This is a genomic window from Halomonas sp. A020, assembly GCF_027943625.1.
Lineage (GTDB): Bacteria > Pseudomonadota > Gammaproteobacteria > Pseudomonadales > Halomonadaceae > Vreelandella > Vreelandella piezotolerans.
In genome coordinates this window covers 1,377,334-1,435,004 of sequence record NZ_AP022850.1, presented here as the reverse complement: position 1 = coordinate 1,435,004, position 57,671 = coordinate 1,377,334, and the positions used below count along the sequence as shown (strand labels likewise).

Sequence of the window (57,671 nt, the reverse complement as noted above, 5' to 3'; positions counted from 1 at the left end):
TCACCCACTGCAGCGGGCAGCTCCAGGGCATGCCGTGAGTCGCGGTCAAGCATGGCGCTACCCTTTCAATGCGGAGCCAACGTCGGGGCGGGGTTTGACGTTGGCGTCCCGGATCTCATCGTGGTAGTTCGCTACGAAGGAGTTGAGCGTCTCTTCAATGAACGATGGCAAGCGGCGCTTGGTGATCAATGAAATCCCTTCGAGCACCATGTTCATGGTAATCAACCGCTCCTCGGTGCGCCGCTCCAGCTTGACGGCAATGGGCTTGAACACGAGGTTGGCCAGCAAGATACCGTAGAAGGTGGTCAGCAGTGCTACCGCCATGCGGGGGCCGATGACCTGAAGGTCTCCGGCATCCATGACTTCGAGCATGTTGACCAGCCCCACTAACGTGCCGATCATGCCGAAAGCGGGCGCGTAGGTCGCCATGGTGCGAAAAATTTGCGCTTCGGCGTGTTCGCGGGCTTTCAAGCGGGCGATACGCCAGCGCAGCATGTCGAAAATCTCATCCTCTTTGGTATTGGCGATCACAAGTTGAATACCGGTTCGTAGAAACGGGTTGCGGGTGTGCTCGAGCTCCCGTTCGACGGCCCGCACGTCACCTTTGAACCAGAGCCGCGACATGGACACCAGCTCGTTGATGTCGTCCCGCACATAGGTATTCTCACGGCGGAACACCAAGCCCACCAAACGCACCACTCGCAGCACTTCTTTCAACGGATAGCTGATGAAGGTCGCCGCCAGCGTACCGGTGATGACGATGGCCAGTCCCGGCACATTGATAAAACTTTCGGGCGACTCTGCAGTAAAGAACAGCACGCTTACCAGCAGCAACATGCTGGCAAAGATACCGATCAACGTAGATGGGTTCATCAACGGCTCCTCGCCGAGTAGGGTGAGTGGGTATTAGGATTCATCGTGATCGCGTAAACGCGCGCGCAGACGGCTCACCGCCTGACTGTGTAGCTGGGAGACCCGCGATTCGGTGACGCCCAGCACCGCGCCGACCTCTTTAAGGTTCATCTCTTCTTGGTAATAGAGCGCCATCAGCAGCTTTTCACGCTCGGGTAATGCCTCGATGGCCTCGATCAAGGTGTGTCGCTGCTGCTCATCAAGCAATTGGTCAAACGGCCGATGCTGGGCATCGTCACCCGCCGGCTCACCGCCATCGGCGACCAGCTCTTCGAACGGCAGCAGTTGACCACTGTTGGTGTCATTCAACAGCTGCTGGTACTCGCTCAGGGGCATCTCCAGCTCGCGGGCAATTTCACCCTCTTCAGGGGGGCGGCCCAACTGCTGCTCCAAGCGGCGTACCGCATCGTCCACTGCCCGCGCCGAACGACGTACGCTGCGCGGCAGCCAGTCGCGAGTGCGCAGCTCGTCCATCATGGCACCGCGAATCCGCTGGCTGGCGAACGTCGCGAACGTGGCACCCTGGGCAGCATCGAAGCGTCCCAGCGCCTCTAATAGCCCCACCATGCCTGCCTGGATCAGATCATCTAGCTCAATACTTGCGGGCAATCTTACCTGCAGCGTTAAGGCCTGACGTCGCACCAGTGGCATGTATTGGGTCAACAGCTCACTTTGTTTGATCCTGCCTTGTGCTGTATACATCCTCGTGCCTCGCGGCTGAACGGCCTTTACCGATAATTCACTATCACCTGTAGCCCCTGCACCCTCACTGGCCGCTGGCCCGGCGACAGTGCAAACCGAAAGTGCAGCGGCGCATTTGCCAACATGCCTTCCAGCGCAGTGGTACTGCCGCGCATGCCCGACAGTGCCACGCAGCGCTCAGGGTGACACAACCAAGCGTTGACGGGGTGACTCGGTGGGGTTTCGAACCGCCACTGCACGCGCGTTAGCGTCGCTCCTCCCAGCGGGATGCCTGCTGGTGGCGAAATGGCCTGGCTCTGACTGGTGCGGTCGCTCATGGCGACCAACACGCCAGGCACGTCTCGGCTCCAGCTACCCGTTGCCGCCTCGACGCTAACGACCCACATGATGGTTGCCAGCATCGCTGCGTAGGGGCTCACCCTTTTCACTGTTAACAACTTTACGGCTTTTATCAACGTCTGTCGGGCAAATAGCCTCATACGCGGGCCCTCTATTCGGCGTAGGTCGCTAACGACAGCAAGCCGATCATCTGTCTCAACGTGCAAGCAACAAAAGCTCGATATCCAAATAGTAAGCGGCGGCGTCACGCAAGTTCTCCAGCAGCCCCTGACGCGGCAGGTGCGGTTCATGGAGTGCCAGCAGGCGTCGCGGACCGCCATGCTCTCGCACTTTTCGAAGCACACGGTACATGCTGGCAAAGCCATCGGCATCGCTAGTGACCCATAGCGCCCATCGTGCATGCTCCTTCGCCAGCATGGCCAGCGACGGCGTATCGGCCATGACGACCTGAATCTGCCAATCCTGCGGGTCGCCCGCCCACTGACGCCCCAACGCCGACCACTGCCCCAAACGTCCACGCACTTTATCGACTTGTGCGGCGCCGGTATGCGGTAGCCCTATCACCACCAGCGGTTTCTGAGGGCGCGGTGGCGTCACCGTCGCCGGTTCAGTGGCGGCAGCGACAGTGGGCGCCAGAGCGTCTTGGGTATGCACCGCCGCCTCTTCAGTACTGACCGGCGAGGCAGGAGCGGCGGACGCATGGGTATCTTGTGGTTCGTCCTGTGCGGCTCGCTGCTGACGCTGTAGATCGGCCCATTTCCGCAGGCCCGCCGCTTGATCCTGGCCGCTCATATCAGGTCCTCGCGACTGACGCTACCGAGCTGGCGAATGGCATCGCGTGCCATCAACACGTGCACCAAGGCGTCGAGTAGCGCCGTATCGCGGTGTTTACGCTGACTGCCCAGCAGGCGCAACAGGTCGGCTCGCAACGCTTGCACCGCGTCGTCATCGGCCAAATCCAAGTGACTGGCTACAGCGGCGGCGCCGCTGGCCATGAGCAGGCGTAGCTCGCTGCTCACCTCGCCGCCATCCGCCTCTTTTAGCTGCTGCCAGGCACGCTTGGTCAACGCGGATAGCCCATCACTCTGTAACTGAATGACCAGTAGCGATACAACGTCGCTGCCTAGACGCGCGGGAGTTAGCCAGTAGCGGCGCACGACACGCTTGCTGCTTTCTGGATCGCACACGTCGCCCACCCAGGCCAGCACCGCGTTGCCGGTGGCATCGTGGGCCTCCACGTAGGCTGTCGACAGCTGCATGCGTTGACCACGAAAACGAATGGCAACACGGTGGGTGAGCGTACTCTCTTGAAACAGCGTGCGCAGGGTATGACGCTCGCCCTGGCAGTGTACACGCTGACCGGCGTTGACGGCGCTGACCCAGGTCAAGCGCTGGTCGTTAAGCCATGCCAGCGCGTCGGACTCCGGCAGGGTAGGCAGCAGATGAACGGCGATGTCTGCCGCGCAGCCCGCCAATCGTGGTTGCCACCCAGCAGGTTGGCGATGCTGCAAACGCGTCAGTGCCAACCATGCCCCTTGATCGTCGAGCGCCACGTCCGGCATCGACCAGTCACAGTTGCGCTCGTTGCGCCTGGGCGACCATACGACGCCCATGGCATCGTGGGTCGCTTCCGCGCCAGCCAGCAGCGTGTCTAAACGCTGATCCTGCACCACGCTGGGCAGCGCAGCGATGTCCCAGGCGGCCTCCAAACGGTGAAAATCGGCGACCCGTTGGCGCAGCCGAGTCAGTACCGACGTCAGCCGGCGCCCCTGGCCTAGCACATCCCGCGACCAGCGCGGCAGGCTCGGCGCGCTGGCCGGGCCGCCTTGATCCATCGAAGCGCTCGAACTGGCCGAGAGCGCTTGGTCGATCAGGCCAGAAGGCGTGGCCACGGCCATGTCTTCCGGCACCTGCTGGCCGTGTGATCCAAACAGTACGCGCATGCCGTGGCGCATTACGATATCCAGAACGGGCGCCAGTCGCCCGGCCTCGTCCTGCTTGGTGATGATGCAGTCGTCGAGCTCGGCCCCTGCGGCCCGCGCTGCCTGACGGTAGCGCAACACCACCTCTTCCAGGGTCTCTGGCTGGCTGGCCGCATTGAGCAATAGCACCAGCCGTACGGTCGACTGTCCGCCCTGCAAGTGCGCAATCTGCTCGATCACGCGCTGATCTCGTTGGCTCATCCCAACGGTATCGATGATGACCCACTGTTTGCCTTGCAATCGGCCGACCAGCTCGTCGATAGGCTGTTCTGCGTCGAGCGCGTACATCGGCGTATCCAACAGTCGGGCGTAGATACGTAACTGCTCGTGGGCACCGATGCGGAAGCTATCAGTGGTCACGAGCGCCACCGGACGAGTGCCATGGCGCATGACGAAACGCGCCGCCAGTTTGGCCGTGGTCGTGGTTTTACCGACCCCAGTAGGCCCTACCAGCGCCACGATGCCGGTTTGATCGAAAAAGCGATCTTCGTGCGCCAGCACCTTCAGCCGCGCTATGAGCTGTTCGCGCAGCCAAGCGCTGGCAGCGTCATGGCCGCCTTCCTGGGTCAATAACTCCTCGGGCAGCGCTTCGAGCACCTCATGGCTGAGTTCGGCGCTAAAGCCCACCCGCACCAGCATGGCTAGCAGATATTCATACGTCGTTTGAGTGCCGCGCGGCGACTCCACCATCGGCTGACGGCGAGAGAGCAGCTCGCGCATGTCCTGCATTTCTCGGAGCAGGCGCTCGCTCATTGCCTCCAGCGGATCTGGCTGTGTCGGCAGTGAGAAAGCCGCGGCGGGCGCCGGGGCGTCTCGCGATACTTCTGAAGGCTCTGCGGGTGACGGATCGAACTGGTCGACCGCGTCGTCGGCCATGGCCAGAATTTCAACGCCGCCTTCGGTGCGGCGATTAGCGACGATCAAGGCATCGTCACCCAGTATTTCGCGCACTTGGCGCATGACATCGCGACTATTGGCTCCTACAAAACGTCTCACGCTCATGGTTCACCTGTTACCAATTTAGCGGCCACCGACCAGGGTGGTCACGCGCAGGGTGCGGTCGTCGGGAATTTCTGCCTGGGACATCACCACCAAGTGGCGCATCCGGCGGCGTAGGAAGCGCGATAGCACCGCGCGCAACGAGTGTTGAACGACCAGCACGGGCGCTTCACCACTGCCTTCGTGCTTCTCGAGCGCCTGCTGTGCCTGATGCATCAACGTATCCGCCAGCCCCGGCTCCATGGCCCCGTTACCGTTCATGGCCTGCATCAATACTTGTTCGAGCTGCGCGTCCAGTCCCATGACGTGCAGGGTCTCCTGGCCAGCAAACCACTGTTGTGTAATCGCGCGACCCAGCGCGATACGCACCAGAGCGGTCAGCTCATTGGGGTCTTTCTGTTGTCCCGCATACTCAGCCAAGGTGTCCAACACCGTGCGCATATCGCGAATCGAGACGTCTTCATCCAGCAGGTTCTGCAAAATTCGCTGCAACACGGTCAGAGAGATCGCTTTGGGCACCACCTCTTCGACCAGCGATTTTTGGTCTTCGCCCAGTTTGTCCAGCAGCTTTTGCACTTCTTGCCGCCCCAGCATCTCGGGAGAGTGACGGTGCAGCAGATGGTTCAGATGGGTGGCGATCACCGTGCTGGCATCCACGACCGTATAGCCGTAGACCTGAGCGTGCTCGCGCTGGTTGCCATCGATCCATACCGCAGGCAGTCCAAAGGCTGGGTCTTGCGTTGGCGTGCCTTGTAGCTCACCGGACACTTGGCCGGGGTCGATGGCCAGCCATTTGCCGGGCTGCGCGTCGGCACGGCCGATTTCGGCGCCTTTCATGGAAAGCACGTAGGTATTGGGCGGCAGTTCTAAGTTATCGCGAATGTGTACCACCGGGGGCAAAAAGCCCACCTCCTGGGCGAATTTCTTACGGACGCTTTTAATGCGCCCCAGCAACTCCCCTTTTTGCCGCGAATCTACCAGCGGAATCAAACGGTGGCCCACTTCCAGACCCAGCGTGTCCACCAGCTGTACGTCTTCCCAACTGGCTTCTGGCGTCTCTTGAAGAGGCGGTGGCGCCGTGGCGATCTCCTCTTTGACCAAGGTCTGCTCTTTGCGACGCATCAGATACCACGCCAAGCCGCCCAGCAGCGCGGTGAAGACCAAGAATACGAAATTGGGCATGCCGGGCACCAGGCCGAGCAACCCCATGACCATCGCCGCTAGAATCATGACCTGAGGATTGACGAACAGCTGGCTGATCATCTGCTGACCAACGTCCTGCTCGGTATTTACCCGAGACACGGTGACGCCTGCAGCCGTCGAGATGACCAGAGCCGGGATCTGAGCCACCAAGCCATCGCCAATCGTCAGCAGCGTATAGGTACGCGCGGCATCGGCAAAGCCCAGATCGTGCTGCATCATGCCAATCAGCAGGCCACCAATGATGTTGACCACCATGATGACCAGACCCGCCACCGCGTCACCACGAACGAATTTACTGGCACCGTCCATGGAGCCGTAGAAGTCGGCTTCCTGGGCTACCTCGGCGCGACGCTTTTTCGCTTCATCTTCGCCAATTAACCCAGCATTCAAGTCGGCGTCGATGGCCATCTGCTTGCCAGGCATGGCGTCGAGCACGAAGCGAGCGCCCACTTCGGCGATACGCCCCGCACCTTTGGTGATGACCATGAAGTTGATGATGACCAAGATGAGGAAGACGACTAGCCCCACTGCAAAATTACCGCCGACGAGGAAGGTGCCGAACGCCTCAATGACCTTGCCCGCCGCATCACCGCCTTCGTGGCCTTCCATCAATACCACGCGGGTGGAGGCCACGTTGAGCGAGAGGCGAAGCAGCGTCGTGAACAGCAGGACGGCCGGAAAAGCGGCGAAGTCCAGCGGCTTTTCGGCAAACATGCTGACCAGCAACACCATGATGGACAACGCAATGTTGAACGTGAACAGCAGATCCAGCGCGAACGGCGGGAGGGGCAGAATCATCATGCCCAGAATCATTAAAATCAGCAGCGGGCCCGCAAGCAGCTTCATGCTCACGTCGTTCATCCAGGGTCGCTGATTGATCAACTGGCTTAAGCCTTTCATGTTTGCGCCTCATTGCCACCGGCACGACGGCCGGGACTGTCCATTTCCGGGGGAACCGGTAAATTATCGGGAGTGGGGGGCACCTCGCCTCCTTGCTGTGCAACGTGCTTCAGGCGATAGGCCCAGGCCATGACCTCGGCCACGGCGGTATACAGTTCGGCAGGCACTTCGGCCTCTAAGTCGACATGATGATACAGGGCACGCGCCAATGGCGCTGCTTCCAATCTCGGAACGCCAGACTCTTCACCTATTTCACGAATACGTGCGGCCACGGCGTCCGCGCCTTTGGCCACCAGCCGAGGGGCCCCCATACGCCCCTCCTGGTATACCAGTGCCACCGCGTAATGCGTTGGGTTGGTGATGATGACATCGGCGTCGGGGACTTTACTCATCATGCGTCCGCGCGCCATGGCTTGCTGCTGCTGGCGAATACGCCCTTTGACATGGGGGTCGCCCTCGGAGTCTTTGTGCTCCTGTTTGACCTCTTCTTTGGTCATACGCAGTTGCTTGGCGTTGTTCCATAGCTGGAACGGCACATCGATCAAAATCACTACGATCAGCGACAACACGATGAGACCAGCCGCCAGAGCGGCCATGTTCAGTGCGCTCACCAGCGCCTGCTGAATGGGCTGATCCATCAGTCCCAAAAACCGCCCCATATTAAAATATAAAAAGCTGAACGCCACACTTCCCACCAGTACCGACTTGGCGATAGCCTTTGCCAATTCGGCCAATGCTTGGGTGGAAAAGAGTCGTTTGATCCCTTTGATCGGGTTCAGCTTCGAGAACTTGGGCTGGAGAGATTTGGAGGAAATGAGCCAGCCGCCCAACAGTGCGGGCGCTACCAGCGCAATGACCGTGAGCAGCAGAAAGAGCGGTAGCATCGCGATGAGCGTTCGCTGCCCCAAGTCCAGCGCGTTGACCAGCATCGAGGTCGTTTCCATGGCTTGGCGACGTTCGAACAAGAACGCCTGCTCCATCACCATGCCAAGCTGGTCATAGAGCATCTGCCCCATGCTCCATAGACCTATCACGCCCCCGAGCAGCATCAGGAAGGTCGTCAGCTCTCGGGACCGAGGCACCTGGCCCTCTTCCCGCGCTTTGTCCAAGCGTCGAGGCGTGGCCTCTTCGGTTTTTTCCTGATCGCTGTCGTTATCTGCCATGCTGTCATCCGGCTGACGAGTGGTCGGTCGACCAAAATAAGGCACACCATAAGCTCAGCCGCCCTTGAGGACGGCTGAGCTGGGTTCTTATTTTGCCAGAGGCAGAGGCTTACAATATGCTAATAACCCGGCATTAAAAGCCTAATTCGTCCAATAAGTCGTCTACCTGATCCTGTCCGGTGACGATATCAGGGGCGTTCGCTTTCACCTGCGGCCCATTGAGAAGGTCTTCATTGCGACGCGCGTTCTCGTTTTTCCACTGATCTTCCGCCTTGCGCTGCATCGTTTCGCGCGCTTCTGCGCCCGGCACGTTGTCGATCAGTACCTGAACCAGCTGGTGCTCGATCTCACGAATCACGTCCATCATCTTTTTGATGACTTGGCCCGTGAGATCCTGGAAATCCTGAGCCATCATGATGTCCAGCAGCTCTTTATTGGTCGCTGCGGTGATCTGCGGCACATCGCTCAGGTAGGTCCGCGTTTCTTTGACTAGCGCCTTGGCGTCATCCAGTTCCTTGGGCGCTTCGAACCACTCACCCCAGCGTTTATCCAAAGCTTCGGCACGCTCAGAGAGCTGGTCTTGCAGCGGCTGCGCCCGATCGATGGCGTTGAGCGCCTTGTCCGCCGCCTGCTCGGTCATCGTTGCCACATAGTGCAGTCGGTCACGGGCATCGGGAATCGCTTCGGCGGCCTTCTCGATCTCCTTGTCCAAGCCAAGCTCGCGCATGTTGTCGCGCAGCATGCGGGTGAGCTTACCAATACGAAAGATCAGGTCTTCAGCGGCTTCTTCGGACAGTTGGGCAGAACCACCCTGCTCATTCTGACTCATTGTGTTGTCTCCTCGTTAACCGAGCACCTTGGCTCCGCCGCGTCATTTACCCATTTTCTCGAAGATTTTATTCAGCTTCTCTTCTAGGGTGGCGGCTGTGAACGGCTTGACGACGTAACCATTGGCACCCGCTTGTGCGGCGGCAATGATGTTCTCTTTTTTGGCCTCTGCCGTCACCATTAGAACCGGCAGATCTTTCAACGCATCATCCTGACGGATCTCTTTGAGCATCTCCAAACCATCGAGATTCGGCATGTTCCAATCCGACACGACGAATTCGAAGTTGCCAGCGCGCAGCTTGTTCAACGCATCCTGGCCGTCTTCGGCTTCATCTACATTGGTAAACCCGAGCTCTTTCAACAGGCTGCGGACGATCCGGCGCATGGTGGGAAAGTCGTCTACTACCAAGAAGCTCATGTTCTTATCGGCCATGGGTCATCCTCTCACTAACATCATGTATTGGGTGACTGTGAATTCAGTCAGGGTTAAAACTCTTCCCACTCATCGTGGGCCTGGGTCGTCGTTTGATGCCGCGGCGGTGCAACAGGAGCCGCAGCCGCCGATGTGTTCTGAGCCAGCTTGTGCGGTGCACGTTGGGTAGCGGCATGCTGTGCCGGCAGGGCGCTACGCGCGGACGAGTCGCTCAGCACCTGAAAGATGGCCACCGCTTCTTCCAAGCGATTCGCCTGCTCTTCCAGCGACGCCGCAGCGGCAGAGGCTTGTTGCACTAGCGCCGCGTTTTGCTGTGTCACTTGATCCATCTGCCCAACGGCCTGACTCACCTGCTCGATCCCGTCACTCTGCTCCTGAGAGGCGGCGGAGATCTCATCCATGATATCGGTCACACGACGCACCGCCGTGACGACATCGGTCATCGTTTGTCCTGCCTTTTCTACCAGAGAAGAGCCCTGGTTGATTTGACTAACAGACGCCTCGATCAGCGTTTTAATCTCTTTTGCCGCATCGGCACTGCGGCTAGCGAGGTTGCGCACTTCGCCTGCCACGACGGCAAAGCCGCGCCCCTGCTCACCGGCACGCGCCGCCTCGACCGACGCATTGAGCGCTAAGATATTGGTCTGGAAAGCAATCGAATCGATCACACTGGTAATATCGGCCACCTTTTGTGAGCTGGACGAGATGCCCTGCATGGTATCGACCACCTGCTGCACCACTTCGCCCCCCTGCTCTGCCGTGGTCGAGGCGTCCGCTGCGAGCGTGCTGGCCTGACGAGCATTGTCGGCATTCTGTTTCACCGTGGCCGTCATCTGCTCCATGCTGGCGGCCGTTTGCTCGATCGAGGCGGCCTGCTGCTCGGTGCGAGACGACAGATCCGCGTTACCGCTGGCGATTTCTCGCGTACCATGGTGAATTTCTCGGCTGCCCTCACGTACCCGCGTCACGGTCGTGCTGAGATTCTGCTGCATGGTCGCCATGGCCGCAAAAAGGCGCCCAATTTCGTTCTTGCCTGCTTCAGGCAACGGCTGAGTCAAATCTGCCTGAGCGATACGGTCCAGCCGCTGAACGGCATCGTTCAGCGGTGCAATGACCGTACGGCGCAAGCCCATATAGATCGTCAGGGCGACTAACAGCGCCAGCCCCACGGCGAGCGCATTGATCAACGTGAAAGTATCCCCCTGGGCCTCCGCGTCGGCACGGGTCGTCGCCACACGCTCGAAGCCATACTGAACGAACGCCGTAATACTCGCTGCCAGTGCTTCCAACGGCTGGGCTAACTCCCCCCGCAACTGATTGAAAGTGTTGATATCCATAAACGCGAAGCTTTCGTGCTGCTGCTTGACGAGCGCGAGCACCGTGTGGAAATTGTCCTCCACGGCCTCCCCTAGCACTTGTCCTTGGGGCGTACGGGGCGTCGTCGCAAAATTATTGAAGCGCGCCTCTGCCCGCTCGATCCGATTGGCTGCCACCTCTACCTGCTCGTTGGACTGCTGCGTACGACCCACCATCAATAGATTGGACGCCGTTTCCATCGCCAGCATGGCCTGATTGAGGAGCGAGTCAGCACGGTTCAACTCGTTGAGCTGCTCGTTGCCGATCTGATTGAGCGTGGCAAGATTACTCTGCGCACTGCGATCGGCCATGACACCAAGCCCGGCCACCACCAAAATAAGGGTGACCAAACAGGCAAGTGCCGTGACGACGGCGGTATGGATACGGAGATTGCGCAGCAAGCGGTTCATTGTTGTCGTTTCCCTTGTCAATAGCTATCCAGGTGATGTTCGATATCGTGGTGTCAAACCCGCTGCGCGCGACCGGAAGCGGCGATTAGCGCCATCAGTCGAGACGGGATGTCGTCGAGCGCCACCACTTCGACCGCTCCGCCAACGGCAATCGCCTCACGCGGCATGCCGAAGACCACGCAAGACTCTTCGTTCTGAGCGATGGTGGGCGCGCCAGCCTGGCGCATCTCTAATAAACCGGCCGCGCCGTCCTTGCCCATCCCCGTGAGAATCACACCAATGGCGTTTTTACCGGCGTGCTTCGACGCCGAGTGAAACAGCACATCGACGGAGGGGCGATGACGGTTGACCGGTGGCCCATCGTTGAGCCGTGCGACGTAGTTAGCGCCGCTGCGGGCCAGCTCCAGGTGTTGGTCGCCGGGCGCGATATAGGCGTGCCCTGGCAGCACGCGCTCACCGTCCGTGGCCTCTTTCACGGTAATACGGCACAAACGATCCAGACGCTCGGCAAAAGAGCGTGTAAAGCCCCCAGGCATGTGCTGAGTGATCAGAATCGCTGGCGCATTGGCAGGCAGTGGCTCCAGCACCGCACGAATGGCTTCGGTGCCGCCGGTGGAAGCACCAATGATGATCAGCTTTTCACTGGTCATCATCGGGGCTTTGAGCTGACTCGGAGGCGGCGTGTTTTTGTGACGCGCTTGGCGCGGTCGAGAGCGTGCGGCAGCGCGGAGTTTATCGGCAATCTCGTTGGCGTACTCCATCATGCCGCTGCGAATACCCAGGCTCGGCTTGGCGACAAAATCCAACGCGCCCAGCTCCAGTGCTCGTAACGTGATTTCAGAGCCACTTTGCGTCAACGATGACACCATCAGAACCGGCATGGGACGCAAACGCATCAGCCGTTCGAGAAAGTCGAGACCGTCCATGCGCGGCATCTCGACATCCAACGTCAGCACGTCAGGGTTATGCTGCTTGATCAGATCCCGGGCAGCGATGGGGTCAGGCGCAACGGCGACGACTTCCATGTCGGGCTGAGAGTTGATGATTTCTGTCAGCAAATCACGGATCAACGCCGAGTCATCGACGCACAACACTTTAATCTTGGCTGCGCTCAAAGCACGCCTCCTCTTACGATAGCCATTGCCGCGTTGCTCGTCCGAGCCCTATCCCAAGGTCGAGCACAACGCGCATTTTTTATTCGCTTATTTCGCGAGGGTGTAGACTGTTTGCCCGCGCAACTTAAACGCATCGCTGATATACGAGAAGTTTTCGGAGTGACCGGCAAAGAGCAGGCCATCAGGCTTCATCAGCGGCGCGAACCGCTTCAATATCTTAGCCTGCGTATCTTTATCGAAATAAATCATAATATTACGACAAAAGACCGCATCGAATGGCCCCTTTACTGGCCACTGTGGCGCCAGTAGGTTGAGCGGCATGAACTCGACCAGCGCCGAGACCTCCGGCCGCACCCTGGCGAGCCCCACATGGTTGCCTGTGCCCTTTTGAAAGAACCGCTTGACGCGCGACTCATCGAGTTTGCGCACCTGCTCCTGGGGATAAATGCCCTTACGTGCTTTGGCCAGCGCTTCTGTGTCGATGTCCGTGGCGATGACCTTGGCTTGCGACGCCTTGGGCCCCAACGTTTCCAACAGCGTCATGGCGATGGAGTAAGGCTCTTCTCCCGTCGATGCCGCTGAACACCAGATGGTGACGGGATCAGGCTTGTGCTTGATATGCTCGGCCAGCAGTGGAAAGTGGTGGGCTTCACGAAAAAATGCCGTGAGATTGGTCGTCAGTGCATTGGTGAACGCCTCCCACTCTTTCGCGTCGGGCTGACGCTCCAGCCGCGACAGGTAGTCGGTAAAGCGCGTCATGCCGTGATGACGCAGCCGCTTGGCCAAGCGGCTGTAGACCATTTCACGCTTATGCTCGGCCAAAACGATGCCTGCGCGCTGATAGATCAGCTCTCGAATACGCGCAAAATCCGCATCGGTCAGCACCAGATCGCGTTCGATCTGTCCACTGGACGCCCATTGGCCTGCGTCGCTACCCCGTTCGCGTTGGTCTGTCAAAACTCTTCCCACTCCTCTACAGTGGCCATCTGCCGCTTCTTGTGACTCGGCACCGGCGCTGTGGCACTGCTGATCTGCGCTGTTGCAGGTGATGCCTTGACGTTCGGTAAAACGGTGGCGCCCGTGGAAACGGCTGGCGGCGTCAATGGTCCCTGACTGGTTAGCCGGAATGCTTCTACCGATAGCGCCAGCAGACTTGCCTGCTGCTCTAATGCCATGGCCGCTTGTGCCGTTTCTTGCACGCGCAGGGCGTTTTGCTGTGTGGCTTGATCCATTTCTGCGACGGCCTGATTGACCTCCGCAATACCGCTGCTCTGCTCCTCCGAGGCGGACGAGATATCGTGCATGATATGGGTCACGCTACGCGCCGCTTCGGCAACTTCGCTAATCGCCGCCTCGGCTTTCTCGACGAGCCCTGCTCCCGCACTGACCTGCTGACTGGAGGTATCGATCAACGCACGAATCTCTTGCGATGCGCCAGCACTGCGCCCGGCCAACTTGCGCACCTCTTCGGCCACCACGGCGAACCCACGGCCATGCTCACCTGCCCGAGCAGCCTCGACCGACGCATTCAGCGCCAAGATATTGGTCTGAAATGCGATCGAGTCGATGACGTTGATGATCTCGGTCATTTTTTGGGAGCTTTGGGTAATCCGCTGCATATTGGCGACCAGTTGCGTCATCAATTCACCGGTTTGTGTCACTCTTGTTGCATTATTATCGGCCAGACGACGCGCTTCTTGAGCATTATCACTGTTTTGACGCACCGTCGTGGTCATCTCCTCCATGCTCGAGGCGGTTTGCTGTAGCGACGCGGCCTGCTGTTCGGTGCGCGATGAGAGCGCCTCGTTGCCACTGGCGATATTCTTGGCGGCAGGCGTCACCACGTCGATGCCATCTTTCACATCGCGGATGATGCTGCTCAAGCTTTTGCGCATGGTGTTCAGCGAGTCCATTAATTGACCTATCTCATCACGCCGCTTGGGCGGTACGCGAGCCGCTAGGTTGCCACCGGCAATTTGCAGCGTGAAACGCGAGGCACGCTTTAGCGGCGTAATAATCGAGCGCAGCGTTACGACGCTGATGAGCACCAGCAGCAACAGCCCAACACCCAGCATCGCTGCCTGAGCCGTCAACATGGTCGCTTGGCCACGCTCGGCATCTGCCGCCATGGCTTCGGCGGCTGCCTGCTTCTGTGCAATCAGCTCATTGACCATGCCCGACAAGGCCCGCCCATCCTCGTTCATCACACTGATCACGGCATCCAAGCCGGTAAAGGCTTGATAGGTCTCTTCAGCCTGAAGCACGCTCGCCGCTTGATTCATCCCATTCGTCAGGAAGGCCTGAAGCTGTTCGTTGAACGACTCGGCCAGAGGAGTTGCGTTCACCTCTCGACCATAGAACGCCTCCCACACGCTGGCCACTTCAGCCGCGTTGTCGGCAACGGCCTCGCCCATCTCAAAACGTTGATTGATCAGTTCCATCCGCTCGGGTTCGATCATCGACTGACGCGTCTGGGCAATGGTTTGGTCGATCTGCTGCAAACGAATGACGTCCCTGAGTCCGTCGTCGTTTAGCTCGCCTAGCCGCTCACCCGCTACGTTCAAACCATAAAGGCCTAAGCCGCCGCTAGCCATGAGCAGCGCCCCTGCGACGACGACCATGCCGATCAGCTTGGCGCGAATGGTGTCGAGCCGGATGCGTTTGAGACGCTGCCAACCCCCTTTTTGACGTAAGCGACCTTTATCGAGGTAGAGACGTTTATTGCGCCCTTCGCGCATTTCCGCGTAGCGCTGCTCGGCTTGCGCAATGGCGTCTCGGGTTGCTTGCACGCGTACCGAGGTGTAACCAATCACTTGGTCATTTTCTACGATCGGGGTCACGCTAGCGTCGACCCAATAGTGGTCGCCGTTTTTACAGCGGTTTTTCACGAGCCCCCGCCAGGTGTCTCCCGCCTGGACGGTTTGCCAAAGATTATGAAACGCGGGTGGCGGCATGTCCGGATGGCGAATCAGGTTATGCGGCGCGCCAATTAGCTCGTCGTGTCGATAGCCACTGATCTCGATGAACGCCGGGTTGGCGTAGGTAATGCGCCCTTTCAAATCCGTACGCGAGACCAAAAAATCGTCTTGTTTGAGTTCAACTTCCCGTTGAGTCACTGGCTGGTTATTACGCATCTTGCTGCCTTGTTATTGATGTTGTAGCGCGTGTGGAGCCTTGCGATTAGCGAAAATGCCGTCGCGTCAAAAGGCTTCCCACTCGTCTTGGCTGGTGGTAAGAGGTTTCGCCACCGGCTGGGCAGAGCGGGTCGGCACCGAGGCGATGGTCGCCGTGGTGGTCATTCGCGTTGGTGCCTGGGCTGGGCTCTCGCCCGCCACTTGGAAACGCTCGACGGCCTCACGCAGGCGCGCCGCCTCGCTCTCGAGTTCGTTGGCGCTCCGCGCGGCTTGCTGCACCAACTGCGCATTTTGCTGAACGACTTGGTCCATTTGCGCAACGGCCTGATTCACTTGGCCGATACCGTTACTCTGCTCTTCCGATGCAGAGGCAATCTCATCCATGATGTCGCTGACGCGTTGGACGGCGGCCACCAAATCCTGCATGGTCTGGCCTGCCTGATTGACACGCTGAGTGCCCACATCCACTTTACCCAGCGATGCATCGATTAAGGTGCGAATCTCTTTGGCGGCACTGGCACTGCGGCTGGCCAGGCTACGAACCTCCTGAGCCACGACGGCAAACCCTTTGCCATGCTCGCCGGCACGGGCCGCCTCGACCGACGCGTTCAGCGCCAAAATATTGGTTTGAAAAGCGATGTTATCGATCAGCGTGATGATATCAGCGACCTGATGGGAGCTGGCGCTGATCTCTTGCATGGTGTCGACGATATGGCTCACTTCTTCGCCGCTGCGCCGTGCCGTCAGCGTCGCGTCTCCTGCCAACTGGCTTGCCTGCCGAGCATTGTCGGCATTGTGGCTAACGGTCGACGCGAGTTGCTCCATGCTCGATGCCGTCTCTTCAAGGGACGAAGCCTGCTGCTCGGTGCGCGAAGAGAGGTCGTTGTTCCCACTGGCAATGTGCTGGGAGCGCTCGAAGATGGTCGTCCCACTGCGCCTGACGACGCCAACGGTCTCAGAGAGGGAGCACTGCATATGGGCCATGGCGGTATAGAGCTTGCCAATCTCGTTGTTGCCGGGAGAGCGGATCTGCTGGCTGAGATCGCCTTGCGCCATCCGCTCGAAATAGCCTACCAACCGGTCCAAGGGGCGCAGCACGTTGGCACTCACGCCCCATATCACCACCGCGACCGTGAGTAACGTCATCACGACCACACCAATCAATACCCAGCGAATCTGGGAGGCAAAGGCTTGGAACGCCAACTGCTGAGCTTGTGGATCACTGGCACTTTGGACGATGTTGGCGCCATGATGCAACGCATAAAGCCCAATACCGCAGGCGATGAGTACCCATACTGAGAAGGTGGCCAACACGAGCCCCCAGCTTAGACGAACGGTCATGTTGCTCATCAGTTGACGTACTAGCTGTGTCACACGCTTTTCTCCAAACACAACCATACTGGCCAGCGCTATCCATGGCGCCAGAGTGGGTATTCATTGACTTAAGGCGGGCACACTCCCTGTGCCCTGCGGTAGGTCTTTAGTGGTGGCTGGTGCTGTCGACCAGCGCCATTTCCTCGCTGGTGAGCAGCTTGTCGATATCGACCAGGACGAGCATCCGATCGTCTAGGCTGCCGAGACCGCTCAGGAAATCGGAGGAGAGCGTAACGCCAAATTCGGGCGCGGGTTTGATTTGATCCGGCGTCAGGGTCATGACGTCGGATACGCCGTCGACCACGATGCCGACGATACGATCCGCGACGTTGACGACGATGACGACCGTCTGGCCACCGTACTCGACGTTATCCAGATGAAACTTGATACGTAGGTCCACGATCGGCACGATGACGCCGCGCAGATTCGTCACCCCTTTAATAAAGTCGGGCGCATTGGCGATACGGGTCACGTTTTCGTAACCGCGGATCTCCTGCACCTTCAAAATATCGATGGCGTACTCTTCATCACCCAGCGAGAATACGAGAAACTCACGGTTTTCCGCTTCGGCGGCGGCTAGCACCGCCTCATTAGATGCTTGACTCATGACGGCTCAGCCTCCTTGTAATAAGAGAGATGGGGTTGGTTAGCGACTTTCCCTGCTTCTTTTTTGGCACGGCTTAAACGGTGTAAGCCAGTGATATCGAGAATTAGCGCAACGCTGCCATCTCCCAAGATGGTAGCGGCCGATACGCCGGGCACTTTGCGATAATTGTCTTCGAGGTTCTTCACCACGACCTGCTGCTGGCCGATGAGCTCATCCACCAACATGGCGTAGCGACGCCCTTCCCCCTGAACGATGACAGCAATACTCTTGGTCGGGTCGGTAATGGCGTTTTCGACATCCAGCACTTCGTGAATGGCAATGACTGGGAGGTACTCATCGCGCACTTTGAGCACCACATCGTCCCCTGCCATGGCGTACATGTCTCCCTTGGCAGGCTGTAGCGACTCCAGCACGGTAGACAGGGGCAGAATAAAGGTTTCGTTGCCGACTTTGATCGACATACCGTCCAGAATGGCCAGCGTTAGCGGCAGTACGATCCGCGTATTGGTGCCTTCGCCTTTTTTGGACTGAATTTCAACGCGCCCACCCATGCCTTGGATGTTTCGCTTGACCACGTCCATCCCCACGCCACGACCGGAGACATCGGTCACCTCTTTCGCCGTGGAGAAACCAGGCGCAAAGATCAGTTGATAGACGTCCTCGTCCGACATGGTATCCGAGACGTTGAGGCCGTTTTCACGAGCTTTGGCCAGCAGGCGATCCCGGTCCATACCAGCCCCGTCGTCGCGAACTTCGATCAGAATATTGCCACCCTGGTGACGGGCGGAAAGCACCAGTTTGCCGGTACGCGGCTTACCCAACGCCTCGCGCTCGTCGGGCATCTCGATACCATGATCCAAGCTGTTACGCACCAAGTGCGTCAGCGGGTCGGTGATGCGCTCGACCAAGCTCTTATCCAACTCGGTGGATTTGCCTTCCGTCACCAGCTCGATCTCTTTACCGAGCTTGCCTGCAGTGTCACGCACGACTCGTGGGAAGCGGCTGAACACGAACTCCATGGGGATCATACGAATCGACATGACCGCTTCTTGAAGGTCGCGGGCGTTACGCTGCAACAAGCTCATGCCATTTTGCAGGGAACTATTGCCCACCGACTGGTCGCCAAGGTCACTGACCGTTTGATCGAGCATCGACTGTGTAATGATCAGCTCGCCTACCAAGTTGATGATCTGATCGACCTTATCCACCGACACACGAATCGAGGATGACTCTGCGGCCGCTTTTTTGGGCGCTGCCTTCGCCGATTTACTGGTGGTTGCTTTGGCAGGCTCTTTCAGCGCAGGTGCAGCCGGCTTCGCTTCAACGGCCGGTGCTTCTGCGGCAGGCGTGACGTCTTTCGCTTTCGCGTCGGGCGCCGCAGCAGGGGCTGCTGCGCCCAACGCCGTGATTTCAATTTGGTCAGGCTCGATAATGAAGCACATGACGGCTTCGATATCATCGGCACTGACACCACCGCTCAGGGTGACTTCGTAGCGTTTTTCATCGCCCGACTGAGATTGAATGTCGCCTAACTGCTCTAGCTCTTCGACGAGTAGCCCACGGTCTTTGTCGCCAACGTTGAGAAGCGCCACTTTGAGTAACTGCTCACTGCCAGCCGACGCCTCTTTCTCATCTTGAGGTGCCTCTTTCTTGGGGGCCGGAGCCGGAGCCGCAGCGGGCGCATCGAGCGTCTTGCCAATCTCTTCAAGGGCAATTTGCTGTAACGTCTGGCAGATACGCTCGTACGCTTCTTGGTTAGGCTCTTCCTCGTTGCGGTAGGCATCGAGCTGCTCGTGCATGATGTCTTTGGCCTCTAAAAAGGTATCCACGTGCTCGGCACGCAGGGTCAATTCGCCTTTGCGAGCATGATCCAGCAGGTTTTCGAAAATATGCGTGGTTTTCTGGAGCACGCTAAAACCGAAGGTCCCTGCGCCACCTTTGATCGAGTGGGCGGCTCGGAAGATAGCGTTTAGCTGCTCGCTATCCGGATCATCGACATCCAGTTCCAGTAAGTGCTGCTCCATATCGGCCAGCAGCTCTTCCGCTTCTTCAAAAAAGGTGTCAAAAAAATCCGCTATATCCATGCACCGCTCCACGTGAACGTCATATTTTTTTGTGACAAGCCGAGATTACTGTGCATCGTCGACCTGCGGCATATTGGGTGGCACTTGTTCTGCTGGCACTGGCTCATCGAGCGCCGTGTCGCCGGGCAACGCTTGGTCGGGGAGCAGTGCCTCAGGCACATTGCCCTCCGGCAGCGTGTCATCTGCCGACAGAATGCCTGGATTACGAATGGCTTCAGCGATCTCAGGCAGCAGGACGACGAGCTCGATACGACGATTGATCGGATCCGTGGGCGAAGTGTCAGACAACAGTACGCGGTCCGCAAAGCCCGATACGCGCAAAAGTTGATCTGGGTCAAGCCCACCGGCCACTAATTCGCGACGCGACGCATTGGCTCGGTCATTGGACAGCTCCCAGTTGCTGTAACCCCGGTAACCACCCGCATAGGGAACACTGTCAGTGTGCCCACTGATGCTTAGGTCGTTCGGCAATTCGTTCAACAGCGGTGCCATGGTGCGCAATAGGCTGCGCATATACGGCGCCACTTGATCGCTACCCAGCTCGAACATCGGGCGCTGCTCGGTGTCCAGCAATTGAATGCGCAGTCCTTCCCGGGTCAAATCGAAGCGCATTTGGTTGCGCAGCTCACGCAGCTCCGGGTCACGCTCGATGGCGCGCTCGATACGCTCTTGCAGATCATCGAAGAAACGCCTTTCCTGAGCGCTTGGGCGTGTTTGCTGTAGTACGTCGATGCGCGCACGCTCACCGTCGCTGTGCGTGGGGTCAGGCCCTCCACCAGGAATCACGCGTGTACTGCCCGACCTATCTCCTCCGGTAATGGCGGTCACGAGCGGGGTGCTGAAGTACTCCGCAACGCCCCTCCGGGTTTCGTCACTGGAGACACTCAAAATCCACATCACCAAGAAGAGGGCCATTAGTGCGGTCATGAAATCCGCCAGCGCGATTTTCCACGCTCCCCCATGGTGGGCGTGCACCACTTTCTTACGCCTGATGACAATCGGGCGCTTATCGCCACCTTTACTCATGCATTACCGCCCTTTTTGGCGTCGCGCACGTACTCTTCCAGTTCGGTAAAGCTGGGTCGTTCAGCGGTATGCAGGGCTTTACGACCAAATTCGACGGCGAGCTGAGGGGCGTAGCCGTGCAAGCTCGCCAGCAGTGTTACGCGAATGCACTGCAGCATTTTTTCTGCTTCTTTCGCCTGGCGATCGGCATAGCTGGCGATCGGGCTGATAAAGCCGTAGCCCATCAAAATACCGAGGAAGGTCCCCACGAGCGCATGGGCAATCATTTCGCCCATCTGCTCGGGACTGGCGTCAGCGTAGGTAAGTGCTTTAATGACACCCATAACGGCCGCCACGATACCAAAGGCTGGCATCGCATCGCCGACCTTCGCAATGGCATCGATGGGCACATGGGCTTCCTGCTCAAACACTTCGATTTCATGCAGCATCAGCTCATCGATTTCCATGGGCTCCATGCCGCCACTGACCATTAGTCGTAAGTAGTCGGTCAGGAAGTTCATGATATGCGGGTCTGCCAGCACCGAAGGATGCTCTTGAAAAAGAGGGCTCTCTTGGGGATTGTCGATATCGCGCTCGATGCCCAGCATCCCCTCACGGCGTACTTTGGAGAGGATTTTGTACTGCAACGCCATGAGCTCCATATAGAGCGCTTTATTGTACTTTTTGGTGCGCTTTAGGCGGGGCAAAATTTTGAACGACGCCTTGATGGCTTTGCCGTTGTTGGCGGCGATAAAGGCACCTACGCCAGCCCCCCCAATGATCAAAAGCTCCAATGGTTGGTAAAGAGGACCTAAGCTGCCCCCTGCCAGTACATAGCCGCCGAACACACACCCTATTACGACCACATAACCTAAAAGAATCAGCACAAGCAGAGTCCTTGCGATATCGGTTTTTTTATCAAACAGAGCAGGGTCCCAGGCTTGTCCACGCAGGCACCGCTCTATCCCAACTGCTACTTAGCAACATCATACTAAGACGAATGCGCTGTTTAATGAAAAAGTACCACCGCCTTTTACCGCTATCTAAGCGTTAGAGAGGTAGTTTATTGACTCACCGCCACGCCGCTAGAGGTGTGACAATTTTATACGTTCAGCGCGATGCTTTACGGGTCTTGCCAGCCCGGGAAGGGGGCTGGCAAATACCGCAGACATAGTCGTGCGTTGGGCTGTGGGCATGAGCGACGAAGTGGCCTTCACAACGTGTACAGGTGGTCAGCTGCAAAAGATCACTTTCGAAAAAGCGCACCAGTGTCCAAGCACGTGTCAGCCCAAGCACAGGCTCCACACCTTCCAAAGAAATCTGCTCTTCGTACAGTCGATAAGCCTTAACGAAGGCGTCGATGCGCTCACAGCCAGCGCCTTTCAGCAGCCCGACATAAATGTTGTAGAAGAACGAGGAGTGCACGTTGGGCAGCCAAGTGACGAACCAATCCGCAGAGAATGGCAGCATCCCCTTAGGCGGCGACATTCCGCGCACTTCTTTGTAAAGTTTGATCAAGCGGGTACGGCTCAGCTCCGTCTCCGTCTCCAACACCTGCAAACGTGCACCTAATTCGATCAGCTCAATGGCCAGCTGTACTTGGTGCATTTCATCAACCAAGCTTTTCTGGCTCACTTCGACTCTCCTGACGTCAGTGATCTCATCGGCTCACAGGCAGATAGCAGTGACGCATGCAGCCCCGACAGCCCTTGATCCCTAGGGTTTTCAAGAATGTCGCGCAGCCGCTGTCCACTCGAGTGGCTGAACCGGCAGACCAACTGGTTGCTCCGCGCCAGCTTGGTCAATTGCCACGCATTGAGCGATATCAAAAGGTCGGCGAGCTCACCATCGATTTTTAGGCGAAACATCGCTGCCTCACGATCTTCGCTCAACAGCCGCTGCGCAAGTAATAGATACGCTAAGTTGATCTCTTGAATTTCATCGAGAAAGCTTGTTTGACTCATAGTGTCCCATCGAACGACACAGGCGCTACATTGTGACCGTTATACTGGCGCCATTGATGACTTTTGTTCCCAGTATCATGGTTGCATACAACGCTTGCATTGGCTACTTGAGCCTTTCACGCTGAGTCAGCCCACTGTCCGATAGCTCAAAGACCCAGACGAGCAGCTCAGCGACGACCTGATACAAGCTGGCAGGTATCTCTGCATCTAAGTCTAACTGCATTAATAGCGCTACCAATTCTGGGGCATCGTGTACGTAGATACCCTGGCGCTGCGCTTCCGCCATAATCCGCTCTGCAAGCTCCCCGTATCCTTTTGCCACGACACGTGGAGCCCGCTCTCCCTCTTGATAGGCCAGCGCGACGGCTTGGCGGCGTCGATCATCCGCGATCGGCATCATCGCTCTCCAATGTTACATGTCTCACCATGACACGAACTTTACGGAAATCGAAGGCACTTAACCGCTGCTCCAACGCGCCAACGCCCTCTTCTAGGCGCTGTTGAGTCGTCACATTATCGGCCGTCAAATCGATCGTTAGAGTTCCCTGATAAAGTGACAGCGCAATGCTAAAGCGTCCGAGATTAGGGACATCGAGCTGCATTTCCGACCGCCACCCCTCGTCTGCCTCACCCTCGTCCCCCCCCGCGCCTTTTTGCCCGTCGCGGCCGGGCAGATGGATCACGAGCGCCATAAAAATCCCCGCCCAGACATCACCTTCCCAGCGCAGCGTCGGCGTTACCATCATCTCCAATTGCTGACGCACGAGCCCTTGCAAGCTCTCGTGAACGATCTCCTTGGGCCCTCCTCGACTCGACACGTCCCATTCGCTGCTCACTGGCAAGGCCACGGGCACCTGAGGCAGCTCTCGACTGACCGTCAAGGGAGGTGGCGTAGCGCTGGGGCTGGGCGGCAACAGGGCGGGACGCTCTAGCAGTAGCTGACCGCCCGCTGCCGGGGTCAGCGATGTATTAGGCAAAATGGCTAACGGCGCCGAGCTCGCCAATAGCGCCGACGCAGGAGCCGTGGAGGTGGTATTCAGCACTGCCGATGTAGCGTTAGGCACGAAGATGGCGGCAGGGCGAGGACCAGGCTGCATTTGTGGTTCACGCATCAGCTGTTGACGGGGAGCCTCACCTTGAAACCAGCGCTTAAGGTGGGATTCGTAAAAGAGACCGCTGTCTCGAATACTCGCCTCTAATCGGTTAGCCAATACCGTTGCCGAGGGCGTCTCCTGCGTTGTCATTAGCGGCGCTTGTGGACGTAGCACGGTGGGAGGAGCAGGAAAACGCAGCAACACATCGGCGATAGTGCGCGCCGCCGGACTGAAATGCGTTTGCGTGGAGCTAGGAGCCCCAGTGGGCAGCGCGCCCGGTGGCGCTTGTCGAAACCCATCGGGCGAGCCTGGCAAGCGCTTTAGATCACCCAATAGCGGTGCGAGTGGGCGGCCATCCAGCCCAGCATCACCCTGTAACGCTCTTGGTCCGTCACCGGCATATACCGGTTGAACGGGCGCATTCAAAGCACGCTGTGTGGACACCTCGGCTTGGCGGCCAAGCACCTGATGCAACAGGGTGTCGATAAGCGGCGTAATGCCACTCACGACGCCCCCTTATCGCGAGAGGGATCGCTCTCGTAAGCGTCGTAGGCCCCCTGCTGGGGCGCATAAGCGCGGTGCAAATCCCGCTGACGCTGGGTGACACCGATCAACTTGCCAAGCTCATCACGCCGGGCAACCAAGCGGCGACGAATCTCAACGTCATGCTCCAGAATTTGCTCTAGCAGTTCAGACTTGCGCTGCTTACCCTGCGCATCGAGCACGACCGTGACATCTAATTCACGCAGCTCTTCAACCAGCACCACGTAATTACTGCGCTGTTCGATCAGTTCTGCCCACTGCTCTGCGTTCGCCAGCTCATGCATATGGTGAACGCGCACCAGCAGCTTTGAATAAGCATCCAAGAGTGCCTGTTGCGAATGACGATGGGCTGTTTCGGAAGCTGCCATGCTTGCCTCATGCACTCTGCTGTTGACCGATTTCACGCCATGCGGAAGCGATATCTTCAAGTAAACGCTCGGCTTGATTGAGGCTCTCTTCGTCGTTGCGTAAGTTAGCCGCCAACAGCAAGCGAGCGATATAGTCGTACAGTGACGCAAGCCGCTCGGCAATAACGCCACCTTTCTCTTGATCAAGGGCCGCCGCCAGGCCGTTATTGATAATGTCGAGAGCCTTGGAAATCGAGCGCCCTTTTTCGGCCCGATTACCAGCTTGCATATGAATACGTGCTGCACGGATGGCTGCCTGAGCACCGTCAAAAAGCATCACGATCAGTTGATGCGGGTCAGCAGACATCACACCACTTTCAACGCCGACACGGGCATACGCACTTGCACCACGTCCATTAGCGGCGCCACCGCGAGTGTAAGTCATTGGCGGGCACTCCTGTATGAGGTAAAACGACAGCCGTTACTTCGCAGCGAACGGCTGTTTCAACTGAGTGGTTGAGCATGCTTGCTCAGCTATTCAATATATCGGCGCGGGCGTCGCGGACTTTAAACATAATGGCGTTTTAATTTTGCCACCCTGCGCGGGACACCTATGTCGAGACGGCTACTTCACGGATGGGTTTACCCAGTCGTTCCAAGACGTCGCCTCGAATGACCGCACCCAAATTGTCACGCATGGGTGGCTCTGGCTGCTGCGTCAACACGACCTCTAGCGGCGAACCACTGTCATCGAGACGTAGTACCCAGGCCAACTGTTCGCTCGAAAAGAGCGCCAAAGAACCCACCGGTAGCGTTTTGAAATGCTCGATGTAACGCTTGATCCAGCGCGGGTCGAACTGATGCGGATGCGCAAGGAGGTGTCGGTAGATCTGCTGAGCGGTGCGCCCTGGGCGATCCGCACGGTCGCGCCGCATGGCTTCTACCACATCGACGACCGCACTCGCTTTTGCCAACTCGTTGATGTCCTCACCGGTCAACCCTTCTGGATAACCGCTACCATCCAGCCGCTCATTGATACCACCAATGACGGCTTGCGCCACGGTGGCAGAGAGCCACTGGCAGGTATGTAGACGCGCCAATAGTAGCGACACGTGCTCACTGAGCGCGCGACGATGGGTCGCCTCAAAGCTAGGCGCCTTGAACACTACCTGAGGTATCAACGCTTTACCCAGGTCGTGAACCAATCCACTTGCCACGATGGCCTTACGCACTTCCCGGGGCATGTTATTGCCTACCAAGTCCAGTAGATGCACCGCCACGGCGATACCGTGGCGCACCAGCAGCGGCTCCAATGAAAGACAGCGAGAAGCAAACAATAGCCCTTCACGATCCTCTTCGTGCAGCATCAACAAACGGTCGGCATTGCGTGAAAGCTGGCGTGAATCGATGTCGCTCCCCTGCTGAAGCAGCAGCAACTGGGCATCCAAAAACGCCGCCACTTTGACCAAGCGCCGCGCCATTGGTGTCGCGTAGCGACGAATATCTCGTCTTCCCACGTGCTCGGTATCCGGCGCACGACGACTAGGCTGCTCGAAAAGGGGCGACGGCTGACGCTCTTCTTGGGCTTCTTTTTTATAACGCGACGCTTCGCGCTCGATCTCGCAGACGAAGTACCAAATCTGGCGCTCTTGTTCGGACGTGCAGCCTGTAAAACGGAAGCCAACGCGCAATAAGTGACGCTCAGGGTCGGTTTTTTGGTGCCGCGCAACCGCGTGAACCTCGAAGTAAGTGCCATTAGGGAAAGTCAACGCAATCTTCAGCGGCGCATCGGTCTCTGCCAGCACGCCACTAGCGGCCAACGGCAACTCAAGCTGGCATCCGTCTTGCGACAGGTCGCGAAGCTCGCCCAGCACACTTTCATCCCCATCCCCAAAGACGGTCGCCGCCACCACCATACCCATGCGCAGTTCGGCACGATAGGACTCACGACGCTGCAAAACGTCGACTGAGGCAGGATAATCACTGCAACATAAAAAACGACCGCCAGAACGGCGGGTTTCGGTCAACGAGAGAAGCGGCGTTCTCACTACTTTACCCTGGGATTGACCACGCAAGAAAAACTGCTCTCCTTGCTGCAAGCGGCCCAGCAAGTAGTCGACGGAGGAGAGATCCATGACGAGCGTGTCGCCCTCATGCTGCTCCATCAACACAATAGGCTCTGGACTCGCATCAGGGGCTGCCAAGCAAAGAGACACGCCGCCACTCTCGATCATGGTGTTTAATAGAGAGCTTATGGCCGACGCGCTAGTGACGCTCTCGTACTCATCTTGCTGGACTTCCATGCGTGCCTCACTTTCCCCAACGCGTTATGTATTAACACCCATCACAAAGTAACAAAGCATAACAGAAGCTTTCATTGAGCCGTATGCCCGCCATAGGGCTAATAACACTTTCTTTTCGTCTATAGTAAAAACTATAAAGTTGATGGCAAACATGCCGATAGACTTGTGAAGAGGCTCATCACCGAACGGTAAACGGCCTCACGCCTTTACTCGGTTACGCTACCTAGCCATGACTGGCTTCGCTTAGGGAGGAACGTTGTATATGGGCCCATTCATCGTTGATTCAATCGCCTCATCACTCGTCGCCGCACTGCCGCAGGAGCGCTCACGCCATGATTCCAGCCTCATTGCGATCACGCCTACCCCCCTCCAGCCAGCACCCTCAGACACTCAACCCGCGACCAGAGAAGAGCTGGTGGAACCTATCCAGCGCATCAACGATGTCATGCGCCCTCGTGGGCTTGAATTCGACATCAGTGAGGATTCATCGCGCATCATCACCCGAGTGATCGATCGAGAAACGGGCGATGTGATACGCCAAATCCCTGCAGAAGAGATATTACAAATGGCCGAACGCCTGGAGGAACTGCAAGGCAAGCTTATCTCTTCACAAGCGTAACGGTAGCAGCGCACGGCCAAGAGCGTCGGCATCGTGTCAGCCGACCACCCTCTCGGCTTAAGCTAAACGCCTTACACCTGCATATTCATAACGTCGCGGTATGCGGTCACTAAACGATTGCGTACCTGCATACCCATTTGAAAGGCCACGCTCGCTTTCTGCATATCGACCATGACATCGTTCAGTTCGACGTTCGGCTCACCAGCCTGAAACGCCATCGCTTTCGCGTTGGCCGACTGCTGTAAACGATTGATACGCTGAATAGAAGCCTGCAGCTCACTACCAAAGCCCGACTGCCCAACCGACGTCGTTAGCTGCTCGCCCTTGATCGGCTGAGCCGCCTGGGCGGCGAGCCCTTGCATCTGCTGCAGCGCAGACTGTATGGAAGGTGAACTCATACACTTGCCTCAATTTGCGGGTGGCCATTTAATGCCGCAAGCCTACCATCGGTACGAAAAGCCTCATACGTACAAATGCGTGTGAAAAGCCAAGCTTTTCGTTCATTTATGGTTGACGCCCCCCAGGATAATGGCGTCCATCACAATTCCGCTTCATTCTTTCAGCGGATAACCGCGATTGACGGATATAGCCTATGCCTTCTTTGGTGATGCGCCTTGGTCGACCCCCGTTTTGCCTTCCCATCTGGAGGGACGCATGAGCGAAACGGGTGCGACGGCAGGCCGTCAAAACAGCACGACACAAAGCCCTCCGCGTAGCGGAGCTGCAGAGAACGACACCAACAGCCCATCGGTTTTTGAGCGCACTATGAAGCAGTTGCGCGGCAATCCGCTTGTGGTCGTTTTGGTGGCCGCTGCTGCGTCTATCGCGATTGTGGCAGCCCTCTTCATGTGGGCCAGCAGTCCCGACTACCGGGTGCTTTATAGCAACCTCAGCGAAGCTGACGGCGGCCGAATCATTACAGAGCTAGATACCCGTGGCGTTCCCTATCAGTTCAGCCAGGGTGGCCAAGCCCTGCTGGTACCCAGCGACCAAGTGCACACCCTGCGCCTTCAACTGGCCGAACAGGGTCTACCGCAAGGGGGTAACCTGGGTCTAGAGCTCATGGAAACGCAGGCGTTCGGTATTAGCCAGTTTGCTGAGCAGGTCAACTTCCAACGTGGACTGGAAGGTGAGCTTGCCCGGTCCATCGAGTCGCTGGGGCCCGTCGAACGCGTCCGAGTGCATCTTTCCATGGCGAAGCCGTCGGTCTTCATCCGCGACCGGGAGCCTGCCAAGGCATCCGTCGTGCTCACTCTGTTACCTGGGCGGGTACTGGGTGAGGGTCAGGTGAGCGCCATCGTCCACATGGTGTCCAGCAGCGTGCCCGAACTCGCCATTGAGGACGTCACCGTCGTCGATCAAAACGGGCGTCTACTGACAGCCAACAGCGCCCAAGGCAACGATCTAGACGGCACTCAGCTGGCCTATATCACGGAAGTCGAACGCTCTTACCAGCAGCGGATCGAAAACATCCTGTCGCCTATCATGGGCAGCGACAATGTACGCGCCCAGGTAGCGGCTCAAATCGATTTTTCGCGTCGTGAGCAAACCTCCGAGCGCTATAGCCCCAACCAAGCACCTAACGAGTCCGCCGTACGCAGTCGCCAGCTGAGCCTGTCGTACGATGGCGAAGACCCGTTAGCGACCGGCATTCCTGGCGCGCTCAGCAATACTCCGCCAGGTGTCGCTCCCTCCCCCATCAATCAGCCAGATGCAGAAGAGGGCGATGGGAACGACGATGCCGAGCCCGGTGCGCTGCGCAACCTGCGTCAAGAAGACGTGGTGAATTACGAAGTCGACCGCAGCATCGAGCACGTTCAGCATCGCCTAGGCCAAGTCCAAAGGCTCTCTGCAGCGGTCGTTGTCAATTTCCGTCGCGTGACCAATGAAGAGGGCGAGGTAGAACAGGTGGCTCTCAGCGCCGAGGAGATCGCCCAGATCGAACGCCTTGTTCAGCAGGCCATGGGATTCTCTGAGCTACGAGGCGACCAAGTCGAAGTCGTGAATACGCCCTTTGCCGCCGATGACGAGACTCGCATCGAAACGGAGTGGTGGCAGCACCCCGACAACATCGCCATGGCGACGACGCTGGGCCGCTACCTTCTTGTCGCTATTGCCGCCTTGCTACTCTATTGGCTGATTTTGCGCCCGCTGATCAAGCGCTACACGCAACCTCCGGTGATGGCGGCTGCCATGCCTGGAGGAACGCTGAGTACGCGCATAGGAGATGAAGAGGACGAGCAGGAGAGTGAGAGTGATGGCGACGAGGAAGACACCTACAGCAGCAAGCCCAAGCGCCGTCGCAAAACGTCGCTCTACGAACACAACCTTAACGATCTGCGAGAGATGGCTCAGGAAGACCCCCGTATGGTCGCGATGATCATTCGCAGTTGGATGAACGCCAATGACTAGCATTGCCGAAATGAGCGGCGCTCGTAAAAGCGCCATTCTCCTGCTGGCGCTGGATGAAGACAGCGCCGCAGAGGTGTTCAAATTCCTCAGCGCCAGCGAAGTGCAAGAGATCAGTACCGAAATGGCGCGGCTTCACCAAGTCTCCCATGAAGACATGAAAGCCGTGCTAGAAGCCTTCCATCGCGAGACCGAAGAGTTCGTGGCCCTGAACCTCAACTCAAGCGAACACATTCGGTCGGTGCTGACCAAGGCGCTGGGCAGTGAGCGAGCCACCAGCCTCATCGAGGACATTCTCGAATCTACGGGCGAAAACTCCGGTATCGATGCCCTGAACCTGATGGAAGCATCCATGGTATCGGAGCTTATCCGCGACGAGCACCCGCAGATCATTGCGACCATCCTGGTACACCTGGATCGTCATCAGGCGGCCGATATTCTCGAGCTGTTCGAAGAGAAGTTGCGTAACGATGTCGTCCTGCGGATTGCCACGTTCAGCGGCGTTCAGCCTGCCGCTCTGCAGGAGCTCACCGAGGTGCTCAGCAGTATGCTCGATGGCCAGAACCTCAAGCGTAGCAAAATGGGCGGCGTAAGAACGGCGGCCGAGATCCTCAACCTGATGAATTCGTCTCAGGAAGAAGTGGCCATCGAGACCGTTCGTTCGCACAGCGAAGATCTTGCCCAGAAAATCATCGACGAGATGTTCCTGTTCGAGAACTTGCTGGACCTGGACAACCGTGCCATTCAGATGGTGCTACAAGAAGTCGAGACGAACTCCTTGGTGGTGGCACTCAAGGGAGCCCAAGACGCGCTGGTGGACAAATTCCTGCGCAACATGTCCCAGCGTGCTGCCGACTTGGTTCGCGAAGACATGGAAGCCCGTGGCCCCATTCGCGTTTCCCAGGTAGAAACCGAGCAGAAAGCGATTCTACAAATCGTTCGCCGCCTGGCTGATTCAGGTGAAATCGTCCTAGCAGGTGGAGACGACGAGTATGTCTAATACGCATGCTCCCGAGTTTGACCGTCACGGAGATTGGCGACGTTGGCAAATGGACGAGCTGACCTCGTCCCGCCGCTCACAATTCGACAGCCATGGCACTGTGCCTAACGAACACCAGCGAAAAGTCGAGGCGGCACGGCGCGCAGCAGAGGAAGCGCGGGTACGTGAAGAGCAAGAGCGTAAAGACATTTACGAACGACTGCGCAAAGCCGCCGAAGAAGAGGGGTACCAGGCAGGGCTGGCGCGCGGACATGAAGAGGGGTATACCCAAGGCCTTAACGAAGGCCGCGAGCATGCCGCGCAAGAGCTCAACGAACAAATCCGCCAGAGCGTGACACCTCTGGCGGCGTTAGCTAAACAGTTCTCCGATGCTCTTGAGCGCCTTGACGACACCATTGCTCACGACCTGGTAGAGCTTGCTTTGACCACCGGCAAGCAGTTGGCAGGCGAGGCATTGGCAGACCATCCCGACCATATTCTCGCCATCGTGCGAGAGCTGCTGCACACCGAGCCTCCGCTCGTTGGCAGCCAACGGCTATGGCTCAACCCCGCTGACCATGAACTCGTCGCTGAGCACTTAGGCAGCGAGCTAGAAGCGGCCAGTTGGACGCTGCAGCCGGATGACCAGCTGGCACGTGGTGGCTGTCGCTTGACCAGCGCCCAGGGCGAATTGGATGCCACGTTCGAAAGCCGTTGGCAGAGCGTCCAAGCTCAGCTCCGTAAGCGCCACAGCGCGCCATCATCGGGAGCGTAATGCCATGAACCATTTACGTTGCCCGCATCAGCACCGATGGCAAAAAGCTCTCCAACGCACGACTCAGCGCGTGGGAAGGCTACCGTATTACCGCACCAGCGGTCGCGTGGTGCGCGCAACGGGCATGGTGATCGAAGTAGTCGGGTTACGTGTGGCGGTTGGGAGCGCCTGCCAAATCGAACTTCCGGGCGCCGATGGCCGCCTGAACGACAGTGATAAGCATGCCGAAGCCGAAGTCGTTGGCTTCTCGGGCGATAAGCTTTACCTGATGCCGCTGGAAGAAATTTCTGGCTTGATGCCAGGCGCACGGGTGACGCCCTTGGTCGATGGCAACGGGCATAGTGCTCGTCGCTTCCCAGTCGGCGACGAACTGCTGGGGCGCGTACTCGATGGTAACGGTAACCCGCTCGACGACCGTGAAAGCGTCGAAGAGGCACCCCGCACGACTCTGCAGTCTCGACCGCTCAACCCGCTGTCTCGAGCGCCCATCGAGTCACAGATCGATGTCGGCATCCGCGCCATCAACGCACTGCTTAGCGTAGGCCGAGGCCAACGCATGGGGCTATTCGCTGGCTCTGGGGTCGGTAAATCGGTACTGCTGGGTATGATGGCACGCTATACCCAAGCCGATGTGATCGTGGTTGGCTTGATCGGCGAGCGCGGCCGCGAAGTGCAGGATTTCATCGACAATATTTTGGGTCCAGAGGGCCGTCGACGCGCCGTGGTCGTCGCCGCCCCTGCCGACACGTCGCCCCTCCAACGATTGCAGGGGGCCGCTTACGCCACGCGCATTGCCGAAGGGTTCCGCGACGCTGGGCGCAACGTGTTGCTGATCATGGACTCGCTAACGCGCTATGCCATGGCTCAGCGGGAAATCGCGCTCGCCATCGGCGAACCGCCCGCCACGAAAGGGTATCCGCCATCGGTGTTCGCCAAATTGCCTGGCTTGGTCGAGCGGGCGGGAAATGCGGAGCGAGGCGGCGGCTCGATTACGGCGTTCTATACCGTACTCACCGAGGGAGATGACCAGCAGGACCCTATCGCCGATTCGGCCAGGGCGATCTTGGATGGCCATATCGTGTTATCACGCACACTGGCCGAAGCAGGCCACTACCCTGCCATCGACATAGAAGCGTCTATCAGTCGTGCGATGACTGCCATCGTGACGCAAGAACAGCAGCAGAAAGCGCGAACGTTCAAACAACTCTTTTCACGCTATCAACGCAACCGCGATTTGATCAGCGTGGGAGCCTACAGCCCTGGGCATGACCCTCGGCTAGATGAAGCCGTCAATCGCTTTCCTGATCTAGAGCGATTTCTTCAACAAAATATCGAGGAGTGTGCGCCGCTTGAGGAGTCCCGCCAAGCCCTGCACACGGTAGTGGGAGGCTAAATGAGTCATCAACAGCTCGATATGCTGACAGACCTTGCCCGCGATGCACGCGACCAAGCCGGCAAACTGCTGGCGCAAGAGCGCCAAACTCAGCAGCAAACCGAAGCGCAGCTTCAGTCGCTCAATCGCTATCGGGCGGAGTACGCCGAGCGTTTACAGCAAGCCATGCGTGACGGTATCGACCCCGCTACCATGTACAATTATCAACAGTTCTTGGCGTCACTGGATGCTGCTCTTAGCCGTGCCCGACAGGCGCTAGCGGCGCAGCAAAAGCGCGTGCAACAAAGCCAACAGCACTGGCAACAGGAGCAGCGCAAACTCTCCTCTTACGATACACTGGCCTCGCGCCGGTTATTAGAAGAGCACCGCCGACAAGCGCGTCACGAGCAGAAAGCGAGCGACGACATGGTCACTAATCGTCTGGCTCGCCAACAGTCTGACAAACCCCTTTAGCGTCGCGTCAGGAAGCCTATTCATGAATATTCAACTGTTACTTTCTGCGAGTCCTAGCCAAGGCAATGGCATGTCGGCTTCACAGGCAACCGGGGCTCAAAGCCTCTCCAGCAACGGTCTTTTCCGCCAAGCCATGCTTCAGGCGAATGAAGGACAGCCACGCCTGCCGCAAGAACTCGCTACCGGTGCGACATCCGCCTCACAGGCATCGGCTGCTCTGAAGGAGTTCGCCTCGCTATTGGAGTCACTAGGCATTGAGCTCGACCAAGAAGAGCTCGCGACGCTTCTCGCGCAGCTACACAACGCAGAGCAACCCAGCGCCGACCAGCTAGCCGCTCTGCCCGGCATGCTCAGCAGCACCGGAGAGACCTTACCATCAGTGCTTGACGAAATTTCCAGTCGTCTTGCGCTGGTCGCAGCCTTCAGTGATGCAACGACTCAATCCCGCGACGTCACGGCTGAGACCGTGTCGATTGCTGATATTGCCGAACAGTTAGCGGTCAGCCAACAAGATGCTGCCGCGTTAGTCGCTGCTTATCAGCAACTCGCTGCCGGCACAGGCTCGGCCGGTGACTCTACACTTGAGTCCCGCAACCAGCACATCGTCTCACTGCTCGCCGCCAACTCTACGGCTCATGCATCCTCGAGCAGTCAGCCTGCCACATACAGCACGCTGACGGCATCGGCTGCGCAAATGAATGCATCTCAACTTCGCGTCAGTAGTGAGGCAATGACGAGTGCCTTGGCGGTCAGCAATGGCGCTAATGACACAGCTGCGCGGCTGGGTAGCGCCAGCGAACTAGCACTCAACGTGCCTAATGTTCATGGCACTCCTGCCCCTGCTGCCGTTCCATCGGGCACCTCGCTCCCCTCCTCGATCGGTACTCACGTATCGCATCCGGCGTGGCCATCCCAGCTCGGTCAGCAACTCGTTCAATTTGCTCAGCGAGGGGGGGAGCAACACATTCAGATGAAACTGCACCCCGCCGAACTTGGCCCGCTCTCCATTTCATTGAAAATGACCGAACACGGTGCCCAGGCGCACTTCTTATCGGCTCATGCGCAGGTTCGTCAGGTATTGGAGCAGGCGATTCCGCAACTACGCGACGCGCTGGCCGAACAAGGCATTTCACTGGGTGAAACGTCAGTGGGTGAGCAAAACGCTTCCAATGAACAAGCCTTTGCCCAGCAGGGTAATGGCGGCGGCGGGCTGAGTGACGGCAACGACGTCGAAAGTAATGGGCCAACAGCCACGTTGGACAGCACGCCGGTAACCCTGGATGGACGCGTCGATCTCTATGCTTAAGTCGCCTCGGCGTTTGGCATGACCTATGTCGTCATGATCGGGTTAATTAACTAAACCAAAAGATAGGCTCCCCAAGGAAGCCTGTTCGTTTCTTCACCATCACCCGCGTTAGGCATAATGCTTGGCTAGCGTCATGCGTGAACATCATGGGAACAACAATGGCAGAATCAAGCGGCGGATCAAAAAAACTGCTTTGGGTAATGATCATTCTTGTCTTGCTCTCGTCAGCAGGTGCAGCGGCGGCGATCTACCTCGTGCTCGACCAGCGTGACGGCAGCACCGATGGAGAAACCCAACAGCAAACGGTCGCACACACGCCTCCGGTGTTTACGCAGATCGAACCCTTTACCGTCAATCTTGCGGATGACCGCTTTGGATCGCGCCTACTTTACGCGGGTATTACCCTGCGTGTGGGTAACGAACAAAGTAAAGCACTCATCGAAGAGCACATGCCGCAAGTTCGCAGCCGTCTGCTCATTCTGCTCTCAGGCAAGCAAGCCAACCAGCTGACCTCGACAGAAGGCAAAGAGACGCTCGCCCAAGAAATCATTAACCGCTTGAGCGTTCCACTGACGGAAAACCAGCCCCCGCTAGACCTTCGGGAAGTGCTGTTTACCGAATTCATTGTGCAATAACCTAGGGAACGGAGCCGTTCATGTCGCAGGACGATCTACTGTCCCAGGAAGAGATCGATGCCTTACTCAAAGGCGTCAGCGGAGATGACGAGCCCTCGGTAGCGTCTTCTCAAACGCAGGATGAATCGCGTATACGTCCTTATGACCCGTCGACACAGCACCGGGTCATTCGTGAACGTCTTCACGCGCTCGATTTTATCAACGAGCGTTTTGCGCGTTATTTCCGCAACGGCTTGTTCAACCTGATTCGGCGCAGCTCAGACATCACGGTAGAGTCTGTTAGCTATCAGAGCTTCAGCAACTTTTCACGCAACGTACCGGTACCCACCAACCTCAATATCGTATCGATGAAACCGCTGCGAGGCTCTGGACTGGTGGTTTTCCCACCGAATTTGGTTTTCATGGTGGTGGACAACCTATTTGGGGGCGACGGACGTTTCGTCACCAAGTCGGATGGGCGTGAGTTCACCAACACCGAGCAGCGCATTATTCAGCGATTATTGAATCTGGCGATCGATGCGTATCAAGAAGCCTGGAAAGTGGTATACCCCATCGATGTCCACTTTTTACGCTCAGAAGTGCAGTCGAAGTTTGCCAACATCACTAACTCTCCCAACGAGATCGTGGTGAATACCAAATTCAACATCGAAGTTGGCAACCTCTCGAGCAGTTTTCAAATCTGTATGCCCTACGCCATGATCGAGCCGCTGCGTGACCTGTTGGTGAACCCGATCAACGATAGTAATCATGACAGTGACGGCTCCTGGTCACGTCGTATGGCAAGCGAACTCCGCCAATCGGAAGTAGAGCTGGTGGCCGAGTTTGCACAAATTCCCAGCCGTATTGCGCAGGTCATGGGACTGAAAAAAGGGGATGTCTTGCCGGTGGATATCCCTAACACGATTACCGCACGTGTCGATGGGGTTCCCGTCATGGAGTGCGAGTACGGTAGCCAGCGCCAGCAACGCGCGTTACGGGTACTGCGCATGATCGACCATGCTGCTATGAATAACGTATCGTCCAAGGACTTTATTAAAGGTTCAACGCGACAGAAAGCCAAGGAATCCAAAGCATGACTGATCCTAATAAACCCGATCAAAAAGTCTCTGATGACGATTGGGCGGAAGCCATGTCTGAGCAAGAAGAGCCGTCGTCTGACGCGGATGCCGCCAGCGAAGACGAGGACCCCTGGGCAGCTGCCATGGCTGAGCAGGAAGCAGCCGAGCAGTCTCATGCAGAGGATGAGCCCGCCCCAGAGGCGCCTCAAGCCAAGTCTGCAAGCGAAGAGGTGTTTCGCCCACTGAGCGGTGAGCAAGGAAATGCCCCCTCCCGTGATCTAGAGATGATCATGGACATTCCGGTCAAGCTGACCGTAGAACTCGGCCGCACGAAGCTCACGATCAAACAGCTCCTGGAGCTGGCGCAAGGCTCCGTTATCGAGCTAGAGGGCCTTGCTGGGGAGCCCATGGATATCCTGATCAACGGCTATTTGATTGCCCAGGGCGAAGTGGTCGTCATCGAAGATAAGTACGGTATCCGTATTACGGAAATTATCACGCCGTCCGAACGGATTCATAAACTCAACCGATGAGCGTGGCGACTTCCAGCGCTCAGCCCTCGGTCGATGCGCTAAGCGGCGGTGACGCCCTGGTGGGCATGGCCGCGTTGGGTAAAACGGCCGCGGCGCTCGCACTCGTCATAGCGATCATTTTGGTCTGTACGTCGCTGCTCAAGCGCTGGCAACAACACCGGTTCGACCAGGGGGCGCGGCTTCGGATCGTCGGAACCACTGCCGTTGGCAATCGTGAGCGCGTGGTGGTCGTCGAAGTAGAAGATACGTGGCTAGTGTTGGGGGTCAGTAGTGGCCGTATCAGCAAACTGCATGAGCGGCCCGCTCCACTAGACCGCCCCCCGACGCCTGAATCGCCGCCCTCTCGTTTCTCGCAGCGCCTAGCCAATGCGCTGGCCAAGAATCGTGGTAAAAGCGCCTCACCCTCTTCAGACTCTCAGCACTCATCATGACTCACGTTTCGCCCGTTGCTTGGCCCTTTCTACGTCGCTGGTGGCTGTTGGCGCTGTTTCTGGTTGGCAGCCTGATAGCCTTACCCGCCGCCGCTCAGCAGCTACCCGGCCTTGTATCACAGCCAATGGAAGATGGCGGCCAGCAGTGGTCGCTCTCGCTACAAACGCTGCTATTTTTAAGCTCGCTGGCCTTTTTACCTGCGATGCTGTTGATGATGACCAGCTTCACACGCATCATCATCGTATTGAGCTTGCTGCGCACCGCCATGGGAACGCAGGCAACGCCGCCCAATCAGGTACTACTGGGCATTGCGCTGTTTCTGACGTTTTTCATTATGTCGCCCGTCTTGAGTCAGGTCTACGATACCGCCTGGGTGCCTTTGACGGACGAAGTGATCAATTTCGAAGAGTTCTTACTGCGTGCTCAACTCCCCTTTCGTGAGTTCATGTTGGCACAGACGCGGGAACCCGACCTCGCTCTCTTCGTTCGTCTGGCCGATGTCGGTCCGCTGCAAGGCCCCGAGGAGCTCCCCATGCGGGTGCTGCTTCCCGCTTTTGTCACCAGCGAACTCAAGACAGCCTTTCAAATCGGCTTCACCATCTTCATTCCATTCTTGATCATTGATTTAGTGGTGGCGAGCACCTTGATGGCACTAGGGATGATGATGGTGCCTCCTGTGACCATCTCACTGCCTTTCAAGCTCATGCTCTTCGTACTAGTCGATGGCTGGCAGCTCATCATTGGCTCGCTGGCTGAAAGTTTTTATATGATTTAACGTCGCATGCGCGGCAAGGAGCCTCTATCCATGACACCTGAAATGGTGATGAGCGTTGCTTATCAAGGCATGCGCGTAACGCTTTTTTTGGCGGGACCCATGCTGTTGGCGGCCCTCTTTACAGGTCTGATTATCAGCCTGTTTCAGGCGGCCACTCAGATCAATGAAATGACGCTTACCTTCATTCCAAAGATTCTGGCCGTTTTTGCCGTTCTAGTACTAGCAGGCCCTTGGCTCATCGGTTTGATTACCGACTTTACAACGCGCCTATTCACCAATATTCCCGCCATGGTGATGTAACCATGGTCGACGTCACCTTTGCGCAGCTACAGGGGTGGCTAGTCGCTTTCTTTTGGCCTTTCGTACGCATTACAGCGTTTATGACGGCGACGCCTCTCTGGGGCCACTCTAGCATCCCAACGCCAGCGAAAGTGTCTCTGGCAGCGGTCATTGCCGTCGTCATTACTCCTGTTTTGCCTCCCATGCCAAACGTCCCGCTCATGTCTTGGGCGGGGCTTGGCATCATCGTCGAACAAATGCTGATCGGTATCGCGATTGGACTCGTGATGCATATCGTCTTCGCGGTCGTTCAGGCCGCCGGTGAGTTCATCGGCTTACAGATGGGCTTGGCCTTTGCGAGCTTTTTCGACATGTCGAGCGGCACGAACATCATGGTGCTCTCACGCATTCTCTACATGGTCACGCTACTGATGTTTCTCGCGTTTAACGGCCATTTGATGGTGTTGGAGGCGTTGGTGATGAGCTTTCAAACGCTGCCTATCGGGATCGGCACCTTGAACCCGAATGCCTTCGAATTACTGGCGCGGTATGCAGGAACGATTTTTGCCTCCGGCATGCTGCTGGCTCTTCCTCTGGTGGCATCGCTGCTGATCATTAGCCTATCGCTAGGCATCCTCAACCGCTCAGCGCCACAGCTGACCGTCTTCAATATTGGCTTTCCCACGTCGTTGACCGTTGGCATTGTGCTGCTCATGGTGTTGATGAGCGATATCGGCCGCTTTCTCCAACAGCTGTTTAGCCAAGGGGTCAATTTTACCCAGAGCCTCATCGAGACCATGGCCCCCTTGAACTAAAAAGCCTCAGCATCCTGGCTGAGGCTTTCAGTAGACGTTAGGCGCTGAGACGCTACATGAAGTCGAACAACGACATGCCTTTGATATCCACGAACGCTTTTTGAGCCGCCTGCAGGCCTACTTGACGCAGGCTATACTCCGAAATCGCATCGGCATAGTCGAGATCGACCAGATCCGATAGCGTCTGCTCATAGTTGAGCATACGGTTATTGCCTACCGCATCGATGACATCCAGCTCATTGAGCCTTGCGCCAGCAGAAGCGCGTACCGTCAACACATTGTCTAGTGAATTATCTAATTCACGCATGGACGTATTCAGCGTATTGCGAAGGGCAGCCTTTTGCGTATCGTTCTCTGCTGGGGTCTCTAGCACACGAATCGCTGCTTCCATGGTGCGGAACAGGTCAGCGGGAAGCTGGTCGCTGCCAGGCCGCGCTACCGAGATCTCATCACCGACCTGAGGAGCTCCTTTCAAGGTCAAACTGACGCCACCAAAACTTATTTGCTCGCCGGCAGGGTCATAAGCTTGGTCTTCAAGGCCCGCTACTGGCTGCCAAGCAGCACCATCAAACTGCTCAACGGTATAAGTGGGGTTACCAGCCCCATCATCGTCGAAAAGGACGCGAAAGCTTTCACCATAATTCGGGTCGTTGACGCTGGTCACTTGAGGTCCACTAAACGTCACGCTTCCCTGATTGGCTACGTCAGCGTTTGCGATGTAGCCTGCTCCGCTAGGCACACCTTGGAAAATCGTTGCTCCATTTTCTGTGACAGGCATGAGGCGAGACGAGTCGACACGCTGAGAACGCGCGTTAACATCACCATTGTATTCAATACTGCCTGTCGCAGATTTAACGAAAGGCGGCGCGTTATCTTTATAACCACCAAAAATATAGCGGCCGTTACCATCGGTGGCATTCGCCTGCCCAATCATCGTCTCGTAAACGCCTTTCAACTCACTGGCGATGGACTCCCGATCGACATCACTCAAGGTATCACTGGATGCTTGGATCAATAGTGTTTTGGCACTGGTCACCGCATCACTAATACTATTCAGAATACTTTCTGTCTGTGCCAGTGAATTACGTGCCGATACCCGAGCATCTTCATACTGCTGTGTGATGGCTTTCGACTGGTCCACCCCTACCGCACGTGATGCCGCTTGCGGATCATCGGACGGGTTGACGACCCGGCGGCCGCTGGCAATTTGCTGACCAATCTTTAGAAAGTCATTTTGCTGACGGTTAATGGAAGCCGTACTCTGCTCATACATAGTGACCGTACTGACACGCATCGCCTAAGCTCCTATTAGTTCCGCAGATTCAAAATGGTATCCATGATCGTACCTGCCGTATCGATCACGCGGGCATTCGCTTGATAAAATTGCTGGTATCGAATCAGGTTAGCCGCTTCTTCATCCAAGTTAACGCCTGACTCGGACTGCTGTACGGCCCGGAGCTGATCCGTTAGCCCCTGACGCGCATCCAGGTTGACTTGGGTAATGTTGGTGCGATTCCCCACGTCACTAACGAGCGCACCATAGGCACCGCTGACCGAGGCACTCCCCCCTACGATGTTTTTACTTTGAAGATCTTGGAGCAGCAAGGCGTTGCTATTATCGCCTGCGCCTGCAGCGATCCAATCGGCCGGATCATCGTTGGGATTGATGGGCAAACCCGCCGCAATTTTATCGGCATCGATGAGATTGACTTCCATCCCATTGGCCGCTCGACGCACGGGTTGAACCTCGAACTGGTCCCCATTGGCCGGTGTATTGCTGAACGTCATGGAGATGCCGCCAAACGACAGCGTATTGTTGGCAGCGTCCCACCCTGTCCCGATATCGACGTTTGCACCGCTATCGTTACGCGTCACTGTAGGAGTGCCGCCAGCAAAACTGACGGTGTAATCTGTTGCACGAAGTTGAGCGATGTTGTCTGTGTCAAACGCGATTGCATCGATCGTGACGGCACTATTGCCCTCATAACTGTAGGCCTGGGGTGTCCTGACATTAAAGAAGTCATCGCCCTGAACGCCGTCCAAGTCAACGCCCTGTTTATGCTGTTCGTTAAACGCCACGGATAACGACACGGCGAGCTGTCCGACTTGGTTCTGAGTTTTATCGAGCGTCTCAGAACGGAAGGTCATCAAGCCACCTAACGCGCCTCCTTTGACCGTAGACTCGTCCAACTGAATCAGGTTACCGCCTCCATCACGATATCCCACGATCGTCCGCTGTGGATCGTAGTCGGCCTGCACGGGTTCTAATTTGAACGAGCTAGTTCCCGTGACGAGCGGCTGACCGTTGGGCAAGCTAATGTTGTACGTCTTGCCATCCTGCACGTTGAGCCGCAAATCCATGCGCTCGTTGAGCTGAGAAACCAAAAAATCTCGCTGATTCAGCAAGCTGTTCGGAGCTTCACCAGTTCGTGCGCGTGCCAGCGAAATCTCTTTGTTAAGGCCGGCAATCTGCTCCACCGTATTGTTGACTTGAGTGATTTCGTCTTTGATCTGGTTATTGATATTGCTCTGCATGTCCTGCAAATAACCATCGAACGAACGAAACTGTGCGCTCAGCGTGTTTGCCGTTCCCAGCACCCCTTGGCGTGCTGCTGGGTCAGAGGGCGAGCTTGCCAAGTCTTCCAAAGACGAGAAAAACGTCTGCATGAGCGGGGAAAGACCTGCGTCTCGATCGGCCAACAAGTTATCAATTTGTGAGACTTGGTTGTAATACGTTTCTAAAGCGCTGGACTGCGTCTTAGCATTATTGAGCTGATTGGCCACGTAAGTATTGAACTGGCGCTCGATATCATCGACACGTACGCCGCCCCCTACACGTCCCTCACCGAGCTGGGTAAGCTCGCGATTATAACTGGGCGTATAGACGTTACTAATGTTGTTGCTTGTCGTATTGAGGGCATTCTGCGCCGCATTGAGGCCGCTTAAGCCGATCGAAAACATGCTCATGGTTCAATTCCTTAGGCCGGTATCTATTTATCGGCAATGCGCAGGCAAACTTGAGGCATCGCTAGCGAGAATCCGCCAGCAAACTCTCCGCTGTATTTAAGGGCCCCATCGTGTTCATGACCGAGACCAGCTTGTCGGCGTAACGCGGGTCGGTCGCATAGCCGCCGCGCTGCAACTCACGGGCAGCCTGCTCCGCATTGGCCGCTTGTAGAACACCGGCATAGCGAGGGTTGTTGCCAATCAAATTGGCATAATCGGTAAAGGCATGCTCGAACGAGTCATAGACACGAAACGTATCGACGACCTGCGTACGGCGACCGTTCACGTACTCATGGGTCACGATGTCGGTGGTCTTGCCCTGCCAATGGCTACCGGCTTTGATACCAAATACGTTGTAGCTGTTATGCCCCTGCCGAGTGGCTATTTCGTGACGCCCCCAGCCCGTCTCCAGGGCTGCCTGCGCTAAAATGAGTTCAGCAGGTACCCCCGTGGCAGCACTCGCCGCCTGGGCAGGCGTGGCCAGCGTGTTTAAGAAACGCTCGACATGGTCATGGGAAGACGTCACCGGACGCCGGGGCTCCGCCAACATGGCGGGTGCGCTGCTGGATTCCAATTGCTGGACGGCGTCCAGCTCGTCATAAAAACGGCCGCTACCCGTCGTATTGGCAGGCGCCTGAGCACTGTTCGGCTGTAGTGGATTGTCTAGCACGCGCGGCGTCCCACGAGGAATACCTGCAATCAGTGCCTGAAGTTCTTGATCAGGGTTGCTAACTTGACCAACCGCCCCTTGACGCTGTAACTGTTCCACCAATGCATCGGCCAAGCCAATGCCTCGGGAAGCCATGACCTGTGACCACTGCTGGTCGAGCATGGATTGATAGAAGGTCGTGTCGCGGCTCTCTAGCAACCCTGAGGTTGGCGTGGCATCCCGCATGCTTTTGACCATCATTTGGATAAAAAGGGCTTCAAACTGTTGCGCTGCGCCTTGCACCCCAGCCTCCGGGTCGAGGCGGGCATTGTGCTGTAGCCGCTGAAAACCGCTCATATCCAGCGCGAACTGACTGGTCATATCCCCCATACTCATTAAATGATCTCCAGCTCAGCACGCAAAGAGCCCGAAGCTCTCAATGCTTCCAGAATTGACATTAAATCTTGAGGGGTGGCGCCTAACGCATTGAGCGCGTTCACCACTTCCGCCAAGTCAGCCCCTTCGACGATCTGTAGGTACGCCTCTTGCTGTTCGATATTGATATCTGCATCCGGCACGACCACGGTGTCGCCTTGCCCCAAGGGGTTGGGTTGGCTCACGCCAAACTGGGTGTCGATCATGATCGAAAGATTGCCATGCGCGACGGCCGCACGACGTAGCGTCACCGCACTATTCATCACCACGGAACCGGTTCGTGCGTTCAGCACGACTTTAGCGGGCGCTTCGGTGGGCGTCACCTGCACGTTCTCGACTCGCGCCATGAAATTGACGCGGTCATTGGCATCCATAGGACCATCGAGGGCGATGACCCGTCCATTTCGCGCGTAGGCAACGGACTGCCCGAATTCACTGTTGATGGCAGAGACCATGCGCTGCACGGTACCAAAATCGGCGTCATTGAGCTGCAGCTCCAACACCCCGCCGTTGCCCCCCAAGTTGAGCGGCACTTCCCGCTCGACCAGGGCGCCGTTAGGAATCCTGCCTGACGCCTGCTGATTGATCTGCACACTACTGCCGCCTGCTTGTGCTCCCGCACCACCTACCAGCATGTTGCCTTGGGCAATCGCGTACGTATCACCATCGGCGCCTTTGAGCGGCGTCATGAGTAGCGTACCGCCCCGCAAACTGCTGGCGTTGGCAATCGAAGAAACGACGATGTCCAAACGCTGCCCGGGACGAGAGAACGGAGGAAGGTCTGCCGTCACCATGACGGCGGCCACATTACGCAGTTGTAGGTTGGTGCCTGGCGGCACCGTCACGCCTAACTGCGACAGCATGTTGGTCAAGCTCTGGCTAGTAAATGGCGCTTGGGTGGTCTGATCACCGCTACCGTCTAACCCCACCACCAAGCCATAGCCAACTAACTGGTTATCTCGCACGCCTGCAAAGCTCGCCAGTTCGCGCACGCGTTCAGCGTGGGCTGGCAGCATTACCAAACAAAGCGCCAACAGCGTCACGATACGCAAGGTTGCTGTTAGATATCGATACGCTTTCCACTGCATAGCCATTTCACCAGGTCTCTGTTGTCGAGCTTGTTGACACGCCTAGAACGGCGACACATTCAGGAAAAAGCGCTGCAGCCACCCCATATGCTGCGCTTCGTTGATATAGCCATCGCCCACGTACTCGATACGCGCATCGGCGACTTGAGTCGACGGCACGGTGTTTTGCGCGGTAATCGTGCGAGGATTCACGACACCCGAGAAACGAATGAACTCGGTGCCCTGATTGATCGCAATCTGCTTTTCACCGCGCACGCGCAGGTTCCCGTTATTCATGACTTCCAACACGGACACGGTAATCGTACCGGTAAACGTATTGTTGGCTTGTGAGCCGCCACCGCCTGCAAAGTCACTGGCGCCTTCGATATCGAAACCGTACTCCGCCAGCGTATCCAACACGTCGGGTAGCTGGGCCAGGTTAAGGCTTGCACTGCCCGAGCGGTTGGCATTGGATTGGGCATTCTTACTCGCGCTCACCTCTTCATCGAGCACGATGGTCAGAATATCGCCGATGGTACGGGGACGGCGGTCCTCGAACAGCGGCTGATAGCCACGACGTGCCTGGTAGATGGAGCCATTGGGTATCGGTGGCGGCCGATCGACAATGGTGATTTGCTCTTGCTCACCGACGACCGATGCCCGAGGTATCTGCGCGCACCCTGCCGTCAATAACACCAGTAGTGCCAAGCTCGCCATCACGATGCGGCGTAACTTAAAGTTTGATTTCAGCATAGCGCGACCTGTTAAGAAGCCCTGACGAACTTTGACATTAGAGCTGGCTTAGACGCGCTAGCATTTCATCGCTGGTAGAGATAGCACGACTATTGATCTCATAGGCACGCTGCGTTTGGATCATATTGACCATTTCTTCGACGACGTTCACGTTCGATGTCTCCACATATCCTTGGAACAGTCGTCCGGCACCGTTGTTACCCGGCGCATTTTGGTTTGGGGCGCCCGAGGCACCGGTTTCCAGGTAAAGATTGCCACCGATGCTTTCCAAGCCTGCTGGATTGATAAAGGAGGCAACGTTGATCTGCCCAATATCGGCATCTTGAGCGATACCAGGCTGCCGAACACTTACGGTTCCATCTTCCCCAATGGTGACCGATAACGCATTGGCGGGAATGAAGATCGCTGGCTCAATCGGGTAGCCATTGGCGGTGACCATCTGACCATTTTCGTTTAGCTGAAAACTGCCGTCACGGGTGTAGCCAATTGTGCCGTCAGGTAACAACACCTGGAAAAAGCCTTCCCCATTGATCGCAAGATCTCGGGAATTGCCCGTTTCTTCCAAGCCCCCTTGAGTGTGCAGACGCTCCGTGGCCACGGCACGCACCCCGGTGCCAATCTGCATACCAGAAGGCAGGCGGTCCTGAATGTTGTTCTGGGCACCCGGCTGACGCATGTTTTGATAAAGCAGGTCTTCAAAAACAGGCCGAGAACGCTTGAAACCATTGGTACTCACGTTCGCAAGGTTATTCGAAATGACATCGAGTTTGGTTTGCTGGGACTCGAGCCCGGTTTTAGCAGTCCACAAAGACTTGATCATACGTAGGTTCCCTTGGCTGAGTGGCTGCAATTAGCCTTGAATAGAGAGAATACTGTTGGCTCGCTGAGCATTTTCATCCGCCGAGCTGAGCATTTTCATTTGCATGTCGTAACGGCGCGCTACGTCGATCATCGACACCATGGCATCGACGGCACTCACGTTACTGCCCTCCAGCGCACCGCTAACCAACCGTGCATCTTCGTCAGCTTGAAGCACACCAGGCGCCCCATCTGCACCAGGGGGCGCTCTGAACAAACCATCATCCCCGCGCTCCAGACCCAGCTCATCTGGCGTCACGAGCTTGATACGACCAACATCCACCATTGCCGCGGGACCTTCTCCCTGAGGAATCGCACTAATCGTGCCGTCGGCACCTAGAGAGATTTGCGCCCCCTGTGGCACCGCAATGGGGCCAGCGTCACCCATGACGGGACGGCCGACACTCAACAGCACACCATCGCTGTCGAGCTGCAAGTCACCACGTCGGGTATAGGTTTCGGTCCCATCGTCTGCTAACACCGCCATCCAAGCATTCCCCTGCATGGCCACGTCCAACGTACGCCCAGTACGCTCGATGGGGCCTTGCGAGAAATCGGTTCCCGGCGTCGTGGCAACGGCAGATACCCGGGTAGGCAATGCACCATCGCCTTGCACGGGCACAGAGCGCACGGCCTGAAGCTGAGCGCGGAACCCAGCGGTCGACACATTCGATAGGTTATTACTCACTACCGACTGCTGATCCATCGTGTGTTTTGCGCCACTCATGGCGGTATAAAGCATGCGATCCAAGACGTTTACTCCTTACCCGTTCGCCCAGTCATTAAATGTTAATGATGGTTTGCAGCAGCTCGTCCTGGGTGCTAATGGTCTGGGAGTTTGCTTGGTACGCACGCTGAGCCACGATCATATCGACCAATTCACGCGCCATATCAACGTTGGATGTTTCGATCGCATTTGGTTGGATCAAACCACGCAAACCAGCCCCTGGGGCACCTAGAAGTTCCTGGCCTGAGGTGCCGGTAGCGGCCCATAGGTTATCCCCTTCAGGACGCAGGCCCTCAGGATTACGGAACGTCACCAGTGTCACTTGCCCCGCGGCACGCGACTCCTCATTGGAGTAGTTACGCATGATGGTGCCATCTTCCTCAATGGTGATACCCACGAGAGCACCTGCGGTATAGCCGTCTTGAATAGTGTCATTGACCGTGGACTCACTGGCAAACTGTGTCGTTCCCTCGAAACTCAGCTCAATATCCAAAGCCGCTAACGGATTGCCTGCCCCGAACTCATTATTATTGAACGTGGCATTATTGGTGTTCTCCGCCTGCAGAGTACCGTTTTGGGTAAAGGTGAGATTACCTAACGCGACGTCGTAGGTGCCGCCATCAGCAGGCCCACCCGAGAGGCGACCATTCACGTTCCACTGGTTAGCCGCTGTCTTTGTAAAGTAGAGGGTTAAGTTACGTGCGTTACCTTGCGAATCAAAGACAGTCGCGTTAGTGGAGTAATTGTAGGTATTCGCATTATCGGCGTTAAACGCAGCAGCAATGACTGGCTGTCCAGAGTTCAAGTTCAACGAGACACCTAACTCTGTCGTAGCGTTTGCAGGTAAGTCACCCGGCGGAATTTCCATCGGGACGACATTACCCCCTTCTTGTACGTTACCTTCGGCATCGGCAGGGTAACCCATAATCTGCGCGCCTTGAGCATTCACAAGACGGCCATCAGCGGTCATGGTTAACTGGCCGTTACGAGAATACCCGATCTCGCCATTCGGCTGCTGATAGCGAAAGAAGCCTTCACCTGCAATGGCTAAGTCCATGTTACGGCTGGTGGATTCGATGTTACCCTGGCTGAAATTCTGCAATACAGCAGATGTTCGCACCCCCAAACCAACGCGCGAGTTTGCAAATACATCCGCAAACTGAATATTGGAGCTTTTAAAGCCAACAGTCTGCGAGTTAGCGATGTTGTTACCCACCACGCCTAGTTTTTGCTGCTGAGCGTTCAAACCACTGAGTGCTTGCGTAAAACTCATGATATTCCCCTGGAAAAAGTGTCGGCTAGCGAATCATCAAAGAATTTGTTTGATTTGATCGAGTGTCACTTGGCCATAGATCGCGCCAAGGTCAAGGCGTACATCACTGCCCCCCGCTCCAGGCGAAACGCCTTGAACAAGGGCATAATTCAAGGCACGTGACTCTAGCAACTCGCCCTCGGCATTGGTTGCTTTAAAATTGACCCGGTAAGCGCCTTCAGGAACCGCTTCGCCGCCATTGGTCATCCCACCCCAACTAAACGATTCTACGCCTGCAGCCACGCGGCCTAAGTTATTGGTGTAAACCACTTCCCCTGATTGGCTCGTCACGGTGACTTCAACTTTCTCGGCAGGGGTATCCAACTCGATGCCGAACGGCGTAGCGTAGGAACCATTCTCAGGATCCACGCTCACCATTACGTTATTACCAGGAACCAGCACGGCCTTATCGATCAGGCCTGCGGCCTGCAGCGTTTGTGCCGCATCCATCTGTTGGGTAATGCCATTCAAAGTAGCGTTCAGCTCTTCAATACCGCTGACGGTATTGATCTGAGCAAGCTGAGACGTCATTTCCGAATTATCCATCGGATTGAGCGGATCTTGATTCTGGAGCTGTGTAATTAGCAGGGTCATGAAGCTATCGCGCAGCTCAGCGGACTGCCGCGTGGAGAGGCCAGCGGTCGAACCACTGCTGTTGATACTATTAACGACACTCGTGTCAATATTCATTATTAGCCCTCACCGAGCGACAGCGTTTGAACCATCATTTGCTTGGTTGTGTTGAAGACTTCCACGTTGGCTTGATAAGAGCGTGACGCAGAAATCATGTTGACCATCTCATGCACCGGATCCACGTTAGGCTTAGCCACATAGCCTTCTTCATCGGCGGCGGGGTGATTCGGCATGTACTCCATACGTAGCGGAGAGTCGTCTTCCACGACTTCAGTAACCCGCACCCCACCCACGCCAAAACGATTATTCTGGGACTGGGTCTCAAACATGACCTGTTTGGAGCGATACGTCTCACCATCTGGGCCCGCAATGCTATCGGCATTCGCCATGTTGCTGGCGGTGACGTTCATTCGCTGGGCTTGGGCGCTCATGGCGGAACCGGCGATCTCAAACGCTGAAAACATCGACATAGCTTATTCTTCTCCTATTACTAGGTTATTCAGGCTGCATCGCATTTTTCAGGCCTTGAATACGACGGTTCATAATGGTGAGCGCGGCCTGATAGCGCACCGCATTGTCGGCAAACTGTGTTCGCTCGCGATCCATATCGACAGTGTTACCATCCAAACTGGGCTGGTCTGGAATCCGATACAGTAAATCTGCACTTCCTGCGCCTCGCCAAGCTGGCCCTTCACCTGCCAGATGCCGGTCTGACGTACGCGCCAACGCCAAGCCACCGCGCTGCTGCTGAGCTTGGCCACCATCGACGGCTTTCTTCAACTCGCTGGCAAAATCGATGTCTCGCGCTTTGTAGTTGGGGGTATCGGCATTGGCAATATTGGCGGCAAGTACTTGGTGTCGTTGCTGCCGCAACCCTAGCGCCTGCTGGTGAAAGTTAAAGGCAGATTCAAGCTGATCGATCATGCCGACCCTCGCTCGCTGAGAGGCAAAAAATAAATCGGAAATTGTTGATGATGAATAATAGGCGTGCGGCTTTCACCTTAAAGCATGGAACAGCTACCGTTTACACCAGCATTTCCCATGATGCGTGGGGTACTTTTGCATTACACTGCCGGGCTGATGCTTGCCATCTGTCTTTCTAAACTGAGCGATCTTCTCATGCGCTACTTGCTGCATTTTGCTGCACGCTGCTCAATAGTTCTTAACGTTTTGTTATTACTTCTTTATGTCGGCGCTCCTCAGCCCGTCTTGGCGCAAGCTACGGATCAAACGCTGCTCGACACAGTGCAGCAGTTTCTGTACCAAGAAACTCAAACACTGGGGCAGGAGGTCGTCATCGATATCGCACCACCATCGCCGCACCTGCCACCCTGCCTTCAACCCTCCCCCTTTCTCCCTAATGCAAACCAAGCGCCAATCGGTCGTGTGTCGGTGGGCGTTCGCTGCGGAGAAGACGGACGCCAAACTCGCTATCTGCAAGCCCAAGTAGATGTGATAGGTCGCTACATCGTGGCTGGCCAAGACATTGCCCGCGGCACACTCATCACATCGTCCATGCTGGCTCAGCGTGAAGGCAATCTGAGTGATCTGTCATCTCAATCGCTAACCAGTGAGGAGGATGTCGTTGGCAAAGTTGCTCAGCGTCCCATTCGCAGCGGTAGCACCTTCCAAGCACATTTCTTACAAGCTCCCAGCCTCGTTGAACGCGGCCAGCGCGTCACGGTCATAGCAGAAGGTTCTGGCTTTCGCGTCTCAAGGGAAGGAGAAGCGCTAACGGATGGCGCAGAGGGCGAGACCATTCGTGTGCGTTTTGGCCCTCGAGACATCATGAATGCGCGAGTGATTGGCCAAGGGACTTTGATGGTGGATTTTTAGCCGATCATCTAAAGTTTCTTTTTAGGAAGCCGATAAAGGATCATATAGCGCACGGCGCCCCAACGTTGACGATGAGGCCAACAACGTGAAAATTGATAACCTTAATCCGCTGCTTCGTAATACACCAGCGCAGCAGCGTGACGATGCTCAAAAAATCAGTGGCACCAAGCCATCGGAAACGGGTAACACGACCCGTGAAGCCACTCAGCTTAGCCAGTCTAGGATCGATGATAGTCAAGATATCGACATGACTAAAGTCCAAGAAATTCGCGATGCCATTCGCGAAGGTCGGCTTGAAGTACGTGCCGACCGAATCGCTGATGGCCTGCTTGCCAACTTGAAAGACCTATGAGCCTATCACGCCTTCTTTCCAGTCAGTTGCAGCGTCTTGAAGCACTTATCGAGCTACTTACCGATGAGCAAGAGCAGCTGACCAAAGGCAGTATCGATGGTGAAGTGTTAACAGACATCGCTGCCAAGAAACAGGCACTGCTTGCAGAGCTTGAGCGTATGGAAGTTTTACGCCGCGGCGTTCAAACCAAGCTTGGCTATCCAGAAGGCGCTCCTGGCGCCAAACAAGCTGCCACCGATGCCGATTGCTTAGCCACTTGGGAAAGCCTGCTCGAAAAGAGTGAACGCGTATCACGCATGAACGCGCTGACCGGCCAAATGCTGTCCGTGCGCATGAAGCACAATCAAGAAATGCTCGACTATATCCGGCAAATTGCCGAGAAAACCCTGTATAAACCGAATGGTCGTAACAGCGCTCAGCCAGGACGTATCAATGCGTCGGCTTGAACGACAAGCATAGACAAACCCTATACAAAACGCTTCAATGAGAACAACACTGTTCACTATTGGAGCGTGTCATGTTTCCCTATCTCCCCGAAGATTTTACCGCCGTTATTGCAGGTGCCAATGGCGGCATTGGTCGTGCCATGTTGCACACCCTTTTGGCTGCACCTCAAACAGGGCGCGTCATTGCGGCTAGCCGTTCAACGATAGCGATGCAGCATCCAAAACTCGAGGCGCTTTCCGCGGACATCACCACGTCGACAGGTCGCGATGCGCTGTGTAACGCATTGGATGGGCAGCCCGTTCACTTACTCTTCAATGCCGTGGGCGTTCTTCACGATACGTCTAAGCACATACAACCCGAAAAACGACTAGAGCAGTTGGATGAGGCAGCCTTTGCCCACGTCATGCACGTCAATGCGGCAACGCCTGCGCTACTCATTGGTGCCCTCAAGCCCTCACTGCAAGGCCAGCACCCCACGATCATCGCCAGCCTCTCTGCTCGAGTCGGCTCCATTACCGACAATGGGTACGGCGGCTGGTATAGCTACCGTGCCAGTAAAGCTGCGCACAACATGTTGATGAAGACAGCGGCCATCGAGCTGAGCAGGCTTAATAAACAGTCGATCGTTCTTTGTCTTCACCCAGGCACGACGGACAGCTCTCTGTCGAAGCCGTTTCAAGCACGCGTCCCTGCCGAAAAGTTGTTCAGCCCAGAGTTCGTGTCAACACGGCTAATCGAGGTCATAAACAAGAGATCCCCCGAGGAAACCGGCAGCTTTTGGGACTGGGCGGGTGAGTCGATCGAGTGGTAACGACCTTGGTATTTTCGCTTAATTATTAGAAGTTCTTACAGCAAAAAGCCCCGCACACGGTGTGTACGGGGCTTATCGAGCGCACAACAAAAAACCCAGCCGGTTGGCTGGGTTCTTTGCGGTATAAGTGCCTGACGATGACCTACTCTCGCATGGGGAGACCCCACACTACCATCGGCGCTAAGCGGTTTCACTTCTGAGTTCGGCATGGGATCAGGTGGTTCACGCGTGCTATGGTCGTCAGGCGTAACGGGTAATGCATATCATGCTGAGTGCGTCGTTGACGCGGTAAGTGATCGTCTCATGTCCGCCAGCGTCTTGGCGGGCGAATGCGTATCCGGTTTTCCGAGTGGCTGTCCACTCGATCGTTATCACGGCGACCAGACCCCTTGGGTGTTATAGGGTCAAGCCTCACGGGCCATTAGTACACGTTAGCTCAACGCCTTGCAGCGCTTCCACACCGTGCCTATCAACCAGCTGGTCTCGCTGGGCCCTTTAGGAGACTCTAGGTCTCGGGGATGTCTCATCTTGAAGGGGGCTTCCCGCTTAGATGCTTTCAGCGGTTATCCCGTCCGACCATAGCTACCCGGCAATGCCACTGGCGTGACAACCGGAACACCAGAGGGTCGTCCACTCCGGTCCTCTCGTACTAGGAGCAGCTCTTCTCAAACATCCAACGCCCACGGCAGATAGGGACCGAACTGTCTCACGACGTTCTAAACCCAGCTCGCGTACCACTTTAAATGGCGAACAGCCATACCCTTGGGACCGACTTCAGCCCCAGGATGTGATGAGCCGACATCGAGGTGCCAAACACCGCCGTCGATGTGAACTCTTGGGCGGTATCAGCCTGTTATCCCCGGAGTACCTTTTATCCGTTGAGCGATGGCCCTTCCATACAGAACCACCGGATCACTAGAACCTGCTTTCGCACCTGCTCGACGTGTCTGTCTCGCAGTCAAGCACCCTTATGCTCTTGCACTCATTGCACGATGTCCGACCGTGCTGAGGGTACCTTCGTGCTCCTCCGTTACGCTTTGGGAGGAGACCGCCCCAGTCAAACTACCCACCACACACTGTCCTCGATCCGGATCACGGACCTGAGTGAGAACGCCAATGATGCCAGGCTGGTATTTCAAGGTTGGCTCCACCCGAACTGGCGTCCGGGTTTCAAAGCCTCCCAGCTATCCTACACAGGCAACATCAGCGTCCAGTGTGAAGCTATAGTAAAGGTTCACGGGGTCTTTCCGTCTAGCCGCGGGTACACCGCATCTTCACGGCGATTTCAATTTCACTGAGTCTCGGGTGGAGACAGCGTGGCCATCATTACGCCATTCGTGCAGGTCGGAACTTACCCGACAAGGAATTTCGCTACCTTAGGACCGTTATAGTTACGGCCGCCGTTTACCGGGGCTTCGATCAAGAGCGTCGGCCGAGGCCTAACACCATCACTTAACCTTCCGGCACCGGGCAGGCGTCACACCCTATACGTCCGCTTGCGCGTTAGCAGAGTGCTGTGTTTTTACTAAACAGTTGCAGCCACCTGGTATCTTCGACCGGTTCGGGCTGAAGGAGCAAGTCCTCTCACCCTATGCCGGCGTGCCTTCTCCCGAAGTTACGGCACCATTTTGCCTAGTTCCTTCACCCGAGTTCTCTCAAGCGCCTTGGGATTCTCACCCTGACCACCTGTGTCGGTTTGGGGTACGGTCGCACATGATCTGAAGCTTAGAGGCTTTTCCTGGAAGCGTGGCATCAATGACTTCGACACCGTAGTGTCTTCGTTTCGTGTCTCGGCCTTGAGCACCCGGATTTACCTAAGCGCTCAGCCTACTCACTTTCACCAGGACAACCAACGCCTGGCTCACCTAGCCTTCTCCGTCCCCCCATCGCAATCATGTCCGGTACGGGAATATTGACCCGTTTCCCATCGACTACGCCTTTCGGCCTCGCCTTAGGGGCCGACTCACTCTGCTCCGATTAGCGTCGAACAGAAACCCTTGGTCTTCCGGCGAGGGAGTTTTTCACTCCCTTTATCGTTACTCATGTCAGCATTCGCACTCGTGATACCTCCAGCATGCTTCTCAACACACCTTCATCGGCTTACACGACGCTCCTCTACCGCTCACACATAGTGTGAACCCGTAGCTTCGGTACCTGGTTTAGCCCCGTTACATCTTCCGCGCAGGCCGACTCGACTAGTGAGCTATTACGCTTTCTTTAAAGGATGGCTGCTTCTAAGCCAACCTCCTAGCTGTCTGAGCCTTCCCACATCGTTTCCCACTTAACCAGGATTTGGGGACCTTAGCTGACGGTCTGGGTTGTTTCCCTTTTCACGACGGACGTTAGCACCCGCCGTGTGTCTCCCACGCTGGCACTCACCGGTATTCGGAGTTTGCCTCGGGTTGGTAAGTCGGGATGACCCCCTAGCCGAAACAGTGCTCTACCCCCGGCGGTGATACGTGAGGCGCTACCTAAATAGCTTTCGAGGAGAACCAGCTATCTCCGAGCTTGATTAGCCTTTCACTCCGATCCACAAGTCATCCAAATCTTTTTCAACAGATCCTGGTTCGGGCCTCCAGTTGATGTTACTCAACCTTCACCCTGCTCATGGATAGATCGCTCGGTTTCGGGTCTATATCCAGCGACTGTGTCGCCCAGTTAAGACTCGGTTTCCCTACGGCTCCCCTATACGGTTAACCTCGCCACTGAATATAAGTCGCTGACCCATTATACAAAAGGTACGCAGTCACGGAACAAGTCCGCTCCTACTGCTTGTACGCACACGGTTTCAGGATCTATTTCACTCCCCTCTCCGGGGTTCTTTTCGCCTTTCCCTCACGGTACTGGTTCACTATCGGTCAGCCAGGAGTATTTAGCCTTGGAGGATGGTCCCCCCGTCTTCAGTCAAGGTTTCTCGTGCCCCGACCTACTCGATTTCACGTGATCAGATTTTCGACTACGGGGCTATCACCCGCTATGGCCAGACTTCCCAGTCTGTTCGCCTAATCTTTCACACGCTTAAGGGCTGGTCCCCGTTCGCTCGCCGCTACTAGGGGAATCTCGGTTGATTTCTTTTCCTCAGGGTACTTAGATGTTTCAGTTCCCCTGGTTCGCCTCTTACGCCTATGGATTCAGCGCAAGATACTCATCTTGTGATGAGTGGGTTTCCCCATTCAGAGATGTCCGGGTCACAGGTCGTTTGCCACCTCACCGAACCTTATCGCAGGCTACCACGTCTTTCATCGCCTCTGGCTGCCTAGGCATCCACCGTGTGCGCTTCATTGCTTGACCCTATAACCCGAAGGGGTCTGGTGTCTCGCAATGATAACGATTGCCGGATACGCTTGAGACGTATCACTTAACAATTACGTATGAACGTTATAAAACGTTCATGTCAGCATGATATACATTGTTAAAGAGCGACTGCTATGCGCAGTGATAAGCGGATGCTTTTTTCACTTCAAAAGAAAAGGAAAGACCTTTTTTCTTTTTTTAATGTGAAGAAAACGCTTATCACTGCGTAACGACAGCATTCTGATCAGGTAATTCATTGTGAGCGCTTACCGCGAGGATGAGTCATCGGTTAAGGAGGTGATCCAGCCGCAGGTTCCCCTACGGCTACCTTGTTACGACTTCACCCCAGTCATGAACCACACCGTGGTGATCGCCCTCTTGCGTTAGGCTAACCACTTCTGGTGCAGTCCACTCCCATGGTGTGACGGGCGGTGTGTACAAGGCCCGGGAACGTATTCACCGTAGCATTCTGATCTACGATTACTAGCGATTCCGACTTCACGGAGTCGAGTTGCAGACTCCGATCCGGACTGAGATCGGCTTTTCGGGATTGGCTCACTCTCGCGAGTTGGCAACCCTTTGTACCGACCATTGTAGCACGTGTGTAGCCCTACTCGTAAGGGCCATGATGACTTGACGTCGTCCCCACCTTCCTCCGGTTTGTCACCGGCAGTCTCCTTAGAGTTCCCGCCATTACGCGCTGGCAAATAAGGACAAGGGTTGCGCTCGTTACGGGACTTAACCCAACATTTCACAACACGAGCTGACGACAGCCATGCAGCACCTGTCTCTGCGTTCCCGAAGGCACTAAGGTATCTCTACCAAATTCGCAGGATGTCAAGAGTAGGTAAGGTTCTTCGCGTTGCATCGAATTAAACCACATGCTCCACCGCTTGTGCGGGCCCCCGTCAATTCATTTGAGTTTTAACCTTGCGGCCGTACTCCCCAGGCGGTCGACTTATCGCGTTAACTTCGCCACAAAGTGCGCTAGGCACCCAACGGCTGGTCGACATCGTTTACGGCGTGGACTACCAGGGTATCTAATCCTGTTTGCTACCCACGCTTTCGCACCTCAGTGTCAGTGTCAGTCCAGAAGGCCGCCTTCGCCACTGGTATTCCTCCCGATCTCTACGCATTTCACCGCTACACCGGGAATTCTACCTTCCTCTCCTGCACTCTAGCTTGACAGTTCCGGATGCCGTTCCCAGGTTGAGCCCGGGGCTTTCACAACCGGCTTATCAAGCCACCTACGCGCGCTTTACGCCCAGTAATTCCGATTAACGCTTGCACCCTCCGTATTACCGCGGCTGCTGGCACGGAGTTAGCCGGTGCTTCTTCTGCGAGTGATGTCTTTCCTAGCGGGTATTAACCGCTAGGCGTTCTTCCTCGCTGAAAGTGCTTTACAACCCGAGGGCCTTCTTCACACACGCGGCATGGCTGGATCAGGGTTCCCCCCATTGTCCAATATTCCCCACTGCTGCCTCCCGTAGGAGTTCGGGCCGTGTCTCAGTCCCGATGTGGCTGATCATCCTCTCAGACCAGCTACGGATCGTGGCCTTGGTGAGCCGTTACCTCACCAACTAGCTAATCCGACATAGGCTCATCCGATAGCGGGAGCCGAAGCCCCCTTTCTCCCGTAGGACGTATGCGGTATTAGCCTGGGTTTCCCCAGGTTATCCCCCACTACCGGGCAGATTCCTATGCATTACTCACCCGTCCGCCGCTCGTCAGCATCCAGCAAGCTGGATCTGTTACCGCTCGACTTGCATGTGTTAGGCCTGCCGCCAGCGTTCAATCTGAGCCATGATCAAACTCTTCAGTTTAAGATCAATGCGGTTCTTGCCTGTCGCCGAAGCAACAGAAGCGAACCAAACTTGGCTCAAGGGTCAAACGAATTCATTCATTAGGCCGAAGCCTGTTTGACGAGTCGCTTGCCTTGATAATAGGTGATTTATCACCCTCATCGGCAAGCGCCCACATGAATTACCTGATCAAATTGTTAAAGAGCAACTTTCTTAATGTCGCTGCGGCGGGCTCGATGACCTGACCCGTGTTGCCTCAGCGAGGAAGGCGTATTCTACGCATTCCGTGGCGTTTGTCAACCGCTGTTTTCAGCGGGCGAAGCGAGCGATCTGACCAACCTACCACAGAGCTCTAACTTCCTGACAAACAAGAGGTTTTTCAACCTCATCACCGCTGGTAACGCTGGGCGTCCCCGGCAGCGGATGCGTAC

The 57,671-nt window shown here is 56.5% G+C and carries 56 protein-coding genes and 3 rRNA genes (1 of these 59 running past the window's edge); 18 read left to right on the top strand and 41 right to left on the bottom strand.

What is annotated here, in order from left to right:
* The 26 genes from FRH_RS06615 to FRH_RS06490 all read right to left on the bottom strand — a co-directional run.
* Positions 1-53: the start of an OmpA family protein gene (locus FRH_RS06615; protein WP_281997985.1), read on the bottom strand. The gene continues 619 nt to the left of window position 1, outside the view; only the first 53 of its 672 coding nucleotides appear in the window; it begins with the start codon at positions 51-53; its stop codon lies off the left edge, out of view.
* 4 nt (positions 54-57) lie between these two features.
* The gene (locus FRH_RS06610; protein WP_139527824.1) at positions 58-873 is read right to left on the bottom strand and encodes a MotA/TolQ/ExbB proton channel family protein; all 816 of its coding nucleotides are present in this window, start codon (positions 871-873) and stop codon (positions 58-60) included.
* A 33-nt stretch (positions 874-906) separates the two neighbouring features.
* Complete coding sequence (locus FRH_RS06605) at positions 907-1,614, bottom strand: RNA polymerase sigma factor FliA (protein WP_139527823.1); 708 nt, start codon at positions 1,612-1,614, stop codon at positions 907-909.
* Between the two features lie 26 nt (positions 1,615-1,640).
* On the bottom strand, positions 1,641-2,033 hold the full coding sequence (locus tag FRH_RS06600) for a flagellar protein FlhE (RefSeq protein WP_239286277.1): 393 nt from the start codon (positions 2,031-2,033) through the stop codon (positions 1,641-1,643).
* A gap of 115 nt (positions 2,034-2,148) precedes the next feature.
* Complete coding sequence (locus tag FRH_RS06595) at positions 2,149-2,745, bottom strand: hypothetical protein (RefSeq protein ID WP_139527821.1); 597 nt, start codon at positions 2,743-2,745, stop codon at positions 2,149-2,151.
* Positions 2,742-4,937 carry a flagellar biosynthesis protein FlhF gene (gene flhF / locus FRH_RS06590; protein WP_281997984.1) on the bottom strand — a complete coding sequence of 732 codons (2,196 nt, stop codon included), beginning with the start codon at positions 4,935-4,937 and terminating at the stop codon, positions 2,742-2,744. The genes FRH_RS06595 and flhF overlap by 4 nt, the downstream gene beginning before the upstream one ends.
* Positions 4,938-4,955: 18 nt before the next feature.
* Complete coding sequence (gene flhA, locus FRH_RS06585) at positions 4,956-7,037, bottom strand: flagellar biosynthesis protein FlhA (RefSeq protein WP_139527819.1); 2,082 nt, start codon at positions 7,035-7,037, stop codon at positions 4,956-4,958.
* On the bottom strand, positions 7,034-8,200 hold the full coding sequence (flhB, locus tag FRH_RS06580; RefSeq protein WP_139527818.1) for a flagellar biosynthesis protein FlhB: 1,167 nt from the start codon (positions 8,198-8,200) through the stop codon (positions 7,034-7,036). The genes flhA and flhB overlap by 4 nt, the downstream gene beginning before the upstream one ends.
* A 133-nt stretch (positions 8,201-8,333) precedes the next feature.
* Positions 8,334-9,029 carry a protein phosphatase CheZ gene (gene cheZ, locus FRH_RS06575; protein ID WP_139527817.1) on the bottom strand — a complete coding sequence of 232 codons (696 nt, stop codon included), beginning with the start codon at positions 9,027-9,029 and terminating at the stop codon, positions 8,334-8,336.
* 42 nt (positions 9,030-9,071) lie between these two features.
* Positions 9,072-9,461 carry a chemotaxis response regulator CheY gene (gene cheY / locus FRH_RS06570; protein WP_139527816.1) on the bottom strand — a complete coding sequence of 130 codons (390 nt, stop codon included), beginning with the start codon at positions 9,459-9,461 and terminating at the stop codon, positions 9,072-9,074.
* 53 nt (positions 9,462-9,514) lie between these two features.
* Entirely contained in the window at positions 9,515-11,227 is a 1,713-nt protein-coding gene (locus tag FRH_RS06565) for a methyl-accepting chemotaxis protein (RefSeq protein ID WP_281997983.1), read from the bottom strand.
* 53 nt (positions 11,228-11,280) lie between these two features.
* A complete protein-coding gene (locus FRH_RS06560; protein WP_139527814.1) occupies positions 11,281-12,342 on the bottom strand; it encodes a chemotaxis response regulator protein-glutamate methylesterase in 1,062 nt (353 codons plus the stop codon).
* Positions 12,343-12,429: 87 nt separating this feature from the next.
* Positions 12,430-13,299 carry a CheR family methyltransferase gene (locus FRH_RS06555; protein WP_139527813.1) on the bottom strand — a complete coding sequence of 290 codons (870 nt, stop codon included), beginning with the start codon at positions 13,297-13,299 and terminating at the stop codon, positions 12,430-12,432.
* Positions 13,296-15,476 carry a methyl-accepting chemotaxis protein gene (locus tag FRH_RS06550; RefSeq protein WP_281997982.1) on the bottom strand — a complete coding sequence of 727 codons (2,181 nt, stop codon included), beginning with the start codon at positions 15,474-15,476 and terminating at the stop codon, positions 13,296-13,298. The genes FRH_RS06555 and FRH_RS06550 overlap by 4 nt, the downstream gene beginning before the upstream one ends.
* Before the next feature lie 66 nt (positions 15,477-15,542).
* On the bottom strand, positions 15,543-16,826 hold the full coding sequence (locus FRH_RS06545) for a methyl-accepting chemotaxis protein (RefSeq protein ID WP_281998154.1): 1,284 nt from the start codon (positions 16,824-16,826) through the stop codon (positions 15,543-15,545).
* 130 nt (positions 16,827-16,956) lie between these two features.
* Complete coding sequence (cheW, locus tag FRH_RS06540) at positions 16,957-17,457, bottom strand: chemotaxis protein CheW (protein ID WP_139527811.1); 501 nt, start codon at positions 17,455-17,457, stop codon at positions 16,957-16,959.
* Entirely contained in the window at positions 17,454-19,541 is a 2,088-nt protein-coding gene (gene cheA, locus FRH_RS06535) for a chemotaxis protein CheA (protein ID WP_139527810.1), read from the bottom strand. Before cheA ends, cheW begins: the two co-directional genes overlap by 4 nt.
* Before the next feature lie 45 nt (positions 19,542-19,586).
* Positions 19,587-20,567 (bottom strand): flagellar motor protein MotB, encoded by a 981-nt coding sequence (motB, locus tag FRH_RS06530; RefSeq protein WP_139527809.1) that lies wholly within the window; start codon positions 20,565-20,567, stop codon positions 19,587-19,589.
* Positions 20,564-21,433, bottom strand: coding sequence for a flagellar motor stator protein MotA (motA, locus tag FRH_RS06525; protein WP_139527808.1), 870 nt, complete (start codon positions 21,431-21,433; stop codon positions 20,564-20,566). The genes motB and motA overlap by 4 nt, the downstream gene beginning before the upstream one ends.
* Positions 21,434-21,656: 223 nt before the next feature.
* Positions 21,657-22,181: a flagellar transcriptional regulator FlhC gene (flhC, locus tag FRH_RS06520; protein ID WP_139527807.1), complete on the bottom strand. Its 525-nt coding sequence runs from the start codon at positions 22,179-22,181 to the stop codon at positions 21,657-21,659.
* The gene (flhD, locus tag FRH_RS06515; protein WP_139527806.1) at positions 22,178-22,510 is read right to left on the bottom strand and encodes a flagellar transcriptional regulator FlhD; all 333 of its coding nucleotides are present in this window, start codon (positions 22,508-22,510) and stop codon (positions 22,178-22,180) included. Before flhD ends, flhC begins: the two co-directional genes overlap by 4 nt.
* A gap of 103 nt (positions 22,511-22,613) precedes the next feature.
* The gene (locus FRH_RS06510; protein ID WP_281997981.1) at positions 22,614-22,910 is read right to left on the bottom strand and encodes an EscU/YscU/HrcU family type III secretion system export apparatus switch protein; all 297 of its coding nucleotides are present in this window, start codon (positions 22,908-22,910) and stop codon (positions 22,614-22,616) included.
* Entirely contained in the window at positions 22,891-24,111 is a 1,221-nt protein-coding gene (locus FRH_RS06505) for a flagellar hook-length control protein FliK (protein WP_281997980.1), read from the bottom strand. The genes FRH_RS06510 and FRH_RS06505 overlap by 20 nt, the downstream gene beginning before the upstream one ends.
* Positions 24,108-24,515 (bottom strand): flagellar protein FliT, encoded by a 408-nt coding sequence (fliT, locus tag FRH_RS06500; RefSeq protein WP_139527803.1) that lies wholly within the window; start codon positions 24,513-24,515, stop codon positions 24,108-24,110. Before fliT ends, FRH_RS06505 begins: the two co-directional genes overlap by 4 nt.
* A 7-nt stretch (positions 24,516-24,522) precedes the next feature.
* Complete coding sequence (fliS, locus tag FRH_RS06495) at positions 24,523-24,939, bottom strand: flagellar export chaperone FliS (protein WP_139527802.1); 417 nt, start codon at positions 24,937-24,939, stop codon at positions 24,523-24,525.
* Positions 24,940-25,105: 166 nt separating this feature from the next.
* On the bottom strand, positions 25,106-26,797 hold the full coding sequence (locus FRH_RS06490) for an HD domain-containing phosphohydrolase (protein ID WP_139527801.1): 1,692 nt from the start codon (positions 26,795-26,797) through the stop codon (positions 25,106-25,108).
* Between the two features lie 262 nt (positions 26,798-27,059).
* Between FRH_RS06490 and FRH_RS06485 the strand changes: the two genes are divergently transcribed.
* A complete protein-coding gene (locus FRH_RS06485; RefSeq protein ID WP_153843272.1) occupies positions 27,060-27,416 on the top strand; it encodes a flagellar protein FlaG in 357 nt (118 codons plus the stop codon).
* A 71-nt stretch (positions 27,417-27,487) separates the two neighbouring features.
* On the opposite strand, the gene fliE is transcribed toward FRH_RS06485, so the two are convergent.
* Positions 27,488-27,814: a flagellar hook-basal body complex protein FliE gene (gene fliE / locus FRH_RS06480; RefSeq protein ID WP_139527799.1), complete on the bottom strand. Its 327-nt coding sequence runs from the start codon at positions 27,812-27,814 to the stop codon at positions 27,488-27,490.
* 256 nt (positions 27,815-28,070) lie between these two features.
* Here fliE and fliF point away from each other — a divergent pair, with 256 nt between their 5' ends.
* The 13 genes from fliF to fliR all read left to right on the top strand — a co-directional run bounded on the left by fliF (position 28,071) and on the right by fliR (position 39,258).
* Entirely contained in the window at positions 28,071-29,828 is a 1,758-nt protein-coding gene (gene fliF / locus FRH_RS06475) for a flagellar basal-body MS-ring/collar protein FliF (protein WP_139527798.1), read from the top strand.
* Complete coding sequence (gene fliG, locus FRH_RS06470; protein WP_139527797.1) at positions 29,821-30,825, top strand: flagellar motor switch protein FliG; 1,005 nt, start codon at positions 29,821-29,823, stop codon at positions 30,823-30,825. Before fliF ends, fliG begins: the two co-directional genes overlap by 8 nt.
* Positions 30,818-31,579: a flagellar assembly protein FliH gene (fliH, locus tag FRH_RS06465; RefSeq protein ID WP_139527796.1), complete on the top strand. Its 762-nt coding sequence runs from the start codon at positions 30,818-30,820 to the stop codon at positions 31,577-31,579. The genes fliG and fliH overlap by 8 nt, the downstream gene beginning before the upstream one ends.
* A gap of 4 nt (positions 31,580-31,583) precedes the next feature.
* Positions 31,584-32,972, top strand: a complete 1,389-nt coding sequence (gene fliI, locus FRH_RS06460; protein ID WP_139527795.1) for a flagellar protein export ATPase FliI — start codon at positions 31,584-31,586, stop codon at positions 32,970-32,972.
* Complete coding sequence (fliJ, locus tag FRH_RS06455) at positions 32,973-33,425, top strand: flagellar export protein FliJ (RefSeq protein ID WP_139527794.1); 453 nt, start codon at positions 32,973-32,975, stop codon at positions 33,423-33,425.
* A gap of 22 nt (positions 33,426-33,447) precedes the next feature.
* On the top strand, positions 33,448-34,731 hold the full coding sequence (locus FRH_RS06450; RefSeq protein ID WP_281997979.1) for a flagellar hook-length control protein FliK: 1,284 nt from the start codon (positions 33,448-33,450) through the stop codon (positions 34,729-34,731).
* Positions 34,732-34,889: 158 nt separating this feature from the next.
* Entirely contained in the window at positions 34,890-35,366 is a 477-nt protein-coding gene (gene fliL, locus FRH_RS06445) for a flagellar basal body-associated protein FliL (protein WP_139527792.1), read from the top strand.
* Positions 35,367-35,386: 20 nt separating this feature from the next.
* Positions 35,387-36,442, top strand: a complete 1,056-nt coding sequence (fliM, locus tag FRH_RS06440) for a flagellar motor switch protein FliM (RefSeq protein WP_139527791.1) — start codon at positions 35,387-35,389, stop codon at positions 36,440-36,442.
* Positions 36,439-36,957 (top strand): flagellar motor switch protein FliN, encoded by a 519-nt coding sequence (gene fliN / locus FRH_RS06435; protein WP_139527790.1) that lies wholly within the window; start codon positions 36,439-36,441, stop codon positions 36,955-36,957. Before fliM ends, fliN begins: the two co-directional genes overlap by 4 nt.
* Positions 36,954-37,388 carry a flagellar biosynthetic protein FliO gene (gene fliO, locus FRH_RS06430; RefSeq protein WP_139527789.1) on the top strand — a complete coding sequence of 145 codons (435 nt, stop codon included), beginning with the start codon at positions 36,954-36,956 and terminating at the stop codon, positions 37,386-37,388. The genes fliN and fliO overlap by 4 nt, the downstream gene beginning before the upstream one ends.
* Positions 37,385-38,164, top strand: coding sequence for a flagellar type III secretion system pore protein FliP (gene fliP / locus FRH_RS06425; RefSeq protein WP_139527788.1), 780 nt, complete (start codon positions 37,385-37,387; stop codon positions 38,162-38,164). The genes fliO and fliP overlap by 4 nt, the downstream gene beginning before the upstream one ends.
* Positions 38,165-38,194: 30 nt before the next feature.
* Entirely contained in the window at positions 38,195-38,464 is a 270-nt protein-coding gene (gene fliQ, locus FRH_RS06420; protein ID WP_044629584.1) for a flagellar biosynthesis protein FliQ, read from the top strand.
* A gap of 2 nt (positions 38,465-38,466) precedes the next feature.
* A complete protein-coding gene (gene fliR, locus FRH_RS06415; RefSeq protein ID WP_239286287.1) occupies positions 38,467-39,258 on the top strand; it encodes a flagellar biosynthetic protein FliR in 792 nt (263 codons plus the stop codon).
* 52 nt (positions 39,259-39,310) lie between these two features.
* Here the strand turns inward: fliR and flgL are convergent, their stop codons facing one another.
* The 11 genes from flgL to flgB form a co-directional block, all read right to left on the bottom strand.
* The gene (gene flgL / locus FRH_RS06410; protein WP_153843276.1) at positions 39,311-40,552 is read right to left on the bottom strand and encodes a flagellar hook-associated protein FlgL; all 1,242 of its coding nucleotides are present in this window, start codon (positions 40,550-40,552) and stop codon (positions 39,311-39,313) included.
* A 14-nt stretch (positions 40,553-40,566) separates the two neighbouring features.
* Positions 40,567-42,225 carry a flagellar hook-associated protein FlgK gene (gene flgK, locus FRH_RS06405; protein ID WP_219862336.1) on the bottom strand — a complete coding sequence of 553 codons (1,659 nt, stop codon included), beginning with the start codon at positions 42,223-42,225 and terminating at the stop codon, positions 40,567-40,569.
* Between the two features lie 61 nt (positions 42,226-42,286).
* Positions 42,287-43,309, bottom strand: coding sequence for a flagellar assembly peptidoglycan hydrolase FlgJ (flgJ, locus tag FRH_RS06400; RefSeq protein ID WP_139527784.1), 1,023 nt, complete (start codon positions 43,307-43,309; stop codon positions 42,287-42,289).
* Positions 43,309-44,436: a flagellar basal body P-ring protein FlgI gene (locus tag FRH_RS06395; RefSeq protein WP_139527783.1), complete on the bottom strand. Its 1,128-nt coding sequence runs from the start codon at positions 44,434-44,436 to the stop codon at positions 43,309-43,311. The genes flgJ and FRH_RS06395 overlap by 1 nt, the downstream gene beginning before the upstream one ends.
* A 42-nt stretch (positions 44,437-44,478) precedes the next feature.
* Entirely contained in the window at positions 44,479-45,168 is a 690-nt protein-coding gene (locus FRH_RS06390) for a flagellar basal body L-ring protein FlgH (protein ID WP_139527782.1), read from the bottom strand.
* Positions 45,169-45,205: 37 nt separating this feature from the next.
* Positions 45,206-45,988, bottom strand: coding sequence for a flagellar basal-body rod protein FlgG (gene flgG, locus FRH_RS06385; RefSeq protein WP_139527781.1), 783 nt, complete (start codon positions 45,986-45,988; stop codon positions 45,206-45,208).
* A 30-nt stretch (positions 45,989-46,018) separates the two neighbouring features.
* Positions 46,019-46,777, bottom strand: a complete 759-nt coding sequence (locus FRH_RS06380) for a flagellar basal body rod protein FlgF (RefSeq protein ID WP_139527780.1) — start codon at positions 46,775-46,777, stop codon at positions 46,019-46,021.
* 31 nt (positions 46,778-46,808) lie between these two features.
* Positions 46,809-48,026, bottom strand: coding sequence for a flagellar hook protein FlgE (flgE, locus tag FRH_RS06375; RefSeq protein ID WP_139527779.1), 1,218 nt, complete (start codon positions 48,024-48,026; stop codon positions 46,809-46,811).
* 36 nt (positions 48,027-48,062) lie between these two features.
* Positions 48,063-48,755, bottom strand: coding sequence for a flagellar hook assembly protein FlgD (locus tag FRH_RS06370; RefSeq protein WP_196781571.1), 693 nt, complete (start codon positions 48,753-48,755; stop codon positions 48,063-48,065).
* A 2-nt stretch (positions 48,756-48,757) separates the two neighbouring features.
* The gene (gene flgC, locus FRH_RS06365; RefSeq protein ID WP_139527777.1) at positions 48,758-49,168 is read right to left on the bottom strand and encodes a flagellar basal body rod protein FlgC; all 411 of its coding nucleotides are present in this window, start codon (positions 49,166-49,168) and stop codon (positions 48,758-48,760) included.
* A gap of 25 nt (positions 49,169-49,193) precedes the next feature.
* The gene (flgB, locus tag FRH_RS06360; RefSeq protein WP_139527772.1) at positions 49,194-49,622 is read right to left on the bottom strand and encodes a flagellar basal body rod protein FlgB; all 429 of its coding nucleotides are present in this window, start codon (positions 49,620-49,622) and stop codon (positions 49,194-49,196) included.
* Between the two features lie 285 nt (positions 49,623-49,907).
* Between flgB and flgA the strand changes: the two genes are divergently transcribed.
* The 4 genes from flgA to FRH_RS06340 all read left to right on the top strand — a co-directional run bounded on the left by flgA (position 49,908) and on the right by FRH_RS06340 (position 52,144).
* A complete protein-coding gene (gene flgA / locus FRH_RS06355; RefSeq protein ID WP_239296410.1) occupies positions 49,908-50,534 on the top strand; it encodes a flagellar basal body P-ring formation chaperone FlgA in 627 nt (208 codons plus the stop codon).
* Between the two features lie 85 nt (positions 50,535-50,619).
* Positions 50,620-50,886 carry a flagellar biosynthesis anti-sigma factor FlgM gene (gene flgM, locus FRH_RS06350; protein WP_139527769.1) on the top strand — a complete coding sequence of 89 codons (267 nt, stop codon included), beginning with the start codon at positions 50,620-50,622 and terminating at the stop codon, positions 50,884-50,886.
* Positions 50,883-51,332 carry a flagellar protein FlgN gene (locus tag FRH_RS06345; protein ID WP_139527767.1) on the top strand — a complete coding sequence of 150 codons (450 nt, stop codon included), beginning with the start codon at positions 50,883-50,885 and terminating at the stop codon, positions 51,330-51,332. Before flgM ends, FRH_RS06345 begins: the two co-directional genes overlap by 4 nt.
* A gap of 71 nt (positions 51,333-51,403) precedes the next feature.
* Entirely contained in the window at positions 51,404-52,144 is a 741-nt protein-coding gene (locus FRH_RS06340) for an SDR family NAD(P)-dependent oxidoreductase (protein WP_139527765.1), read from the top strand.
* A 129-nt stretch (positions 52,145-52,273) separates the two neighbouring features.
* Here FRH_RS06340 and rrf read toward each other — a convergent pair.
* The 3 genes from rrf to FRH_RS06325 all read right to left on the bottom strand — a co-directional run bounded on the left by rrf (position 52,274) and on the right by FRH_RS06325 (position 57,261).
* Positions 52,274-52,389 (bottom strand): 5S ribosomal RNA (gene rrf, locus FRH_RS06335).
* A gap of 155 nt (positions 52,390-52,544) precedes the next feature.
* Positions 52,545-55,435: ribosomal RNA gene (locus tag FRH_RS06330) — 23S ribosomal RNA — on the bottom strand.
* 293 nt (positions 55,436-55,728) lie between these two features.
* A 16S ribosomal RNA gene (locus FRH_RS06325) occupies positions 55,729-57,261 on the bottom strand.
* Together the 16S, 23S and 5S rRNA genes form the textbook arrangement of a ribosomal RNA operon.
* Positions 57,262-57,671 lie beyond the last annotated feature (410 nt).

Bases quoted from the DNA above. Each gene is read 5' to 3' on its own strand.
- FRH_RS06610 (WP_139527824.1), bottom strand. From the start codon at position 873: ATGAACCCATCTACGTTGATCGGTATCTTTGCCAGCATGTTGCTGCTG.
- FRH_RS06605 (WP_139527823.1), bottom strand. From the start codon at position 1,614: ATGTATACAGCACAAGGCAGGATCAAACAAAGTGAGCTGTTGACCCAA.
- FRH_RS06595 (WP_139527821.1), bottom strand. From the start codon at position 2,745: ATGAGCGGCCAGGATCAAGCGGCGGGCCTGCGGAAATGGGCCGATCTA.
- flhF (WP_281997984.1), bottom strand. From the start codon at position 4,937: ATGAGCGTGAGACGTTTTGTAGGAGCCAATAGTCGCGATGTCATGCGC.
- flhA (WP_139527819.1), bottom strand. From the start codon at position 7,037: ATGAAAGGCTTAAGCCAGTTGATCAATCAGCGACCCTGGATGAACGAC.
- flhB (WP_139527818.1), bottom strand. From the start codon at position 8,200: ATGGCAGATAACGACAGCGATCAGGAAAAAACCGAAGAGGCCACGCCT.
- cheZ (WP_139527817.1), bottom strand. From the start codon at position 9,029: ATGAGTCAGAATGAGCAGGGTGGTTCTGCCCAACTGTCCGAAGAAGCC.
- cheY (WP_139527816.1), bottom strand. From the start codon at position 9,461: ATGGCCGATAAGAACATGAGCTTCTTGGTAGTAGACGACTTTCCCACC.
- FRH_RS06565 (WP_281997983.1), bottom strand. From the start codon at position 11,227: ATGAACCGCTTGCTGCGCAATCTCCGTATCCATACCGCCGTCGTCACG.
- FRH_RS06550 (WP_281997982.1), bottom strand. From the start codon at position 15,476: ATGCGTAATAACCAGCCAGTGACTCAACGGGAAGTTGAACTCAAACAA.
- FRH_RS06545 (WP_281998154.1), bottom strand. From the start codon at position 16,826: ATGAGCAACATGACCGTTCGTCTAAGCTGGGGGCTCGTGTTGGCCACC.
- cheW (WP_139527811.1), bottom strand. From the start codon at position 17,457: ATGAGTCAAGCATCTAATGAGGCGGTGCTAGCCGCCGCCGAAGCGGAA.
- cheA (WP_139527810.1), bottom strand. From the start codon at position 19,541: ATGGATATAGCGGATTTTTTTGACACCTTTTTTGAAGAAGCGGAAGAG.
- motB (WP_139527809.1), bottom strand. From the start codon at position 20,567: ATGAGTAAAGGTGGCGATAAGCGCCCGATTGTCATCAGGCGTAAGAAA.
- flhD (WP_139527806.1), bottom strand. From the start codon at position 22,510: ATGAGTCAAACAAGCTTTCTCGATGAAATTCAAGAGATCAACTTAGCG.
- FRH_RS06510 (WP_281997981.1), bottom strand. From the start codon at position 22,910: ATGATGCCGATCGCGGATGATCGACGCCGCCAAGCCGTCGCGCTGGCC.
- fliT (WP_139527803.1), bottom strand. From the start codon at position 24,515: ATGGCAGCTTCCGAAACAGCCCATCGTCATTCGCAACAGGCACTCTTG.
- fliS (WP_139527802.1), bottom strand. From the start codon at position 24,939: ATGACTTACACTCGCGGTGGCGCCGCTAATGGACGTGGTGCAAGTGCG.
- FRH_RS06490 (WP_139527801.1), bottom strand. From the start codon at position 26,797: ATGGAAGTCCAGCAAGATGAGTACGAGAGCGTCACTAGCGCGTCGGCC.
- FRH_RS06485 (WP_153843272.1), top strand. From the start codon at position 27,060: ATGGGCCCATTCATCGTTGATTCAATCGCCTCATCACTCGTCGCCGCA.
- fliE (WP_139527799.1), bottom strand. From the start codon at position 27,814: ATGAGTTCACCTTCCATACAGTCTGCGCTGCAGCAGATGCAAGGGCTC.
- fliF (WP_139527798.1), top strand. From the start codon at position 28,071: ATGAGCGAAACGGGTGCGACGGCAGGCCGTCAAAACAGCACGACACAA.
- fliG (WP_139527797.1), top strand. From the start codon at position 29,821: ATGACTAGCATTGCCGAAATGAGCGGCGCTCGTAAAAGCGCCATTCTC.
- fliH (WP_139527796.1), top strand. From the start codon at position 30,818: ATGTCTAATACGCATGCTCCCGAGTTTGACCGTCACGGAGATTGGCGA.
- fliI (WP_139527795.1), top strand. From the start codon at position 31,584: ATGAACCATTTACGTTGCCCGCATCAGCACCGATGGCAAAAAGCTCTC.
- fliJ (WP_139527794.1), top strand. From the start codon at position 32,973: ATGAGTCATCAACAGCTCGATATGCTGACAGACCTTGCCCGCGATGCA.
- FRH_RS06450 (WP_281997979.1), top strand. From the start codon at position 33,448: ATGAATATTCAACTGTTACTTTCTGCGAGTCCTAGCCAAGGCAATGGC.
- fliL (WP_139527792.1), top strand. From the start codon at position 34,890: ATGGCAGAATCAAGCGGCGGATCAAAAAAACTGCTTTGGGTAATGATC.
- fliM (WP_139527791.1), top strand. From the start codon at position 35,387: ATGTCGCAGGACGATCTACTGTCCCAGGAAGAGATCGATGCCTTACTC.
- fliN (WP_139527790.1), top strand. From the start codon at position 36,439: ATGACTGATCCTAATAAACCCGATCAAAAAGTCTCTGATGACGATTGG.
- fliO (WP_139527789.1), top strand. From the start codon at position 36,954: ATGAGCGTGGCGACTTCCAGCGCTCAGCCCTCGGTCGATGCGCTAAGC.
- fliP (WP_139527788.1), top strand. From the start codon at position 37,385: ATGACTCACGTTTCGCCCGTTGCTTGGCCCTTTCTACGTCGCTGGTGG.
- fliQ (WP_044629584.1), top strand. From the start codon at position 38,195: ATGACACCTGAAATGGTGATGAGCGTTGCTTATCAAGGCATGCGCGTA.
- fliR (WP_239286287.1), top strand. From the start codon at position 38,467: ATGGTCGACGTCACCTTTGCGCAGCTACAGGGGTGGCTAGTCGCTTTC.
- flgL (WP_153843276.1), bottom strand. From the start codon at position 40,552: ATGCGTGTCAGTACGGTCACTATGTATGAGCAGAGTACGGCTTCCATT.
- flgK (WP_219862336.1), bottom strand. From the start codon at position 42,225: ATGAGCATGTTTTCGATCGGCTTAAGCGGCCTCAATGCGGCGCAGAAT.
- flgJ (WP_139527784.1), bottom strand. From the start codon at position 43,309: ATGAGTATGGGGGATATGACCAGTCAGTTCGCGCTGGATATGAGCGGT.
- FRH_RS06395 (WP_139527783.1), bottom strand. From the start codon at position 44,436: ATGCAGTGGAAAGCGTATCGATATCTAACAGCAACCTTGCGTATCGTG.
- FRH_RS06390 (WP_139527782.1), bottom strand. From the start codon at position 45,168: ATGCTGAAATCAAACTTTAAGTTACGCCGCATCGTGATGGCGAGCTTG.
- flgG (WP_139527781.1), bottom strand. From the start codon at position 45,988: ATGATCAAGTCTTTGTGGACTGCTAAAACCGGGCTCGAGTCCCAGCAA.
- flgE (WP_139527779.1), bottom strand. From the start codon at position 48,026: ATGAGTTTTACGCAAGCACTCAGTGGTTTGAACGCTCAGCAGCAAAAA.
- FRH_RS06370 (WP_196781571.1), bottom strand. From the start codon at position 48,755: ATGAATATTGACACGAGTGTCGTTAATAGTATCAACAGCAGTGGTTCG.
- flgC (WP_139527777.1), bottom strand. From the start codon at position 49,168: ATGTCGATGTTTTCAGCGTTTGAGATCGCCGGTTCCGCCATGAGCGCC.
- flgB (WP_139527772.1), bottom strand. From the start codon at position 49,622: ATGATCGATCAGCTTGAATCTGCCTTTAACTTTCACCAGCAGGCGCTA.
- FRH_RS06345 (WP_139527767.1), top strand. From the start codon at position 50,883: ATGAGCCTATCACGCCTTCTTTCCAGTCAGTTGCAGCGTCTTGAAGCA.
- FRH_RS06340 (WP_139527765.1), top strand. From the start codon at position 51,404: ATGTTTCCCTATCTCCCCGAAGATTTTACCGCCGTTATTGCAGGTGCC.